Below are 57,671 nucleotides of genomic sequence, written 5' to 3'. Positions count from 1 at the left end.
TCAAGGGTCGGCAGAAGTACGAGGAAATGGGCGACCTGCGCGACGCCATGATCCAGCACACGGATACGTCCGATGCCCCATGGTTCGTCGCCAACTTCAACGACCAGAAGGCCGGCCGGCTCGACCTGATCCGGCACCTGCTCGACCAGATCCCCGACAAGCTCGTCCCCGAGGACGAGATCGACCTGCCGAAGCTCAAGGGCAAGCCGCAGAAGGAGCGGGTTACCGCGAAGGCGGTGAAGGTACCGAAGGTCTACTGACCCGGCGCACCGGTGGCGGCCGCTTCGGCAGCCGCCCCGTGCGCGACAGCCTCAGCCACTGGCGCATCGCCAGCAGGCCGCCGATCGATTCGATGATCGCCGCCGGCACCCACATGATCACGCCGCCGATCAGCTGGCCGGTGAGCACGTTCATCGTGAAGGCGCGGCCGCAGATCTCGAAGATCGGATACAGGTCGGCCTTCGAGAAGGTGACGATGGCGCCGGCGATGATCTGCGGTGTCATGGTGAACGCAGGCGACAGCACGCGGATCCCGGGCGTCATGCGCCCCGGCGGCTTCGGCCGGTGATCGAGGACGAGCCACCAGTACGCCAGGCCCGAGAGCATCATCGACCAGTTCATGAAGCGGTAGATGCGCCAGTCGAGCATCGCCAGCGTCTGCACATCCGGGATCAGCCAGACCAGGATCAGGCCCACGAACGACAGGGTCACGAACGCGGGATTCAACAGCACCGCGGCGAGCACGCGGCATACCGTTCCGCGCGACGCGCGGCGCAGCCGCACCCGCCACGCCAGCGGCAGCCCGGCGCGCAGCACGCTACCCGGGTACGCCGCGACGAGCAGCAACGGGGCCAGGTGGTGCAGCAGCACCTGCTGGATCCGGTGCATGAAGAACTCATGCTCGAAGAAATAATCCAGGTAGGTGTGCAGCGACACGTACACGATGGCCATGCCGGCCCAGAACGCCGCCTGCCGCCCCGCGGGAACACGCAGGCGCCGCGCACCGCGGGCGTACAGCCAGGCTGCGCCCACGAACAACGCCAGGAAGGTCCACGAGAACTCCCACGGCACGATCCATTTCATCAGCCCCCCGGCCATCACGCTCACATCTCCCGGCGTCCGCGGCGCGTACGCCGCCAGCCAAAGATCAGGCCAAGGATCGCGACCAGCGCCGGCACCAGCACGATATTGATGAACTTCAGGCGCAGGCCGAGCGCATCGATCTCCGCGTTGAGCTGGTGCTGCACGTCGCGCAGCTCCTTGCCGATCGCCAGCTTGCGCTGGAGGTACTGCTCCACTTCCTTGCGCTGCTGCGCGGTCAGGGTGTTCGGCGATGCCGTGCCCTTGGTTGGCTGCAGCTCCGACAGGCGACGCTGCGTGTCGTAGAGCTCGTTCTCCAGCTCGCGCTTCTTCACCAGGAACTTGCGGTCGGCCGCGGCCTGCAGCGCACGTACACGGGTGAACGGCCGCTGCAGGTTCGCGCGCCCGCGGATTGAAAGCAGTGCGGTCGAACCACCGAGGTTGTCCACGATGTTGGCGATGAAGTCACCGTTGTTGGCGAACGGCGTCATCTGCTGCTGGCCGAGCAGGGGCTGCACATCGAGCCAGAGGCGATCGGAGAGCAGGTCCGTGTCGGCCACCAGGATCACTTCGCCCGGCGCCGCCGCGACATCGAGGTGGCCAGGCCCCTTCCGCTCGGGGAACGCCGTATGGAAGGTATCGCGCAGGCGCGCGGCCAGCACGTAGCGATCGTGGTTCGGCTCGTAGTTGTCGAGCAGGGCCGACGGGTCGGTCGCTGTATCGCGCACGCGTTGGGCCGGTACCAGCATGGCCTCGTCCGAGGTCTGCACCAGCGGCAGCATGCGTGCCTTCGTGTCCGGCGCGAGGTCGAAGAAACCCGCCGTGGAGAAGTTGATCCGCTGCAGGCTCGCCGTCACCACGTCATCGTGGTTCAGGTCCTGCATGGAGAGGCCCAGCATGGCCGGATGCGGCACGCTGGTGCCGTTCAGGTCGATCGTCAACGCCTGCGAACGATCGAGCACCACCCTGGTCGGGTCATACACCACGCCCCAGGTTTCGAAAAGGCGGCGCAGGTCGGAATCGTGGTCATCCACCGTACCGTTCGAGTCGATCAGCGGTGCCGAATCCATTTCCGCGTCCGGGTCGACGAAGACCACCAGATGGCCCCCGTGCAACACGTACTGGTCGATCGCGTACTGCGCGTCATCCGGGAGCTTCTTCGGGTGGATGAGCAGCAGCACGTTGAACGACGGATCGACCTTCGTGAGGCTGCCGGCATCGATGCTGGTCACGTTCGCGAGCTGGTCGAGCTGGCGCAGCACGGTCCACGGCTGCTCGCCGATGACCATGTTGCCTTCGACGGGCAACGAGCTGATCACGCCGATCTTCGGCTTGCGCGGCGCGCCCAGCTCGTAAAGGAGCTTGGCGATGTCGTACTCGACGAACGCTTCGCGGGCGGGGTCGAAGAATGGGATGGACTGCGACGTCGCGGCGTCGCCAGTACCGGTCGTTCCCACCAGGCCGAAGAACACCCGCTCGCCATTGCTGCCGCCACTGGCGGGCGTCAGGCCGTAGCTCTCGGCGGCATCCTCGTCGTCGGAATACGGCACCGGGTCGATGATCCGGAAGCGGATGCGCCCGTGGGCACGCACCGCGATCTCACGCAGCATCTCCTGCACGCGCTGCTCGTAGCTGCGCAGCTGCGGCAGCTCACGCGTGGCGTGGTCGGAAAAATACAGCGTCAGCGTCATCGGCTTGCCGAGGCTGTCGACGATGTCCTGCGTGCCGGCAGTGAGCGTGTAGATGCGATCTTCGGTGAGATCGACACGCGCGGTACGCAGCGACATGGAACTCAGGCCGATGACCGCCAGGAACAGGACGGCGATGGCGCCCAGCCCGAGGCGCAGCACGTTGGCGCGGGAAAGCGAGAGCGAGGGCCGCTTCATCAGCGCGTCCTCTTCAGGTCGAGCACCAGCACGGCCGCACCCAGCCACGCCACGATCATGGCGCCGAAGTACATCAGGTCGCGCAGGTCCAGCACGCCACGCGCGATGGCGTTGGCGTGGCGCACGATCGACAGCTGGCCCATGGCACCGATCAGCTTCGGTGGCACCGCGTCCTGGAAGAAATCCAGCACCTGCGGCTGCCCGATCAGGAGCAGCACGAAGCACACCGAGGCGGTAAGGATGAACGCGATGATCTGGCTGCGCGTAGCGGTCGACATGCACGCGCCAACGGCGATGAACGCACCGGCCATCAGCCAGCTGCCGATGTATCCCGCCATCACCACGCCGTTATCCGGGTTGCCCAGGTAGTTCACGGTGATCCAGATCGGGAACGTGAGCACCAGGCAGATGCCGATGAAGCCCCATGCCGCCAGGAACTTGCCAAGCACCGCCTGCGAAATGCTCACCGGCAACGAAAACAGCAGCTCAAGCGTTCCCGATGCGCGCTCCTCGGCCCACATCGACATCGTCACCGCGGGCACCAGTACCAGGTAGAGCCACGGGTGCATATCGAAGAAGGGCTGCAGATCGGCCAGACCGCGATCGTAGAAATCGCCCGTGTAGAAGGTGAGGATGCCGGCCAGGACCAGGAAGATCACCATGAACACGTACGCGACGGGCGTAACGAAGTAGGCGCGCAGCTCGCGGCGCGCGATGGCGGACACCGCGCTCATGCGTTGCCCCCACGCGGCTGCGTCGTGATCTGCCGGAACACCTCGTCGAGGCGCCCCTGTTCGAGCTGGATCTCCGTGATCCGCAGGTTCTGCTCGCGCAGGAGTGCCTGGACATCATCGAGGATGGCGTGGCCCGGCTTCGGGAACACGGTGACACGCCCGTCCAGCGGGTCGACTTCGGTCATGGAGACCCCGGGGATACGCGCGAGCATCTCGCGCGACACCGCACTGCCCTGCGCACTGAAGGAGACGGCGCCGTGGTAGCGCGAGCGGGCCTCCAGCTCGGCCGGCGTGGCGTCAGCCAGCAGCTTGCCGTTCGCGATGATCGCCACGCGGTTGCACAGCGCGTGCACTTCTTCGAGCAGGTGGGTGGAGATCAGGATGGTGCGCTCACGCGCCATGGCATCGATGAGCATGCGCACGGAATGCTTCTGGTTGGGATCGAGGCCGTCGGTGGGCTCGTCGAGCATGAGCACCGGGGGATCGTGGAGGATGGCCTGGGCGAGGCCCACGCGGCGGCGCAGGCCCTTGGAGAGGGTTCCGATCGGGGCTTCGAGCACGTCCTCGAGCTCGAGCCGCATGACGACCTCATCGAACCGGCGCCGGGCGATCTCGCGATCGAGCCCGCGGACGCGAATCATGAAGGTGAGGAATTCGCGCACGGTCATCTCGGCGTAGCTGGGTGCGCCTTCGGGGAGGTAACCGAGGGCGCGCTTGGCGGCGAGGGGCTCGCGGCGGATGTCGTGGCCGCAGACGCTGGCGGTGCCGCTGGTGGGCGTGAGGAAGCCGGCGATCATGCGCATGGCGGTCGATTTGCCGGCGCCATTGGGGCCGAGCAGACCGACGACCTGGCCGGGTTCGGCTCGCAGGGTCAGGGAATCGACCGCGATAAGCGGGCCGTAGCAGCGGGTGAGTCGGTCGGTCTCGATCATGTCCCTTCATTAACGCACGCGGCTGTCCCGGCTTCCACCCTGCGGCTGGCAAGCCTTGCGCAGCAACGCCCTTGTGGGAGCGCGCTTGCCGGCACAAAAAAAGGCCGCGATTGCTCGCGGCCTTTTTCGTGCTGCCTAAGCCGGGAGGCTTAGTTGGCGGCGGTGCCGGCCGGGGCCGGAGCCGTGCCTGCCGGCGCCGGGGCGGTGCCCGCGGCGGCCGGGGCAGCGGCGGTGGACGAACCGGCCGGGGCCGAATCTTCCAGGCCCGGCTGCTTCATGCCGGCTTCCTGCTCCGGGGTCTGGTCCGGAAGGTTGTCGCCCTGCAGCGGCAGGTAGATCTCGAACTTCTGCTCGTCGTAACCCTCGATGGTGCCCTTGTTGTTCACGGGCGCCTTCGTCTGGATGTCGTACGCGCGGTAAACCACGTCGTCGTACTTGTAACCATGGGTCTGCGAGTAAGCAGCAAGCATCTGGCGGGTCTGCGGCAGGCCGGCACCGGTGCCGCTCCATTCGGCCTTGAGGGCCTTGCCACCGAAGGCCAGGACAGCCTTCACGTTGCCATCGACGATGACGCGACCGAACTTGTCCTTGCTGCCCGGGGCGGCGGCATCGGCCGGCGCGGCGGGAGCGCCAGCCGACGAAGCTTCAGCCGGGGCGGCGGCGTCGAGCGACGGACGCTGGGCGGCGGTCAGTTCGATGTCCTGGCCATTGATCTTCAGCGTGGTGGCGTCGATCTCGGCGGCCACGTCGAAGGTGTAGTTCTGGTCACCCCAGTTGGTCGTGAACGTGATGCGCGGGCTCACGATGTTCACGCCCAGCTTCTTGGCGGCGGCCTGGATCTCGGCCATGGCCTTGTCCGACGCCGTGTCGACATCGTCGAGCGTGCGCGGGGCCGTGGTGGAGACGAACAGGATGGGCTTGGCCGGCTGCTCGACGATCGACGGAACCATCTTGCTGTAGTCGATGTTGGGGATCGACGCCATCAGGTTCTGCAGGTTCGACAGGCTGAACTGGATCAGGGAATCCGGATCGCCGTGGATGTAGAGGTTGCTGAAGCGGTCGACCAGGTTGAAGCCGTAATCGACGTCGTAAGCCCAGACCACGTTCACCAGCTTCTGGCTACGGCCAGTGCGGGCGAGGGTGATCGTGAACTTCTTGTCGTGGCCGCGCCAGTTGTTCTCGACGTTCCAGACGATCGTGCCCTTGCCTGCATCGCTGATGCCGGCGAAGTTCGGGTCGATCGAGGCGATCTCGAGGGAGCCGTCACCCGTCTTCGGGTCCGGCGAGGTCCAGGAGATCTTGGCACCCGGGCCGTAGGCCTTGCCAGACAGCTGGAACTGGAGCTTGGGGTCCAGCGTGCGCTGGACGCTGTAATCCGGGTAACGACGGAAGTTGCTAAAGACGTCGTAAACCTGGCGCAGATCCTTGCTGATCACCAACGGGCGCTCGACGTGTCCGGTCGAGGGCATGGCCACGCCAACAACGACGCCAAGGACGGCGACGATGACGATAGCGACAAGAAATTCTAACAGACGCGTCATTCCACGGTTCTCCGAACGTCTTTGAACAGGCAACCCCCGGCTGTGGCGTCCGCGCGGTCACCCCTGAAGAATCGGCCCGTGGCATGGGCATGCCAGTGCCGAAAGAACCGATGGTAGCCGGTCATGGCGCCGAGCGCCATTGGGTCCCCTGCCCTTTTTCCCAAGCAGGCACAAGGCGAAAAATTCCGGGTCCCCACGGCCCGGTCAGCCCGGCGTCAGACGATGCCGAGCTCCAGGGCCTTCAGGACCGCGCGGGTGCGGTCGCGGACGCCGAGCTTGGAGAGGATGTTGGAGACGTGGTTCTTCACCGTGCCCTCGGCCACTCGGAGGGAATTGGCGATTTCCTTGTTGCTGTACCCGCCGGAGAGCAGGCGCAGGATCTCGGTCTCGCGCTCGGTGAGCGGGTCGGGCTGTTCCAGGCTGGAGAACTGGTTCTGGATCCGCCCCACCCCGGCCAGCAGGCGCTGGGTGACCATCGGCGCCACCAGGGAGCCGCCGGCGGCCACCGTACGGACCGCCTCGACCAGCTGGTCGAGCGACACATCCTTCAGCAGGTAACCACGGGCACCCGCCTTCAGGCCCGACAGCACGAGCTGGTCGTCGTCGAAGGTGGTCAGGATGATCGTCGGCGGCAGCTCGTTGCGCCCGCCGAGGGCCTGGAGCACCTCCAGGCCGCTCATGTTCGGCATGCGCAGGTCCAGCAGGACCACGTCCGGGCGTACCTGGGGAATGGTCTGTACGGCCTGGGCGCCATCGGCGCACTCGGCGACCACGCGGATATCCCCGGCAAGGTCGAGCAGTGAACGTATGCCCTGGCGAACCAGGTTCTGATCGTCAACGAGGCAGACGGAGATCATGAAGGATCCTCGGATGGAACGGGGATGGTGGCATGCGGAGGCAGTAATGGGCTATCGGCCAATGGCGGACGCGCGGGCGCGTGGGCCAGGACCTGGGCCTCGCCGAGCGGGAGCCGCGCGGTGAGGGCGAAACCGCCTTCCGGCATGTCGCGGAACGCCACGGTGCCGCCGAACTCGGCCAGGCGCTCGCGCATGCCGTTCAGGCCATTGCCGGGGCGGAAGCTACCAGTGACGCCGGCGGTGCCACGGCCGTCGTCGCGGGCGTCGAGGCACAGCTCATCGGGACCGGTGTGGCGGAAGGTGAGCCACAGATGACGGGCATTCGCGTGGCGAACCGTGTTCGTCAGGATCTCCTGGACACAGCGCAGCAGCATCTGCGCGCGACGCGGATCCTCCACGCCGAAGCGCGGCGGAATGGCGAGATGCACGGTCAGGCCGGGCACGCCTTCGGTCAGGCTGCGCAAGGCCTGGGTCAGGTCGATGGCATCGTCCTGGCGCAATTCGCTCACCACCTCGCGCACGTCGGCCAGCAGCTGCTTCGCCGTGCTCTGCGCCTTCAACACGTGCTCGCGAGCGGTGTCATTGGTGAGGTGGCTGGCCACTTCAAGGTTCAGGCTGAGCGCGGTGAGGTGGTGGCCCACGAGGTCGTGCAGGTCACGCGCGATCCGCATGCGCTCGGCGATGCGCGTGGATTCGGCTAGCAGGGCGCGCGTGGCGCGCAGTTCCGAGTTCAGGCGGCGCAGCTCTTCGCGCTCGTCCGCCTGCTGGCTCGCCACCATGGAGGTGATGAACATCAGGGCGGAGAAGCCAAAATACAGGCAGGCCTGCATGACCGAGAGCAGCAGGTTGTAGGCCGGCAGTTGCATCATTACCGGGATAAGGGCGAGATGCGCCACCACCATCCAGACCATGCCCACCGGCAGGCTGACCAGCCAGGGCACCACCGCGGCGACGATGACCAGCAGCAGCGCGGAGAGGCCGCTCTTGCTCAGCACGCCGATCGCGAGCGCCGTGCCGGTCAGGATCACCAGCACGGTGACCCGGGTCGGCCCATCCACGCGCGAGCCGAGGCTGCGCGTCAGCAGCCAGTAAACCAGCCCGAACAATACGTAGCACCCGGTCCAGGCCAGCAGGGCCACGTCGGGGATCTGGCCCGGCTCCGAGCCGGCGCGCTGCAGCGAAAGCGGCAGGCCCACGCACAAGTAAACAAAGTACGTGGCGTACCGGAGCAGGCGGACGTGGTTGAACTGGACCTTGGACATGCACGCATCATAGGCCTTCGCGGCGCGCGCACCACCTGACTGAAGTCATGCGGGCCGGAGGTGGCAAGCACCGGCTTTACAACGGTTTTACATCCGCCGGCGCGCTCCCCGCCCGGGGCAGGCCGTGCCATAATGCCGCGCATCGGGCGGCCCGGGGGCCGCCTTCTTTTGAAACACCTGGATCGGAGTAACGAATGGCCCTTGCCATCCGCGACGTGCGCGAGCACGACCTGGATGCCGTGCTGGCGCTTAATAACGCAGCGGGCACCGGCATCCTCGCCACCGATCGCACCCGGCTTCGCCACCTGTACGACATCGCGCATTACTTCCGCGTCGCCGAACAGGATGGGCGCATCGTCGGCTTCCTTATCGCCATGCGCCAGGATGCCGAATACCAGAGCCCGAATTTCCGCTGGTTCCAGGCCCATTACGAATCCTTCGTGTATATCGATCGCATCGTGATCGAGCGCGATTTCCGTGGGCATGGCCTGGGCCGCATTTTTTATTGTGATGTGCAAAGTTATGCCGAGGTACGCGTGCCGCTCCTGACCTGCGAAGTTTTCCTTGAACCCCGTAATGACCAGACCGTGCTGTTCCACGGCACCATGGGTTTCCAGGAAGTGGGCCAGCAGCAGATGGGTAGCGATGGTCCCAAGGTGAGCCTGCTCGCCCGCGAGCTGCCCAGCTTCCCGTTCGTGCGTGAGCGCTACCTCGAGCAGGATGGCCTGCCCGACGTGGCGTGGCTGGCCGAACGCCAGCGCCCCGCGGACCACCGCGGAGTGGCCGCATGAGCGCCCGCGCCGAATCCCTCGAGGCCGCCTGCGACCTGCGTTTTGGCCAGGTCGGCATCGCCTGCGTGCGCGTGCGCCGCGTCGATGCCGCCGCGCTGGTGGAAGAACTCGAGCGCCGCGTGCGCTCCGCCCCGCAGATGTTCAACCGCGCCGCGGTGGTGCTCGACCTGTCGCACCTCCCCCGCCTGCCGGACGACGGCATGGTCGACGCCCTGCTCGAGGCGATCCGCAGCGCCGGCATGATGCCGGTGGGCATCGCGTACGGCACCAGCGAGACCGAAGCCCTCGCCGAGCGGATGAACCTGCCGCTGATCGCCAAGTTCCGCGCACAGTACGAACCGGGCCAGGGCGATACCGCCACGGCACAGGCCCCGGCACCCGCCGCGCCCGCGATGGCGCGCGCCGAGCCCACGGCCAGCGTGGACACCGGCACCACCATCACCGCACAGCAGCACACCGGTAGCGCCGTGCGCTCCGGCCAGCAGGTGTATGCCCGCGAACGCGACCTCGTGGTCGCCGCCGCGGTAGCCAACGGCGCCGAAGTCATCGCCGATGGTTCGATCCACGTGTACGGCACCTTGCGCGGCCGCGCCATGGCCGGCGCACAGGGCGATGAGACCGCCCGCATTTTTTGCTCCGACTTCCGCGCCGAGCTGGTCGCGATCGCGGGGCACTATCGCGTGTTCGAGGACATGCCCAAGGAATTCGAAGGCCAGGCCGTGCAATGCTGGCTCGATAATGGAAAACTCATGATCGCGCGCCTCTGACGCCGGTCCCAACCGTTTTTTGCGGAGACATCTCTTGACTGAAATCATCGTCGTCACCTCCGGCAAGGGCGGAGTCGGCAAGACCACCACCAGTGCCTCCCTCGCGACCGGCCTCGCCATCGAGGGCAAGAAGGTCGCCGTCATCGACTTCGACGTCGGCCTGCGCAACCTCGACCTGATCATGGGCTGCGAGCGCCGCGTGGTGTACGACTTCGTCAACGTCGTGCACGGCGAGGCCACGCTCAAGCAGGCCCTGATCAAGGACAAGCGCCACGAGAACCTCTACGTGCTCGCCGCGTCGCAGACGCGCGACAAGGACGCGCTGACCCAGGAAGGCGTGGAGAAGGTGCTCGAGGAGCTGGCGAAGGAGAACTTCGACTTCGTGGTCTGCGATTCGCCCGCCGGCATCGAGAAGGGCGCGCACCTGGCGATGTACTTCGCCGACCACGCCGTCGTCGTCGTGAACCCGGAGGTTTCCTCCGTGCGCGATTCCGACCGCATCCTCGGCCTGCTCTCGAGCAAGACCCGCCGCGCCGAGAAGGGCGAAGCCCCGATCAAGCAGCACCTGCTGCTCACGCGCTACAACCCGAACCGCGTCGAAGCCGGTGAAATGCTCAGCGTGAAGGACGTCGAGGAAATCCTCGGCATCTCGGTCGTGGGCGTGATCCCGGAGTCGGAAAACGTGCTCGCCGCGTCCAACGCGGGCGTGCCGGTCATCCTCGACGACAACTCGAACGCCGGCCAGGCCTACAAGGATACGGTCGCCCGCATCCTGGGCAACGAGCGCCCGCTGCGATTCATCGAGCCGGTGAAGAAGGGCTTCCTCAAGCGCGTGTTCGGAGGTTAAGCATGGGCATCCTCGATTTCCTGAAGCGGAAACCCGAACCGAGCGCAGGCGTGGCCCGGGAGCGGCTGCGCATCATCGTCGCCCAGGAGCGTTCGACCCGTGGCGGCCCCGACTACCTGCCGTTGCTCCGCAACGAGCTGCTGGAAGTCATCCGCAAGTACGTGAACGTCGACGTCGAGGCCGTGAACATCAACCTCGAGCGCGATAGCGGCCACGAGGTGCTGGAACTTTCCGTAGCCCTGCCCGACGGCAAGCCCGCGTCGGCATGAGCACGCCCGATCCCGCCGACGCGGTGCTCCGCGTCGGCGACATCGGCTTCGACGAACCCCGCACCCTCCTCGCCCGTTTCGGCCTCGCCCTGGTGGCGGTGGCCGATGGCGAAGCCATCCCAGGAAGTTTCTGGGGCGACACCGAAGCGGGCATCATCGGCACGACGGTGTATGCACGGGCGGATACGCCGGTGCATTCGCTGCTGCACGAGGCCTGCCACCTGATCGTGCTTCCCGAAGAGAAGCGCGCGCTGGTGCACACGGATGCGACGGATTCGATCGAGGAAGAAGACGCGACCTGCTACCTGCAGATCGTGCTGGCCGGCCACCTGCCTTCGGTGGGTTCGCTGCGCCTGATGGAAGACATGGACCGCTGGGGCTACACCTACCGCCTTGGCTCGACGCAGGCCTGGTTCGAACACGACGCCCCCGAAGCCCGCGCCTTCCTCGAAGCCCGCCACCTACCCACCGCCTGACCCTGGTCATTCAAGCCCAGCCTGGGGGCGGAAAGGAGCCCTCGCATGCAAGTTGTTAGCTTTTCTGAGGCGCACGAAGACCTCGAGGCCTTATTGGATACCGTTGCAACTGACTGCTCGATTGTGGTGATCCGTCGACGCGATCATGAGGATGCCGTCGTCATGTCTCTCGCGAACTACAACTCGCTGATGGACACCATGCACCTGCTCAGTAGCCGGGCGAATCGCGAACATCTCGCGAAATCCATGACACAGTTCAGAAATAGCGCCGCCTGCTCTTTCCGCCTTGGCTTCGTCGGCCGTCCCAAGCTTCAGGGTGGGATCGGCAACCCCCAGCAAGCGTAGGCACGTTTCGAAGCGCTTACGGATGCTAGCCGCACCTTCGGCAACGAAAGCGTCTCGAACAATGCGGTATAGCGCCTTCGATTCCCCGGCGTAGCGATGGCGATATGGTGGAGCATCGCCCACCGGATGCGCTCGCGCGCACCCTCCAGGCCGCCGACTCGCTTCCGATCGAAGCACGTCCGACGCACATAACGCCGGAGGCTCGTGAACGTGGAGACATCGAGAAGAATCACGCCGGTCGCACGGGCGAACCGCTGAGGCATGCACGATGAATAATTGCCCTCGATGATCCACCGGTCAGCGGCTATCGCCTCATCATGCAACGCGTGGAAGGCGTCGCGCGGGCGCGGCTGCCAGGCGGTGTTCGGCAGGTGGTGCAACTGATCGAGGTGGACCACTGGAAGATCGGCGCACTGGCCGATGGCATTCGCGAGGGTCGATTTTCCGCTGTTTGATGGCCCGAGGATGCAGATGCGCGGGCCTAGTTCAACGAGTGAAACCGGCACGCTCACTGTTAGATACCCCGACTGGAAAAGCCGCATCTTGCCATGACACATGTGGGAGCGCGCTTGCGCGCGAATGGAGCTTGCCGGCACCCGGATCGCGCGCAAGCGCGCTCCCACAACGGCGTGGCGTCAGCCGGGCTCGTTGCGTTCGATCTGCGAGACCACTTCGGTCGCGGCTGCGGCGGTGGTGTTGGCCACGCGGCGGCGCTCCATCGCGCGGTACCACAGCCACCCGGCCAGGCCCACGCCGCATAGCGCCGTCGCGCCCAGCGCCAGCCACAGCATGTTCGACGACAGCATCGGCGAAAGCACGCCCGCCACCAGCGCCGTCATCAGCAGGCTGCCGAAGGCCTGCACCGACGACACGCCGCCGCGCTGGTTCGGGAAGCGATCCAGTAGCAGGATCGTCAGCGTCGGGAACGCCAGCTGCACGCCGCAACCGTAGAGCGCCAGCGGCACCGTCGACCACGGCACGCGCGGCGCATCCAGCACCAGCGCGAAGAACAGGCTCAGCGCGCAGCTCGACAGCATGGCCACGTAACCCCAGCCCACGGTCTTCGCCGCACTCACCCGCCCCGCCACGCGGCCGGAAATAAACGCGCCCGTGACCATGCCGGTCACCGTGGGAACGAACAGCCACGGGAATCCATCGGCGCCGAGGTGCAGCACATCGCGAATCAGGTGCGGCGCCGAGGCGATATACAGGAACAGCCCCGAGAAGTTCACCGAGCTCGCGATGGCCAGCGGCCAGAACGGCAGGTCGCGCGCGATCGCCAGGTAGCCGCGCAACAACGGCCGCGGGCGGAAGACCGTGCGCTTCTCCACCGGGTGGGATTCCACGAGGAAACGCATGATCCCCGCCACCAGCAACACGGTGAACGCGGTAAGCGCCCAGAAAATGCCACGCCAGCCATCGATGCCCAGCAGCCACGCGCCAACGATCGGTGCGATCGCCGGGGCGATGCCGAAGATCATCATCACCTTGGACATCATCCGCTGGGCATCCTCGCCCTGCAGGGTGTCGCGGACGATGGCCCGGCCGACCACGATGCCGGCGCCGCCGCAGAGCCCCTGGACCACGCGGCAGGCCAGCAGGAAGGTGAAGCTCGGCGCGAGCGCGGCACCCGCCGACGCCAGCGCGTAGATGCCCATGGCGACCACGATCACCGGCTTGCGCCCGTACGCATCCGAGATCGCACCATGGAACAGGCTCATCACCGCATAGGCCAGCAGGTACACGCTGAGCAGCTGCTGGAGGGCGACCTCGCCCACGCCAAACGCGCGGCCGATATCCGGGAAGCCGGGGAAAATGGCATCGATGGAGAACGGCCCGATCATGCTCAGGGCCGCGAGGATCAGCGGAAGGTGGCGCCGCGGATCGCGGGTCGCGGAGGTCATGGGACCTTTTTATCTGCACCGGGGAAGACAACCAGTATAGCTGGAAGTCGTGCTTGCCCTTGGCCCGTCCCCGGTGCCCATAATCAGGCCGCGGAGGTAGCGCCACGTCGCGCGGGGCGACGAGCAGGGTCACCCGGAACCACCCATGAGCCACGATACAGCTTCGCTGAAGGCACGCGCACAGGGCCTGCTCGAACAGGCCGGTATCACGATCAACGGACAACGGGCCACCGACCTCACCGTCCACGATGAGCGAACCTACGCCAGGGTGTTCGCGCATGGCTCGCTGGGCCTGGGCGAGGCGTACATGGATGGCTGGTGGGATTGCCCGGACCTGGCCGGCTTCATGGCCCGCGTGCTCACCTCGCACCTCGACGATTCCCTGCGCACCCTGGATACCCTGCTCGCCCACCTCAAGGCGCGCCTGTTCAACATGCAGCGCGGCGACCACGCCTGGGAGGTCGGGCGCCAGCACTACGACCTGGGCAACGACCTGTTCGAAGCCATGCTCGGCAAGCGGCTGGTGTACTCGTGCGCTTACTGGGCGAACGCGTGGAACCTGGACGACGCGCAGGAAGCCAAGCTCGACCTGATCTGCCGCAAGCTGCAACTGACCCCAGGGCAACGGATCCTCGATATCGGCTGCGGCTGGGGCGAGGCGCTGAAGTTCGCCGCCGAACGCTACGGCGTGAGCGGCGTCGGCATCACCATCTCGAAGGAGCAGGCCGAGTACGCGCGCGAGCTGTGTCGCGGCCTGCCGGTCGAGATCCGCCTGCAGGACTACCACGAGGTCGACGAGCGCTTCGACGCCATCCTTTCCGTGGGCATGTTCGAACATGTGGGCGGCAAGAACTACCGGCCGTGGTTCGAGATGGCCCGCCGCTGCGTTCGCCCCGACGGACTCGTGCTCCTGCACTGCATCGGCAGCAATGGCGCGGCCGGGCGGCCGGACCCATGGATCGAGAAATACATTTTCCCGAACTCGGTGATCCCCGCGATGAGCCAGGTGGCCAGCGCGCTCGAGAACCTGTTCATCGTCGAGGACTGGCACAACTTCGGCACCGACTACGACCGCACGCTGATGGCCTGGCAGGCGAACTTCGACGCCGCGTGGCCCGAGTTGTCGGCGCACTATGACGAACGGTTCCGGCGGATGTGGCGCTTCTACCTCGGTTGCTCGGCAGGAATCTTCCGCAGCCGGCGCGACCAGCTCTGGCAGCTGACCCTTTCGCCCCAGGGCGTGCCGGGCGGCATCCGCGTGCCGCGCTAGACAAAACCACGACCTCCCGGCCCGTAGGGTCGGGGGATGACTGCCCCACGCGATGCCATTGTCGAAACCGACGTGCCCGCCCGCCTCGATCGCCTCAGCTGGGGGCGCTTCCACACGCTCGTGGTCGTTGCGCTGGGCATCACCTGGGTGCTCGATGGCCTTGAGGTAACGATCACGGGCTCGATCGCGGGCGCGCTCAAGTCGAGCCCGGTGTTGCACCTGAGCGATATTCAGGTCGGCCTTGCCGGCAGCTTTTACCTGGTCGGTGCCGTGGCGGGCGCCCTGTTCTTCGGCTGGCTCACCGACAAGCTTGGCCGCAAGAAACTCTTCACGCTGACCCTCGGCCTGTACCTCGCCGCGACCGCAGCCACGGCGCTTTCGCCCAACTTCGCGGTGTTCGCGCTGTTCCGCCTGCTGACGGGAGCCGGCATCGGTGGCGAGTACGCCGCGATCAACTCGGCGATCCAGGAACTGATCCCCGCGCGTTACCGCGGCCACACCGACCTGGTGATCAACGGGAGTTTCTGGATCGGGGCGGCGCTCGGTGCGCTGGGTGCCGTCGCCCTGCTCGACACCGGCTGGTTCCCACCGGAAATCGGCTGGCGGCTCAGCTTCGGCCTGGGCGCGGTGCTGGGCCTCGGCATCCTCCTGCTACGCCGCTGGATCCCCGAAAGCCCGCGCTGGCTCATGCTGCATGGGAGGATCCAGGAAGCCGAAGCCGTCGTCGGGGAGATCGAGGCACGCCTCGGCGTGGCGCCGCCCGCCGAACCCCTGCCCCGCCTGCGCCTGCGTCCACGCGCACTTACCCTGGGCGATGTCGGGCAGACGCTGTTCCGCGATTACCCGAAACGCACCGTGCTCGGCGTGATCCTGATGGCCACCCAGGCGTTCTTCTACAACGCGATCTTCTTCACCTATGCGCTCGTGCTCGGCCGCTTCTACGGCGTGGCCGATGCCGATGTCGGCTTTTACCTGCTGCCGTTCGCCGCAGGCAATTTCCTCGGCCCGCTGCTGCTGGGCAGGCTGTTCGACACGGTGGGCCGGCGCCCGATGATCGCGCTGACCTATGCCATGTCGGGCCTGCTGCTGTTCGTCACCGCGTGGCTGTTCGTGCATGGCGTGCTCGATGCGCGCACGCAAACCCTGGCCTGGAGCGTCGTGTTCTTCTTCGCATCGGCCGCTGCCAGCTCGGCCTACCTCACCGTGAGCGAAAGTTTCCCGCTCGAGCTGCGGGCGCTGGCGATCGCCTTGTTTTATGCGTTCGGCACCGCGCTGGGCGGCGTCGCCGGCCCGTGGCTGTTCGGCACGCTGATCGGCACCGGCGGGCGCGGGCCGATTGGCTGGGGCTATGCGCTCGGGGCGACGCTGATGCTCGCCGGTGCGGTGGCCGCGTGGCGGCTAGGCATCGCGGCGGAACGGCGCCCCCTGGAGGACGTGGCAACACCGCTCGGCCACGCGGAATGAACGCGCCCGCTTAAATGGCGCTAGCTCACGCGCGCTTCGCGTGTCCTGTATCGGTCGGTACGGCCGGTGGGCGGAAGTAGCGGCGCATCATGGCAACGACGGCGTGCCACGCGGGCATCGGGTCATCAAAGCGGAATACATGCAGGTCGGCACGCAGCCACTGCGCGACGATGCGTAGCGCACCTTGCCGATGACGGCGCAGGCAAGCGATATCGTGGTACAGGTCCACGCACAGGTCGCCTGCCGGGTAGACACGCGGCGCGCGCGGCACGGGCTGGCCCTGGGCGTCGCGCCACGCCATGTCGCATACATTGACGCCATGTCGCGCGGCGAACTCCACGTAGGTCCATGCCCGCGTGTTGACCTCGATGATGCGGTACTCGCCGTCCCTTGCGTCCCGCTTGAACTCGGCGCTGAAAATACCCCGGTAGTCCAGTCCGTCGAGCAGCCGGCGCACATGCCGTTCGGCGTCGGGCACGGATGCAAGCGGAATGGCTCGCGAGCACGAGCTGTTGCCAAAATCCGGCGGCGACATGCGCAGGCGCCGCCGCGCGAAAAGACCCGAATACGTGCCATCGGCGTCGCGAAAGCCGTCGATGAAGAAATGCTCCGATGCAGGGCCCGGAACATACTCCTGTGCCATCACCGAAAAACCCTGTGCATGGAACCGCGCCCACGCATCGCGCAAGGCCTCGCGCGAATCCACCCAAACGCCCTTCACTCCCACGACGTCGCTGAAACGCTGGGAATTGACCGGCTTGATGAAGACCTTATCGAGCTGTTCGACTGGCACTTCGGCTACGTCGGCGAGCGTCGTCAGGCGGAACGTCCGCGGGTGCGGAATGTGCGCCGCGGCGAGGTAGCCTGCGAACACGGACTTATCCTGCAGCAGCGCCTGGGCCGTGCGCGTCGAGCTGCTGACGAGGAACCGCTCGCCGATGTCACTGGCGGACAGCCCGGCCAACCACATCGCGGCATCGTCGGCGCCAGCGATGATCACCGCGTGCTCCAGCGGCATGGCCCGCAGCGCGTCGAGCGCCTGTGGTCCCGGACGTCCGTCCCACGGCACACCCGGGGTCGGCCGGTACCAGCGCGAACGCGTGACGAGATCGTCGGCTGGGCAGGCTACGTACGCCGGTATCCCGGCCAGCACCAGGCTGCGCAGGATGCCGAGCGCCGTGGGCCCGCGCCCCATGACGATGGCGGGTGTGCGGCCCGCCGCGACCTTGCCCATGTTGGAATCCCCTGCCAGGAAGCCACGAGACGGTGGCCACGCAGGGCTATCTGAGCGTACGCGGCCTCTCGCGTATAGCCGAACTGACGGTCTATGCGCTTTGCCTGCGCGCGCCGAAAGGCGCGCGAAAGCTCAGGCGCCGGCCTGCCCGCGCTGCTCGGCGAGCGCGGCGTCGATCGCGGCATCCATCGACAGCGCATTGGCGCGCGCCGCGGCGTTATCCAGCATGTCGAGGACGCTGGCGATGGCGGGGTCGGGCGTCGCTTCCGCCACGCTGGCCCCGGCGGGCGGCGTGGCGTCCTGGGCGGCCTCGGCCGGAGGTGCCTGCAGGGCTTCCGCACTCATCTCCATCGCGTATTTCACGATCTTCACAGGGCGGCCGTCCGCATCGAAGATCGGGTTGTACGTGGCCTGGATCCACACCACGCATTCGCCCTTGCCGAGGCGGCGATACAGGCCGGCATCGTGCAGGCCCGAACGCAGGCGCCGCCAGAAGCCGATGTAAGCATCCGAGCGGCTTTCACGCTCATCCACGAACACGCTGTGGTGTTTGCCCTGGATCTCGTCGAGGCGGTAGCCCACGGTTTTCAGGAAGGCCGGGTTGGCGGTCAGGATCATCCCGTCCAGCGAAAACTCGACGATGCCCTGGGTCTCGTCGGCCTGCTGCTGGCGCTGGCCAAGGTCGGCTGTCCGCGCACGCTCGGCCGTGATGTCCGCGCCGTACAGCGCGACGGACTCCAGCCGGTTGCCGCGACCCATGCGCGGGACGTAGACGCCGCGCAGCCAGCCCTCCTTGCCCGGGCCCTTCACGCGGACGGTATCGGCGACTTCCTCGCCACGGGCCAGCGCGCGCCACAGGTGCTCGGCATCGTCCACGGCGAACACCGCCTGGAACGACTGGCCGACGACCTGGTCGCCCGCGGCGCCCAGGAGGGATAGGAATGCCTTGTTGACGCCGCGTACCGTGCCGTCGGCCGCCAGCTCGGCCATCGCAAGGCCGCGGCCCAGTGCGTCCAGGGTCGATCGCGCCCGGCGGGCATCACGCCCACCCCAGAAACCCATACCCATCGACGCGCCCTGCCTTTCATCTGATTCGAACAGGTTTATCGGCCAGGCCACGGCTGGGCTTTAGTCCGGGCGAAACCTGCGTCACGCCTTTTTCGTCACGCCCCGGCTAAACTTGCCGCACGCAACCATCCGGTAGTCAGGGGATCCACGCCGTGCAGGCACGCAACTTCGAAGTATCCGTCGTCCAGCCGAACGGCAAGGCCGCCGTCGAGATCACGTTCAACGAAAAGGTGCTGGGCCTCTCGGGCGATACACTGTGGCTGTCGCTGGAAGATTCCGCCAGTGTGGAAGACGCGGAAGCCCTGCGCGCCCTGCTCGAGCGCGTCGGCCACCGCCTTACCGTCACGAACGTCCGCTGATCAGCGGGCGTTCCTGGCCTGCGCCGCCGCGCCTTCGCTGACGGCGACCTGCAGCGGCACGACGTGCGGGACCACGTGGTGGTTCACGCCGTGTACCTTGCCGCAGCCCATGCACGGCCGGACCCGGCCAAGGCCGCCGCGACCGGTGCGCGCCGGCGCCAACAGGCAACCACACACGTAGCATGACGCGAGCGCGCCGCGCTCCCATAGCCGCACGCGCAAGGCCTGGACAGCGATGATGGCCACGCCCGCGCAAAAGCCTGCGGCGAGCAGCCAGCGCGGCAGGTTGGAATACAGGGAAAGGTTGCCGAGCTCGGAAGGGAAGGCCTGGGCCGCCCGCATGGCGGCCGCCGCCAGTGCACCCGCACCGAGGGCGAGGATGCCTGGGGTGAACATGCGCACGTACATGCGACCAACATAAGACATGGTGACTCCCCTCCCCTGGCCGGCGCCCCCGGCGACGGGGAGAGATTCCGCGTCCCGGGGTCTACCCGCCGTGAATGCCCGCCTTAGAAGGTCATGTTGAGCGATATCCGCCCGCCATGGTCCGACGCCTTGGAAGCGAACTGCCCGGCATAGCTCGCATCGAGCCGGAGCGCCGGGGTCAGACGGACCACTACGCCCGCGTCGAGCACGCTCGCGTTGCGCGCCAGCGGTGCGCCCGCCACGTCAAACGAAGGGCCGCCCTCGGCGAAGCGCATGCGGGCCACCGGCGTCGTATCGCCCCAGGCATGCTGCCAGGCCAGTGTGGCCTGCAGGGCGAACCTTGCGGCGCCGTCCAGCGCAGTACCAAGGTGCACACCGGCGCGGCCCGTGGTGACGTGCGCATCGTCCGCGCCGACGATCAGGGCCCCGGTGCCGCCCCGTTCCGCGGCCTTGTCTCCACTCCAGCGAACCACCGCCGCCTGGACGAAGGGCTCGGCGCGCCAGTGCCTTTCCGAGCCGAGGCCATAACCCAGCTCGGCGAAGCCCTGCGTGGTATCCGCATCGCGACTTGCGTAGGCCCGCGTGGTGCTCGTGCCGATTGCCACATCGCGCCGTGTGTCGATCGCGTGGTGCGCCCGCACTAAGCCACCCGACAGGCGCAGCGCATCGATAGCGACATCAGCGTACAGGCCAAACTGGTTACCCTTCACGTCGGCCGACCCTTGCGACGCGTGCTCGTGCACGTTCTGCTTCACGTGGCCCAGCAAAGCACCGATACGCGCGCCCTCGCCCACCGCCAGGTCGGCGCCGAGCAGCACGCCGCTATCGCTCGCATCCACTTTCGCGGCATTCGCATCGCCGTCCATATCCGAATCGCGACCCAGCACGCTGATCCAGGTGGAAACGCGGCCGTCATCGGCACGCTGGCCACCCGGCAGGTCCGCGTCGGCGAGGTGTCGCGTCACCGCGTCACGCACCTGCCGCTGGCTGTCGATGACCACGCCCTGCGTGCTCGCGTGCAAGGTCCCGGCCAGCGAAGCGAACGCCGTCCGCGCCGACGCCTCGTCGAGCGCGACAAGCCGGTCGTAAACCGCATGGCCAGCGCCGAGTGCGCCCGCCGCCAGGGCAACCGAACCCTGGTTCGGCGTCACCGCGGAATCCTCGAGGGCCGCCGCATTGCGCTGGAGGATCAGGCTGATGTTGCCGCTCTCGCTATACGCGATGAGCGTGTTGAGGAAGGCGAAGTTGCTGTTGATCGAAGCGAAGGTGCCGGTGATGCCGCCGGCGGCCGTGAGCACATCGTAGTTTTGGCCAGCGATCCACGGCGCAATCTGCGCATCGATGACAAGCCGCGCGCCTGGATCGATCGTGACGTGGCCGCCGACCGCGAGCTGGCTGGCGCGCCTGGTGTCACCCCCGATCATCAACGCGCTGTCGCCCTTGAACCGGACATCCCCACCGACGGTGAGGGTCGCTGCCACACCGCCGGAAAGCGTCGCGCCAGGACGGATATATCCATCCGTGGTCACGTTGCCGGCAACGACACCCATGCCCGAAAGCGATGCACCCCAGGCGATCTCGACATCACCGCCCAGGGCGCCGGGTACCACAGTGATGCCATCGACCAGCTGGGTGATCCCGCCTACCTCCAGTTGCCCCCGCGCTACGCGCGTCGTGCCCGTGAACGTGCTGGCGCCGTCGAACCCGAGGAGGCCTGGGCTGGTCTTGACGAATACGCCCGTTCCCGCAGTCTTGCCAAGGCGGTTGACGACCATGCCGTCGGTGTCGAATACCACGGTCCCGTTGTTCGTGATATCGCCGGAAAGTGTGCTCGCACTGCCGGCCAGCGTCCCTGCATCGACCACGATGGGCCCGCGCAGGGACTGGCTACCACGTACCGCAAGCGTACCGGCACCGCCCTTGTGCAGGGCCAGGCCCGTCCCATACATGTGATCGGTGTCGAGCGTAAATGTGTTGGCCGGGTCGCTGACATCGATGCCACCGCCAGGCGCGTCCAGGCCCAGCCATATGAACCGCTGGGTACCGTGGAACGTCGTGCCATCGATCCGCAGCGTGCCACCGTTGAGTGCCAGTGAGTCGCCGGGCATGCCAAGCGACGCGTCGGAGGCAACGGCGAGCGCGCCCGCGTTGATGTACGTGCCGCCACGGTACGTGTTGGTACCCGTGAGCACGAGCGTACCTTCATCCGACTTCACCAGCGCGCCATCGCCCTGCAGCGCGTTGTGGATCGTTGCCGTCATGCCCTTGCCGGCGACGCTGCCGTCACCTACGCGAAAGCCGATGGCGGCAGGCGCCTCGGAATCGAATGCGATAGGGTCACCCTGGAGTACATAGCCGTCGACAGCGAATTGCATGCCCTGTGTCACCACGGCACCGGCGGATGAGGTGACCGTGACCGTGCCGGGAGTACCGGCGAAGATGGCGTAGCCGGGCCGCGGATACATCGGTGCCGTGATAGTGGCGTCCCGGTCGGTCCAGTTCGCGCTGGTGTTCGCCCAAGTACCCGAGCCGCCGCCGCGCGTCGCGCCGTGTGCCTGCCGGTCCGCATTCCAGAACTGCAGGTTCATGCCAAGGGTGCTGATGAGGTCGATGCGCTTGCCGGTGAGATCGCGCTGCAGCGAAAACGCGCCGTTAGCGTTGGGATTCATCTGCAGCGAGCCGGTGCTCTCGTCCAGCGTGCCGCCCCACGAAAGCACCTTGTAGATGCCCGCGCCCATGTTGCCCGTGTTGTTCACCCACATCGACACGCGGCCATCGAATACGACATCGCCATCGACTGAGAGGCTGTCCGCGATACCCGGTGCGTTGAATGCGCCCCCAGGTGCCCCGCCGTCGATGGACAGCTGGCTACCGTCGTGCATGGTCAGCGAGCCCACTCGCAGCGTGCCAATGCCGTCGCCGGGGGCAAGCGTTCCATTCGCTTCCACCGTCACCGCGCCGGCGACACGCCCGGCACCGCCAAGGGTCGCCCCCCCAGCTACGCTCGCCGGACCGTCCTGCACCGCGGTGGCGTGAGTCGCGTCACCCACCAGCAACGTGCCCCACGCCGCGCGCACGCCAGCGCTGGTGCTGCCGTGGCCGTTAAGGGCGAGCGTGCCCGACCCTACCTGCGAGACCAGTCCATTACCGCTGGTCTGCCCGACAAAGGCGACGCGATCGCTGCGATTGAAAAGGAGGCTGCTGTTCGTCAGGACCACATCGCCGGTGAGGGAGCCATGCGTAACGCCATCCCCTACAAACAGGCGCGCGTTACTCAGCTGCGTCTGCGGCGCGGTAATGTCACCTATCGCGCTATACGAACGGGTATCGAAGTCACCGAGGCCAAGCAGCTCCAGCCCGGTGGCGGCGTGTATAGCGCCCAGGCGGGTCGGGTTGAGGAACGACGCGTAACGTACGTGGTTACCGTCGAGGTTTACCAGGCCAGACACCGTGTTCACCTGGGAACTGGTCGGCAACGCCCAGCCGCCTAGGTCGATATCATGGCCATGGGCGGCGATGGACAGGTCTCCGCCCACGGTCAGCGTGGCGACCTGGTCCTGCACCACGTCGCCCGCGGCGGTAAGCGAAAGCGAGCCCGATGCGCTGTTATGCATGCCGAGCGAGATGCCACCACCTGACTGGACGTTCGCATTGCGGACATCGAGCTGGTTGAGGCCGATCGGCGCCGTGGAGGCCAGCCTGAGATCACGTGCCGTAACAAGGACATCACCACCCACCGTGTTGCCCGGGCCGGCCACATCCACGTCATGGCCGGGTGCTCTTACGTAAAGTGAGCCGGCCACGGTGACGTTGCGAAGGACGGTATCGGTCGCGTTGTTCAAGGACAGGTAGTAACCCCTGACATCGAAGTTCTCGACGAGCCCGATACGGTTATCTGCGCCGTTGAACGAAGCGATGCCGTCCACGGAACCCGTGAGCGTGTTGACATCCAGGTTGTTGATGACCGCCTCGGAGTTACCGAACGAACGCACCGTCAGGCGGTCAGCGTGGACCCGGCCGTCGAGCTGGATCATCTCGGCATCGACCGCAACGTCGCCGCTGGTCGTCAACGTGCCGCTCGAATTCGATGAAATGGAGCGGTCGGATGAAAGCGCGATATCCGAGCCTGCGGTCAGAGGTGCCTCGAACCACATTTCGCGGGTTGCATGGAGCGTCGCCTCTGCAGGAGCAGATACCGCGCTGCGCACCCAAAGCCCCATATCACTCGAAAGATCGATGCGCCCGCCCGCTCCGGCGAGCGTGGCGGCGGCGACCTGCGATGACGCGTTGGAGCCGTCGTAAGTGCCATCGGCCATGACGTGGGAGACCACACTGCCCACGACATCCAGGCTCCTGCCCGAGGAAATGTGCAATGTCCCGCCCGACGCGAGGTCGGCACCACTGACATCGATCCGGCCGGTTACTTCAAGGTAACGGTCACCTCGCAACCAGACATCGCCGCCGGGATTCGAACCGTTGCCATGAACGTCGATCGTCGCGCCAGGCTGGATGGCCAGTGTTTCGCTCGTACCCAGGTGCAGCGTTCCACCAGGTGCGCGGTAGGTGCCCGAAAGGCCGATACCGGCATCGTTGGTCAACGTCACATCCCCGCCGGCCTCCCACAGACCCTGCAGCCAGGAAACACCACCACCGTGGACGGCGTGCTCCGAGACCAGGCCCTGGCCCTGGGTGAACCGCAGGACGCCACCGGAACCGACGGAAAACGTGCTCCAGTCAACGACCAGGCCAGCCGTGAGCTGGTCGACGACCAGCAGGCCCGGTGTGCCATCGTCAAAGACCGCAACGCCGGATCGAATGACCGGGCTTTCAGGAAGGATGACCTGCGCGATGGCAGGCCCGGACAATCCCGCCGCGATACCCAGGGCCAGCGCAAGAAGGCGCGCGGACGGACGATGAGTGCCTCCAGTGGCGGGGATATGCCCCTTGCGTGGCGTGGCGGATTCAGAAGCCACCTGCACGACGCGCAGCGCCGCGTTCCAGACCAGCTGGTACGTCCGGTTCATCCTGGTTGTCCCCTGCCGTCACCTTGGGGCGGGGGCTATCCTCGCCCTCCCTGACGGATCAGGAAGGACGATACAGGAACGTCGCAAGTTCTTGCCATGTGCGCTGCATCATGGCTTAGGGCCCCGTGGGAGCGCGCTTGCGCGCGATGGGGGCTGCGGCGAGCACCCATCGCGCGCAAGCGCGCTCGCACAAGGGGGCCCTGGATCAGGCCTTGGCGGGGGCGCCGTAGCTCGGCGGGCGGTCTTCCGGGGCCTTGCCGAAGGCTTCGTTCGGCTGGGCGCCCATGGTGAACACCAGGGTGCCGCCCGAGACGAGGTCCTTGTGGCTGATCCAGCTCTTCGTCCACGGCTGGCCGTTCCAGGTCACCGACTGGATGTACGGCTTGCCGTCACCGTTGCCCGTGGTCTCGATGGTCAGCACCTTGCCGCCACCGACCTGCACCTGGGCACGGTCGAGGATCGGGCTGCCGAACACGTAGTTCGTGCTGATCGGATCCACGGCGTACAGGCCCATGGCGCTCATGATGTACCACGCGCTCATCTGGCCGCAGTCTTCGTTGCCCGGCAGGCCATCCGGCTCCGGCAGGTACATCGTGTCGAGCATCAGGCGGACCTTCTCGGCGGTCTTGTGATGCGAGCCGGTGTACGCGTACAGGTACGGCATGTGGTGGCACGGCTCGTTGCCGAACGCGCACTGGCCGACCATGCCGGCGATATCCGGCGGGGCATTGTTCGGCAGTTTCGGGTCGGCGTTGAAGAACGCGTCGAGCTTCTTCTCGAAGCCATCGCGCCCGCCGAACAGGTCCATGTAGTTGTACAGGTCGTGCTGGTTCAGGAACGTGGCCTGCCACGCGTTGGACTCGGTGAAGTCGCGCCACTTGTCCGAATGGCCGATCTGGATCGGATCGAACGGCTGCAGCCACTGGCCGTCATCGCCCTTCGGGCGCATGAACTGCGTGTCCTTGTCGAACACGTTGCGGTAGTTCTGCGAACGCGCGCGCAAGGCCTTCGCCTCCTCGGCATGGCCGAGGTGCTCGGCCATGCTCGCCATCGCCCAGTCGTCGTAGGCGTATTCGAGCGTCTTGCTGACCGCCTCGCCTTCCTTGTCGCTGGGGATGTAGCCCTTGGCGCGGTAGTACGGCAGGCCGAAATAGTCATCCTGCATGGCGCGGCGACGGAACACCGGCCAGCCCTTCTGGTAATCGATGCCCGTGAAGCCCTTGGCCTGGGCCTCGGCGACGACGACGGCGGAGTGGTAGCCGATCATGCAGACCGTCTCGATACCCTGCAGCGGCCACACCGGCGCACCACTCGGGCTTTCGACGGCCAGGCGGACGAGGCCATCGACCAGGTCGGGCACGCGGTCCGGCTGGTACAGCGTGTACAGCGGGTGCGCCGCGCGGTACGTATCCCACAGCGAGTACGTGCTGTAGTTGTGGCGGCCTTCCGGCAGGTTGTGCACCGCCTTGTCCATGCCACGGTAACGGCCATCGATATCGCTGAAGACCGTCGGTGCGAGCATCGTGTGGTACAGCGAGCTGTAGAACGTGCGCTTGATCTTGTCGGAGCTGCTGTCGATCTGGATCTTCGACAGCTCGGTGTTCCACTCGGCCTCGGCGGCCGCGCGGATACCGTCGAAATCCCATGCGGGCATTTCGCCATCGAGGTTGCGCATGGCGCCATCGATGTCGACGCCGGAGATGCCGACCTTCACCAGCAGCGGTTCGCTGTTCGCCTTGTCCAGGTGCAGCGCGGCCTTGAGGTTATTGCCCTTGGCGTCGGCCGTGCCCTTCGGCAGGGCCTTGTCATCGGCGTACAGCGTGATCGACGACGCCGGACGCGAGAGCTTCATGGCGAAGTAGATGACGCGGCCGGAGGCCCACTGCCACACGCGGCGACCACCGACGATGGTGTCGTTGCCGACGATGCGGATCTCGGCATCGGTGACGCGGCAGTTTTCCTTCGGGCTATCGGAGTAGCCGTGCGCCAGGTCGAGCAGCACGTGCGCATCGCCGGCCTTGTTGAAGGTGTAGCGGTGCATGCCGGCGCGCAGCGTCGCGGTGACCTCGGCCAGGATATCGTGCTCGGTCAGCCGCGCGGTGTAGTAGCCCGGGTGCGCCTGCTCGCCCGTGTAGTGCGAGCGGTAGCCCTTGATCCCGGTCTTGTAGCCCTTCGGCGCCTTGTCCGGGCTGATCTTCTGCGCATCGAAACGCGACACGTAGTTCACGCCGTCGAAATCGCGGTCGCCCGGCTGCAGCAGTACGGGGCCCATGCTGGGCATGACCAGGAAATCGAGCATGTCGGCGGCGCCGGTGCCCGAAAGGTGCGTGTGCGAGAAGCCCATGATCGAGCCATCGCCCTGGTGGTAGCCGGACGAGCCGTCCCACTGGGCGTTGTACGTATCAGGGCTGAGCTGGACCATGCCGAACGGCCGCGTCGCACCCGGGTAGGTATGACCGTGGCCGCCGGTACCGACAAAAACGTCGACGTAGCGCAGGACGCCATCCAGGGTGGTGCCGCCACCCGTGGCTGGCGCTTCAAGACCGTGCTTGACGCCCGCGGCCATCGCGGAGAGGGTGCCGAGCTGGCCAACTGCCGTTGCGGCGGCCATGCCCTGCAAGAAACGTCGACGTGTAACCATGGAAAACTCCGGCTGGCGAAGGGGTTCTTAGACCCGACGCAGTGAATCAGGATTTTTGTCCGCGAGGTGGACGACCAGCTCGCCAAACAAGGTGTTGGCCCAGGCGAACCACGAACGGGTGAAGTTCTTCGGATCGTCCTGGTCGAATGCTTCATGCATGAAGCCCGTGCCACCGTGGGTCGTCTTCAACATGTGAAGGCAGGCGCGCTGCTCCGCAACGTCCGTGGTGGTGAACGCCTTCATCATGATCGACATGGGCCAGATGTAGCGCAGGCCTTCATGCGGGCCACCGATGCCCTCGCCCGCCGTGCCCTTGAAGAAGTACGGGTTCTTGTCGCTCCACACCAGCTCGCGCGTGCGGGCGTAACGCTTGTCGTAGCCGACGGTCTCGAGGTACGGCAGCGCGAGCAGGCTGGGGACGTTCGCGTCGTCCATGAACAGCTGGTTGCCGTAACCATCGACTTCGTACGCCCAGTACTCGTCCTGGCCGTTGCGGATCACGCCGTACTGCTCGACCGCGGCGGCCACCTCGTCTGCGAATGCATTGCACTCGGCGGCGAAGCCCTGGTCACCGTAGAACGTGGCGTGCATCTGAGCGAGGCGGCGCAGCGTCACGACGGCGAACAGGTTGCCGGGGATGTTGAACGGCAGCGTGGTCGCGTCGTCCGACGGGCGGAACTCCTGCACGATCATGCCGACCGGCTTCGCCGGCGGGCCGAAGCCGTGGAGGATCTGGCTATCGGTCGGGTTCAGGGCAGGACGCTGGAAGTGGTACGGGCCCAGGTTCTCCTTGCGCTGCTGCTCGCGGAAGGTCTTCACGATCAGCTTCGTCGCCGCGCGCCAGCTGTCATCGAACGGCTCGCGGTCGCCCGTGGCCTGCCAGTAGCCGTGCGCCAGGCGCACCGGGTAGCACAGGGAATCGATTTCCCACTTGCGCTCGGCCACGCCGGGCTTCATGTCGGTCTGGTCGGCCTGCGACCAGTCCATGTTGCTCTTGGCCTTCGGGTCCGGCATGAAGGCGTTGGCGTACGGGTCGATCGTGATGCAGCGGGTCTGGCGGCGGATCAGGCCGCGGAACAGCTTGCGCAGCGCCTCGTCCTTCGCCACCAGCGGCAGGTACGGCCACACCTGGGCCGACGAATCGCGCAGCCACATGGCGTCGATGTCACCCGTCAGCACGAAGGTGTCTTCGTAGCCATCGAGCTTGCCGACTTCCACCGTCGTATCCAGCGTGTTCGGGAAGCAGTTCTCGAACAGCCAGGCCAGTTCCGGATCGGCGATCTTCTTCTTCGTCGAAACGATCAGCTTTTCCACCGCCTCGCTGGTGAACTTGCGCTTGCCTACCGGCGGGCGCTTGCTCTCGAAGCGTTTGGCCGCGAACGCGGCGGTGCTAACGCCTCCGGCCAGCGCGATGCCAGGTGCCAGGGACAGCCACTTGATAAGGTTGCGGCGGCTCGGGTTCACGGGTGGGTCTCCTTCAGGGCGTCGACGAGCGACATGGCCGTCACAGCATGACGGAGCGTAGCGACATCCACCTTACCAGCCACGACCACGTCGCGGCTCTCGCCCGGCATCAGATCGAACGCGTTATCGGCGAGGCGCACATCGAGGTCGCCGGTGTCGATCCACACGGCACGGGCGAGGCGCTTCGCGGTGACGGTGATCACCGCGCCATCGGCAGTCTCGCGAACGCTGGTGGCGAGCTCGGGCCTGGCCGGCAGGGAAAGATCCTTGGCCAGGCCGAAGTAAAGCGGGTGATGGGCGACGACGTTGCCACCTTCCAGCAGGTCGAAGGCGACCACCGTCTTCTTCGGATCCGCACCCTTCAGCAGGGCGGCATCATCGGCCTTGAGCACGGAGGTGCTGGTCAGCGCGCCCGCCTTCACCGGCTGGCTGGTTTCACGCAGCAGCTTGCCGTCCATCGCATATACACGGGTGCGCAGCGTGGCATCGAAATCCTTCACGCGATCGGACACCGCGAAGACCTCGGTGTGCCCATCGCGACGGATCGGCACCACGTCCACCGGCGCATAGAAGCGCTTCGCGTGGAACTGCAGGGCTTTCCAGCGGTTGAAGTAATCGACGCTGGCCCAGGACGCGCCCGGCCATACATCGTTGAGCTGCCAGTAGAGCGTACCCATGCTGCGCGGGCGCGAGCTGCGCAGGTGTTCGGCGGCCAGCTCGATGCCTTCCGCCTGCATCACCTGGCTCAGGTAGACGAACGAGGGGAAGTCCTTCGGCTCGCCGTAGCCGGCGCGGATGTACAGCAGCAGGCGCTGGTTACCGTCGCCGTTGGCGAACTTCTGGTGCGCGCGCATGACCTTCGATTCCGGCTGCATGTCGCCGGGCTCGGCAAAGGCCTTGATCGTGGCCATCACCGGGAACGACTGCAGGCCGTACTCCGACTGGAAGCGCGGGGTGATGTCCAGGTAGTGGTCGATCGGCTCGGAGCCGGACCACACCTTCCAGTAATGCATGTCGCCATCGTTCTCGACGTTGGCGGGGCCTTCGTAGTCGGTGCTGGGCGAGCTGGCCCAGTACGGTACGTTCGGCGAGAGATCCTTCACCACGGTGCGAAGCGTCTTGCCGAACAGCTCGCGCATGCCGTCGTCGATCTTCTTCACTTCATCGGCGTTGACGAACTTGCGGAAGTCCTGGCGATCCGGCCAGTCGTCCCAGCCGGTCTGCACTTCATTGTTGCCGGCCCACAGCACGATCGAGGGATGGTCGCGCAGGCGGGTGACCTGTTCGATCGCCTCGATGCGGGCGGTCTCATTAAAGGCCTTGTCGTATGGGGTGATCGCACCGCCGTACATGAAATCCTGCCAGACCATGATGCCCATGCGGTCGGCCGCGGCGTAGAAGGCATCCGGCTGGTACGTACCGCCGCCCCACATGCGCAGCATGTTCATGTTGGCGTCGCGGGTGGACTGCAGGATCGCTTCCATCTTCGCCGTGGTGACACGGGTGGGGAAGCTGTCGAACGGGATCAGGTTGGCGCCCTTGGCGAAAATGGGCACGCCGTTGACGACGAAGGCAAAGCCCCTGCCCCACTGGTCCTTCTCGCGGCGCAGCTCGACGCTGCGCAGGCCGGTGTCCTTGTCGGCCGATGCGACCGGCGCACCGTTGGCCGCGACATCGGCGTGGAAATGGTAGAGGTTGGCGTCGCCATACCCGACCGGCCACCAGCGCTGCGGGTGGGCGATCGTCACCGGCACGGCGACATGATTCTCGCCCTTCGCCAGGGTGACCGTGCGCGTTTCGTGGCCCTTCGTGCCATCCGGCGCGGTCCACTCGACCTTCAGGTCAGCCGGGCCGGCCTTGTCGGCGCGCACGTCGAACTGCGCCTGCAGGTTCGCGGCGTCGGCATCGACATGGTCCTGGGCCACATGGAAATCGGCGAGGCGCAGGTTGTCCCACGCTTCGAGACGTACCGGCTGCCAGATGCCGGCGGTGAGATAGCGCGGACCCCAGTCCCAGCCGTACTGGTAGTTGGATTTGCGCACGTAGTTGGAGGTCTGCTTGCCCTTCGGCTCATCGCCGAACGCCGAATCGAACTCGCCGGGCAGCGAGTACGGCTGCTTCATCAGCCACGGCAGGAGCTTGCCCACCGGCGAGGCGAAGCGGACTTCCAGGGTGTTCTTGCCCTGCTTGAGGGCGCCCTTAGCGGGCAGGCGCCACTGGCGGAACATGTTGTCCGCGCTGAGCACCTTCTTCCCGTTGAGGCTGACGTCCGCGAAGGTATCGAGGCCGTCGAAAACGAGTTCGACATGGCCCCGAGAGAGCATCGCGGCGTCCACGTCGAAATCGAGGTGGTAATCCCAGTCGGCCAGCCCGATCCACTGCAGGCTGGCTTCGTTGTCGCGCCAGAACGGGTCTTGCACCCGTCCCAGCTTGAGCAGGTCGAGCTGGACGGCACCCGGCACGGTGGCCGGCTGCCAGTCCTTCACATCGGGGTGCGCGTCGCTGCCCGCCGCGCCAGGGGCGAGGCGGAACCGCCAGCCGGCGGAGAGATCCTTCTCCACCGGCGTCGCGGCACTGGCCGCTCCCGCGGCGAGCAGGAGGCCCAGGGCCAGCGACGCGCGGCGCATCACAGCTTGAAGCCCAGGGTCACGGTGTAGGTGCGGCCGTTCTTGTAGGCGTTAAGCGGCTCGGCCGGGGTGTTGTTGTAGACGAAGTAGGTCTCGTTCAACAGGTTGGTCCCATCCAGTGATACGCGCATGTGGTCGTTGATCTGGTAACCGATCGACGCATCCAGCTCGCGGAAGATGCCCGTGATCTGCTGCGACTGCAGCTGGGCGATGGAGGTGAAGTACGACGAACGCCAGCTGTACGTCAAGCGCGCGCTCAGCGGGCCCTGCTCGTAGAACGGCGACAGGTTGAACGAGTTCTTCGAGTTGTACGGCAGCGGGAAGTCGTTGCTGGTATCGGCGTCGGAGTACGTGTAGTTCGCCAGCATGCCGAAGCCGTAACCGAAGTTCTGCTGGTAGCTCAGCGCGATGCCCTTCACCTTGGCCACGCCGGCGTTGATCGGCACCTGCATCTGGTACAGGTCATCACGCTGGTTGGTCAGGTTGTAGTGCGTCTCGGCCACGTTCGTGTTGAGGATGTAGCCCGAGATGCGACGGAAGAAGGCTTCCGCGGCAAGCACGCTGTTCTCCGAGAAGTACCACTCGGCGGAGGCGTCGTAGTTGGTCGACTTGTACGGGCCCAGGTCGGTGTTGCCACGCGAACCGGTGAGGGTACGGTCATCCAGCGCCACGTACGGGGTCATCTGCTGGTAGCGCGGACGGGCGACGGTCTTGGCGGCGGCGAAGCGCAGCGTCAGGCTGTCGGTGGCGTCGTAGGCGATGTTGAACGACGGCAGCCAGTCATGGTACGTGCTGCGCTTGTCGACCGCGGCGTACTGGTTGTTGCCGACGAAGTTGTAGCCATCCACCGTGTCACGGGTGCGGAAGTAGCGCACGCCGATGTTGCCGCGGTAGTCGTCGCCAGCGAAGTCACCCTGGATGTAGAACGCACGGTTCTGCTCGGCGACGCTGTACGTGGCCTTTGGGTCCAGCGAGACGTGGCCGTTCTTCAGGCTCTGGATGTATGCCTTCATCAGGCCCGGATCGATCGTCGTCCAGTCACCCATGTTGCCGGCGGCGTTCAGGCCGTTGAGGAAGCCGCTGGGCGTGCCGCCGTTGGCGAAGTTCGCCAGCGACAGGCCGTTGCCGTCCTGGGTCGGCAGGCTGGCCTGGTAGCCGTCCTGGCCGTCGAGGTGGTTGGTCGCCTTGATGCCGACTTCGATCTGGTTCAGCGGGCCCCACTGCACGTCGTGCGCGAAGTCAGCCTGGAAGTAGCGCTCGCGGTCGTAGCTCGGCGCGTAGCTGTAGCCGGCGCCGTGGGCAAGCATGGCCGACGGGTTGTCGCCTGCGTTGTAGTTGATCTGCGGGTGCTGGCCATCGAGGTTGTAGTTGAAACCACCGAAGCCCTGGAACTGCATGTTGTAGATGCCATCCGAACCACCCGTCGAACCGGTGTAACCGATCTGCGACGACGCGGTCCAGCCATCACCGAACCAGTCGGCGCGCAGCTGGGCGACACCGGTGTTGACGGTCGAGTCGCGCTCGTAGCCGTCGAGGTAGGTGCTGGTGTTCGCGTTGTAGCTGCCGCTGGTCGCGACGCCGTTGTTGAAGCCCAGCGCCGTGGCGTTGGCGGCTGAACCCGACCACTCGCCGTAATGGCTCTGGTTGAAGTTGTTGAACTTCTCGGTGACGTACAGGCCGGTGAAGTTCAGCTCGAACGCTTCGTTCGGCTTCCACTGCAGGCCGGTGGAGACGCCATCACGCGTACGGCGCTGCTGGAACCACGCGGTGTTCACCGCGGTCGGGTACACGCCCTGCTGGTTCGGCGGCACCACGGCCGGGTTGAACTGGTGATCCGGGTTGGTATCGGTCGGATCGTTGACGCGCTGGTAACCGAAGATCTCGGTGCCCTGGCGGTCGATGATGCGGTCGGAGTGCATCAGCGAACCGATGACGCCGAAGGTGTTGTCCTTGTTCTTCCAGCTGTACAGCACGGAAGCGTTCGGCTTGCCCTTGTCGGCGTTGTCGTTGTAGCCGTAGCTGACGCTACCGGTCAGCGTGTTCGCCGGCAGGTCGAGCGGGCGGCGGGTGTTCACGATGACCGTGCCACCGATCGAGCCTTCATCGATGCTCGCCTGCGGGGTCTTGTAGACCTGGGCGTTACCGATGATTTCCGAAGCCAGCAGGCTGTAGTTGAACGAGCGGCTATCCGGGTTGTTCGGATCCGAGGTCCAGTTGGTCGAGGCGACGGTCTGGCCGTTGAGCATCAGGCGGTTCAGCGCCGGGTCGGTGCCCAGGATGCTGACCTTGTCGCCTTCGCCGAAGTTGCGGTCGACCGAGAGGCCCGGCAGGTGCGAGAGCGATTCAGCGACGTTGGTGTCCGGGAACTTGCCCACGTCTTCCGCCGAGATGGCATCGACGATCGAGTCCGAATTGCGCTTCAGGTCGAGCGATTTCTGCAGCGAGGCGCGGATACCGGTGACGGTCACGCCCTGCAGGTTGGCCGCATCCTGCGGGTTGGCGGCCGCATCGGCCTGGTCATTCTTCTTGGTGGTCTTGGCCGGCGGGGTCGCCGTGGCCGCGTCCTGCGCCATCACGGTGCCCGTGGCGAACAGGCCGGTGAGGATGGCGAGGGAGAGCGCGCTGATACGGTGGTTCACATCAAGCTCCTGGGGGATGGTGTGCAGGCTGTGGGGAAGCCCTTTTTCAGGACGAACAGCACCGCACGGGCTTGCGCCCGTGTTCGTCAGTCGTTCGGCCTACGGTGTTTTGTTTAGTGCCCTGCGCCCTGCCGCGGATCGCGACGCGTTCGCTGTTGCAGCTGTATTACTCGGCGGATTTTTAGGGCCCCTGACAACGATGTCAACGCTTTTTTTAACTCGATCTAAAGGGAACCATTACTAGCTATATAACTGTTTTCATTGGATAAGTCGAAAAAGCCAGTTTCGTGCAGTGCGGAAATTTCTCAAGTGGATTTGGATCGATCCACAAGGGGTCCAGCGTGGCGCCTGTGGCGAGTAACTCCCCGGTTAGTGGGAAGTTTTTTCCTTGCACCCGCCCATGACCTTCCGACGGCGACGGCCGTGCGGCTCATTGCTGCACCGCAACGTAAAAACGGAGCTTCGCTGCCCATTTGTGGGAGCGCGCTTGCGCGCGATGGACCTGGCCGCACCACCCATCGCCCCCGAAGAGGGGATAAACGCGCAATCCCAGCGCGCTCCCACAACAGCAACCGCGCCAGCCGCAGGCTTTTACGAAGTCCTGCGCGCAGGTAAACGCGTTTTGGCGCTCCCCGTTGCAGACAGGCCGCAGTAAGCCAGCGGGCGCAAAGCTCGGCTTCACACCCCATGGAAAGGCATCCCCGATGTCGCGAGCGTTACTCAACGTTTCCCTGAAGACCCTGCTCTCGGTCGCGATCGTGACGGCCCTCGCCGCGTGCAATCGCGAACCGCCTGCCCAGGCCGCCGATGCGCCGGCTGCCGCGGCCAGCGCGCCAGCACCGGATGTGCAGGCGGCGCCGTATCAAAGGCCGACCGCCGACCAGCTCTATGCGCTGGTCGCGCCCATCGCGCTCTTCCCCGACAACCTCGTCGCGCAGACGCTCGCCGCGTCAACCCATCCGGACCAGGTGGACGATGCCCGCCAGTTCGTCCAGGCCAATCGCAACCTCAATGGCGCGGCGCTTCTTGATGCGGCTGACGGCCAGCCCTGGGACCCGAGCGTGAAGTCGCTGGTGGCCTTCCCCGCCGTGCTCGACCAGATGGCGAACAACGGCGAGTGGACCGATGCGCTTGGCCAGGCGTATGCGAATGAACCCTCCGATGTGATGAATGCGATCCAGGTCATGCGTTCTCGCGCGCAGGCCAAGGGCAACCTGAAGAGCACGGCGCAGCAGAAGGTGCAGGTGGTCGACCGCGGCGAGCCGGTATCGCAGACCACGGTCGTGGAGCAGGATGAAATCGTCGGGCCGCCCGCGCAGACCATCGAGATCGAGCCCGCCGATCCGGGCGTCGTGTACGTGCCCGACTATGACCCGGATGTGGTCTACGGCGAGCCGGTGTATTCGAGTGTGTACGAGACGCGCTACGTCGAGCGCGGGCCGGATTACCACGACGCGGTGGTCGCCGGGGTCATCGGCTTCGGCGCCGGCATCGTGGTCGGCGAGCTGTTCGCCCACCACGAACACCATGACCGGCCCTGGGGCTGGGATAGCTGGCACGCCTCGTGGGGCGGCCACCGCGATGGCGGCCGCCCGGCGGTCGTCTACGACAACCATCCGTATGTCGTGAACCGCACCGTGGTGAACAACCGCTACGTTGATCGCTCGGTGCACGTCGATAACCGGCATAACTTCGGCAACACCTATAACCGCCCCGGCCCGCCGCCTCCCGGCCAGGGGCCGCGTCCCGGATTCGGTCCGCAGGGCGCGGGTGCGCCGCAGCAGCCGCGACCGGCCCAGCCGGATTACGCGCACATGCAGCGCCCGAACTTCACCCCTGGTGCGATGCACGCCACCGCGCCGAACGCACACCCCGACCTGCCGCCGCCGCGGCCGAACACGCCGAATGTCGCCCAGGGCGGGCACGCGTTCCCGGGGACGACGGGGCAGCCGGGTCAACCGGGGCAGCAGGCGGGACGCTTTGGTGACCACGACCGGGGTGGCGATCACCTGCCGCCGCAGGCGCGACAAGCCGCGATCCAGCAGGCACCGCAAGGCCAGTCGCCGCATCCGACACCGCATATGCCGCAGGTGCCGGGTGCGAACCCGCAACAGCCGCGCGGTGAACCGCAGGCACCGCGCGCGCAGCCTCAGGCACAACCGCAGTTCGCTCAGCATGCGCCGCAGGTGTCGCATGACAACGCACAGCGCTTCCAGCCGCCGCAGGCGCAACCCCATCAGGAAACGCCACGCCCGCAGCCGGAACAGCACGTCCAGGCGCCGCAGCCGCAACCCGACCGGCACATCGAGGCATCCCGTCCCCAGCCCCAGCCCGAACGTCACTTCGAGGCCCCGCGTCCGCAGCCCCAACCCGAGCGGCACTTCGAAGCCCCGCGTCCGCAGCCCCAGCCGCAGCAGCACTTCCAGGCGCCGCGCGAGATGCCGCGACCGATGCCCCAGCAGCGCCAGGAGGCGCCCCGTCCGCAGCCGCAGGAGCGCCACGAGCAGCCGCACCAGGCCCCGCAGCAGCCACATCACGACGACCACAACAAGCACGACCACTGATGCCCTTGCGCCCCGCCTCGCCTTGAAATGATAATTATTCTTATCTATTGAGGGGCGAAGGCGGGCTGCGTGGGGGTGGGTACGGGTTTGCAGGAAGACGTGCCGGCGGTGCAGGGCCCTGCCCCGCTGCTGCGCGTGCTGCAGCACCACTACGAACCGCTGCGCCGATTCGTCGAGCGGCGCATGCGCTCCCCGGAGACCGCCGCGGACATCATCCAGGAGACCTGCGTCAAGGTCGCCATGCTGGATGAGCGCACCGTCATCCAGAATCCGCTCGCCTTCCTTTACCGCGTGGCCGGCAACCTTTCGCTGGACTGGCTGCGCGAGCGCGAGGTGCGCGAGCGCCATATCGAGAGCGGCGAGTTGCCCGACGTGCCCGATGGCGCGCCGGACAGCGAGGCCCACATCGCGGGCCACCAGCGCCTGCGCATCCTGGCCGATGCCGTCGCCGAGCTGCCGCCGCGCTGCGGCGAGGTGTTCCGCCTGCGCAAGCTCGAGCACCTCGAGCCGCAGGACATCGCCGACCGCCTGGGCATCAGCCGCAACATGGTGGAGAAGCACCTGCGCAAAGCGCTGGCGCATTGCCAGGCACGCCTCGACGAGGCAGGCGCATAATGCGCGCTCCACGTCACCGGCTCGCCGCACCTGCCATGCCGCCATCCACCACTTACAGCACTGCCGCACGCCAACAGGCGGCCGGCTGGGTCATCCGGATCGATGCCGGCGACCTGACGGCTGTCGAGCGCGCCGCGCTGGATGCATGGCTGGCGGCGGATCCGTCGCACCGCGACGCACTCGAACGCGCGCGCATGACATGGCGTGAACTCGATCTGCTGGCCGGCGGGGTGCAGTCCGCGAACGCTGTGGCCACTCCGCTATCGACCGCGCGCGGTCCAGGCAAGCGGCGGCACAAGGCGTTGCTTGCCGCCTGCGCGGTGCTGGTGGTCGTGGTCGCCGCGTGGCAATACCCGCGCGCGAGCGTCGCCCTGCGCGCCGATGCGCGCACGGCCGTTGGTGAAACCCAGCGCATTGCGCTGGCGGGCGGCGGCACGGCGCAACTGGATACCGGGAGTGCCATCAGCCTGCATGACGACCCGCAGTGGCGGGATGTGCAGGTGCTCGCCGGCGCAGTGTCATTCGAGGTTGGCCACGACGATCCGCGCCCCTTCCGCGTGCGTGCGGGCCGCGTCGTGGTCACCGACGTGGGAACCACGTTCCAGCTCAGGCGCGACGGCGACGCAACCGATGTGGTCGTGGCCAGCGGTGAAGTGGAAGTGGCTACGGCAGGCGGCAAGGCCGTCGTCCGCGCAGGCGAAAGCGCGACCCTGGCCGATGACGACGCGACCCCGCACGTCACGCCCGTGGATGCCGATGCCGCCATGGCCTGGACCCGCGGCCGCCTGATGTTCGTCGACCGCCCGCTCAAGGAGGTCGTTGCCGAACTCAACCGCTACTACCCCGGCCGCATCGTCCTGGTCGATGACGCCGCCGGAAAGCGCCGGGTCAGCGGCGTCTTCCGCACCAACGACCCACTGGCGGCCCTGCGCGCCATCGAAACCAACCTCGGGCTCCATGCGACCCACATAGCCCCGGGCCTGATCTTCCTCTAGCCACCGCCTTCGTTGTGGGAGTGAGCTTGCGAACGATGGGTGCTCGCGACCACCTATCGTTCGCAAGCTCACTCCCACAAACAGCGCGAAATTAATCTGCCCGGCGACATCCTCTTTCGCCCTCCTCATCCGTCATAGGAATGAGATTGATCCTCATTTCTTCATCGGACCCCACCATGCGCCCTCGTTTCACCGGTTCGCCGGTCGCTCCTGCCTTCCGCCTGCGCCGCCTGAGCCTCGCCCTCGGCCTGCTCCTTCCTGTCACGGCGTTCGCCGCCGCGCCGGGGTCACTCCAGGCCACCCATGACTTCCACATCAGCGCCGGCCCCCTCGCCCAGGCGCTGAACCGGCTGGCCGAGCAGAGCGACACCGTGCTGGTTTACGACGCGTCGCTGACCACCGGCCTTCAGGCACCCGCTGTGGATGGCCCGCTGGCGACCGGCGATGCGCTCAAGCGCGTGCTCGCCAACTCGGGCCTCGAGGCACAGGCGGCTGACAATGGCTCGGTGCGCCTTGTCCGCACCGGCTTCGCGCGCACCCCCGCCGCCGCACCAGCCGCAGCCGCAGCGGCCAGTCCGCGCTCACCGCGCCGTCGTAGCACCGACAAGAACGTCGAAGACCTCGAAAGCGTCAACGTGCACGGGGTGACCGAGGGCTACGCGGCCAACGAGGTTTCCTTCGGCAAGCTCGCGCTCTCCCCGCGCGAAATGCCCAGCTCCATCTCGGTCGTGACCCGCCAGCGCATGGATGACCAGAACATGGTCAGCGTGTACGACGTGCTCAACCGCACCACCGGCATCACCGCCGTGCCGTACGGCGTGGGCACCTCGTATTTCCAGTCGCGTGGCTACCAGCCCGACGTGCAGTTCGACGGCATCGCCGCGAACAACGGTCTCCAGTACCAGTCGCAGTTCGACCTGGCGATGTACGACCGCCTCGAAATCTTCCGCGGCCCGGCCGGCATCCTGCAGGGCCAGGGCAGCCCGGGCGGCACCGTGAACCTGGTGCGCAAGCGCCCACTGGAACAGGCCGGCTGGGGCGGCAGCGTATCGGCCGGCTCGTGGAACACCTACCAGGCCACGCTCGACGGCAGCACGCCGCTCAACAGCACGGGCACCATCCGCGGCCGCGCGGTGATCTCCGCGCAGGACCACGATTACTTCTACGACAAGGCCAATTCGCGCCACCAGTTCTTCTACGGCGTCGTGGAGTTCGACCTGGCACCGGACACGATGCTGACACTGTCGACGGCTTACCAGCACGAACACAATGGCCCCCTGGACTGGGGCCAGTCGGTCTACGGCATCCCGCCCCATGGCCAGGCGCTCAACGCGCCGCGCTCGCAGTTCTATGGCACGGACTGGAGCTACGACAAGCCGAACCTCAACGACTACTACGCCGAACTCGACCACGACTTCGGCAACGACTGGCACGGCAAGCTCAATATCGATCGCCGCACGACCACCGATGCCTCGAAGTACGGCTACATCGATGGCCTGGTCGAGCCGGATAACCACGCGGAATACTGGCTGCAGCGCCAGTACACGGACGGCAGCTGGACTGGCGCCGACCTCAACATCTCCGGGCCGTACGAGCTGTTCGGTCGCACCCAGCAGCTTATCGTCGGCTTCAACTATGCACGGCAGACCGCCGATAGCTGGAGCGGCGGCTTCGATGTGCCGGGTGGCGCGGATGTCATGGACCTCGGTGGCATCGCCTACCCCGAGATCCCGTTCGATAGCCGCAGCCTGACCGAAACCACGCAGTACGGCCTCTACGCCGCGACGCGCATCCACCCCGCGGAAAACTGGAGCGTGCTGCTGGGCAGCCAGTTCACCAACTATCGCAGCAAGAGCCGCGCGGGCTCGCCGGTTCCGCTGGGCGAATGGACCGACGCGCCGGATGTCGACCACAAGGCCTCGCCGTATGTGGGCGTCGTGTACGACATCAACCGCTGGCTCTCGGCATACGCCAGTTACACCACGGTCTTCGTGCCGCAGAACAACCTCACCTTCAGCGGTACGCCGCTCAAGCCGCGCACCGGCAGGCAGTACGAGACCGGCCTGAAGGCGGAGTTCCTCGAAGGCCGCCTCACCGCCTCGTTCGCGGCCTTCCGCCTGCGCGACCAGAACCGTGCCTACGATGATCCCGATCACCCGAACTACTTCATCGCCGCCGGCAAGGCCGAAAGCCAGGGCTGGGAAACGGAAGTGAGCGGGCGCCTCGCCGCGGGCTGGGACCTGCAGGCCGGCTACACCTACCTGCTCACCCGCTACATCAAGGATGCGAGCAGCCAGGGCCAGGTGTTCGATTCGGAAGAACCGAAGAAGACCTTCAAGCTGTGGAGCGTGTATCGCTTCGAAGGCGATAACCCGCACGGCTTCCGCGTCGGTGGCGGCGCGCGCGTCCTCAGCAGCACCACGCGCGGGACCATCACGCAGAAGGGCTACGCCGTATTCGATGGCCAGGTCGGCTACCAGTTCGACCGCGACTGGCTGCTGACGCTGACGGTGAACAACGTGTTCGACCGCAAGTACTTCGCCCGCGTGCCCGCGTCGTACTTCGGCATCTACGGCGACCCGCGCTACACGATGCTCACCATCCGCAAATCGCTGTGACCCGGCCATACCGTGCGCTGTCCGCCACCGCCATCCGGCGGTGGCGGTTCGTGCACACGTGGTCGAGCCTCGTGTGCACGCTGTTCCTGCTGGTGCTGTGCCTGACCGGCTTGCCGCTGATTTTCCAGGATGAGATCGGCGATGCGCTGGGTGAGCCGCATTCGGCCGAAGTAGCGGCGGGCACTCCCGTGCTGCCACTCGATACGCTGCTCGCTTCCGCCCGAGCCCGTTATCCCGGTGACGCGACCAACTTCATCGCGCTGCCCGACGACGATCCGGGCATGGCGACGATCGGCCTGATCGATCATGTCGACGGCGGATTCCACTGGGTGAAGTTCGACCGCCACAGTGGTGCCGTGATCAAGGACCAGCGCGCGGGTGGCGCGCAGAAGATCTCGTTCATGGACGTGATGCTGTCGATCCACGGCAGCCTCACCGTCGGCTTACCTGGCACGTTGCTGCTCGGCGTGATGGGGCTGCTGTTTATCGCCGCGCTCGTTTCGGGCGTCGTGCTGTATGGGCCGTTCACGCCGCGTGCCGGTGCGGGAACGCTACGCCTGCGCGGGAATCCCCGGCTGCGCTGGCTCGATCTGCACAATGTCGTCGGCATCGTGTTGCTGGCGTGGCTGGGTGTGGTCGGCCTTACCGGCGTGATCAACACGCTGGAAAAGCCGTTGTTCGCCGTGTGGCAGGCCACGGACGTGGCGCACATGCTCGCCGCGACCGGCGGTGCGCGAGCGGGCGGTGCGCTCGTGCCCGTGCAATACGCCGTCGATGAGGCGCTCAAGCGGCATCCGGACGAGACCGTCGCCAGCATCCTGTTCCCCAGTGAAGTGCGGCATCACCCGCACCATTACCTCGTCTGGCTGCACGGCGATAAGCCGCTCACCCGCGAGTTGCTGGTACCAGTGCTCGTGGATGCCACGTCCGGCGCCGTGCTCGATGGCGCGAAGCTCCCCGGCTACCTCACGGCGCTGGAGGTCTCGCGTCCGCTGCACTTCGGCGACTACGGCGGGCTGCCACTCAAGCTGCTGTGGCTCGTGTTCGACATCGGCGCGATCCTCGTGCTGCTCACGGGCGTTTACCTGTGGATCGGGCGGCGCCGCACGCGCGTCCCGTCTTCGGCCGAGGTGATCTCGTGAGTCGGCGCCCACGCGGTTTGATAGCCCTGCCTGTCACCACGGCTACCTGCCTCCTGACCGGCCTGCTACTCGCGCTGCTTGCCGGCCCCGCGTGGCAGATCGTGGCATGGGTACTGATCGCCGTGCCGGTAGCTGCCATCGCCGTGCTACTACGCCGCGCGCTGTCGTGAACACCCATGCGGCGCGCCATCGTGGGAGCGAGCTTGCTCGCGATGGGTGCTTGCCGAACCGTGAATCGCCCCGAAGAGGGGATAAACGCGCAATCCCAGCGCGCTCCCACAAAGCTGGCTTTGCCGTGCGGCTGGGACTTAAGGCGCCGATGGCGCCGGTCGGGGCGCGCCGAGCAATGTGGCGTCATGGCTGTCCGTGCCGAAACGCCACACCGGTTCCGCATCGCGCACCACGTTCGCCACCCAATCGACGAACGCGCGCACCGTCGGCGACAGGTGGCGGTTGCGCGGGTAGATCACCGAAAGCGGCGCAAAGGGCGCCGAATAGTTCGCAAGCACGCGCTGCAATTTCCCGCTCTTAAAGGCTTCCAGAACCATGTAACTACCCGCGCGGATGATGCCTAAACCTTCAATGGCGGCCGTGACGTAGGCATCCGTGTCGTTGACAACGAGATGCTCCGGCATGGTGATACTCCGTGTTTCGCCATCCACCACGTAGTGCCATTCGAGCGAGCGAGCCGTTCGGTACGAGAGGTAACCGACAGCCATATGGTCAGGCAAGTCTTCGAGCGTTTGCGGCGCGCCATGCCGCTCGATGTATTCCGGCGATGCGCAGGTAATCCACTCGAACCCGCCGATGCGCCGCGCGACCAGCGTGGGTGAATCTTCGGGTGTGCCGGCCCGAATGACGCAATCGATGCCTTCCTGGACAAGCTCTACCGTGCGATCGCTCGCCGAGAGTGTCAGGCGCACCTCGGGGAAACAATCAAGGAACTCTTTGACTCGCGGCAGCACGACAAGACGCAGAAGGGATAGCGTCATGTCGACGCGTAGCCGGCCACGCGGTTTCCCGGCACTCCCAGGGAAACTCGCCTCCACGGCTTCGATATCCGCCAGGAGGCGCTTGCACTCATCAAAGTAGAGCAGGCCGTCAGGCGTGAGGCTGATGTGCCGCGTGGTTCGCTGAAGAAGGCGAACGCCGAGGAAGGCTTCCAGCTCTTTCACCACGCGGGTGACGCGCGACGGAGGCAATGAAAGGCTTTCAGCCGCGCGGCTGAAGCTCTGCATCTCGACTACACGGGTGTAAATCTGCATCGACTGGATGCGGTCCATGGCGTCTCAACCCTTCTGATTTTGTTGCCACGGCCGGCGTTAATCATGCCGAGACTGGCGAATTTGCGCGCCGCAGGCCAAGGATAATTCTATTTCAGGCAAATATATTACCCATTTTCTTGTCTAGATGATGGGCCACGGCGATCACAGACTGACGGCCACTTCCCTCCGTGGTCACCGTCATGAACCGCCTAACGAAACCCCGCATCACCGCGCTCGCGGCCGCCGTTGCCCTCGTGGCGGCGGGCAGCGCGTACTGGAACAGTGGGCCCCAAGCCCAGGACACGACACCAGCGGCGCCGCCCGCGGTCACCTTCCGCACTGCCGAAGCGCGCGCCATTTCGGATTATCAGGACTACACCGGCCGCCTCGAGGCAGTCGATGTCGTCGACGTCCGCCCCCGGGTACCCGGCACCCTGCTTTCCGTGCACTTCATCGACGGGCAGCACGTGGCCGCCGGCGACCTGCTCTTTACCATCGACCCCGCGCCCTACCAGGCCCAGGTCAACCAGGCGCAAGCCAACCTTGCGGTCGCCGAGGAGCGCCGCCGGCTCGCCGGGAGCGAACTGGCCCGCGGCCAGAAGCTGGTCGAAGCCAACGCGATCTCGCGGAAGGAATTCGATGTACTGGACAACAGCTCGCGCGAGGCCGCCGCGTCACTCAAGGGCGCACAGGCGGCCCTGGTGCAGGCCCGCCTCCAACTGGAGTACTCCCAGGTGCGCGCGCCGATCGCGGGCCGCATCTCGCGGGCCGAGATCACGACCGGCAACGTCGTCGTGGCCGGCGGTGATGCCGCGCCGCTCACGCGCATCGTTTCCGATGGAGCGCTCTACGCCGCGTTCAATGTCGACGAGCAGAGCTACCTCCGCCTGATCGCACCGTCCCTTCGGGCAGGGGCGCTCCCCACCGTTAAGGTCGGGCTGGCCAGCGATGACGCGTATCCGTACACGGCTACCGTGCAGGCGATCGATAACCAGATGGACACGCGCTCGGGTACCGTGCGCGTCCGCGCGCGCATCGATGCCGTCGCACCGGAAATGCTGCCGGGCCTGCAGGCACGCGTACGCCTGCAGGGCGGCAACCCGTACAACGCCGTGGTTGTGGACGACGCCGTCGTTGGCACGGACCAGGATCGCAAGTTCGTTCTCGTCGTTAACGCGAAGAACATCATCGAACGCCATGTCGTCGAACTCGGCGTGCTGCAAGGCCGGGACCGTGTCTTGCGCAGTGGCGTCGAAGCCGGCGCGCGCATCGTCGTGGATGGTGCGTTCAAGGCACCTCCGGGCACCACCGTGAAGGCGACCGCCGCCGACGCAGGTAAGCTGCCATGAACATCTCGAAGTTCTTCATCGATCGAGCGATCTTCGCGTGCGTGCTGTCCGCCATGATCCTGCTATCCGGCATCGTTGCCGCCATGCAGATGCCAGTGTCGGAGTACCCACAGGTGATCCCACCATCCGTGGTGGTGCACGCTCAGTACCCTGGCGCGAATGCCAAGACGATCGCGGAAACGGTCGCCGCCCCTCTTGAGCAATCCGTCAACGGCGTCGAGGACATGCTTTACATGGACTCGAAGGCCAGCGGCGATGGGCACCTGTTCCTGACGGTGACCTTCAAGCTCGGCACCGACCCGGCACGCGCACAACAGTTCGTGCAAACGCGCGTCTCGCAAGCCCTGCCCCGGCTGCCGGAGGATGTCCAGCGCCTCGGCGTGACGGCGGTGAAGAGCTCACCGATCATTACGATCGCGGTGCACATGGTGTCGCCCAAGGGCTCCTACGACAACAACTACATCAGCAACTACGCCCTTTTGCACGTAAAGGACCGCCTGGCGCGTATCGCCGGTGTGGGCGATGTCGTGCTGTGGGGTCCGGGCGGCTACGCGATGCGCGTCTGGCTCGACCCTGCCGCGATGGCGGAGCGCGGCCTGAGTGCCGGCGACGTGGCCGACGCCATCCGGCGGCAGAACATCCAGGCGGCGGTCGGTACGATCGGTAGCTCGCCGACGTCCCCGGACACGGCGTTCCAGCTCACGGTCAACGCCGACGGCCGCCTCAAGACGCCTGACGAATTTAAGGGCATCGTCATCAAATCCGATGCACGTGGCGCGATCACGCGGCTTGGCGACGTGGCGCGCGTGGAGCTCGGTGCCGAAGACTACGGGATGCGGGCCACCCTGAGTAATAACCCTGCCATCGCACTCGCGGTGCAGGAAGCGCCAGGCGCGAATTCGCTGGAGATCTCGCGCCAGGTACACGAGATCATGGAGGAGCTGAAGAAGGAATTCCCCAGGGACCTCGAGTACCGGGTTGTGTACGAACCCAGCCGCGCCGTGCAGGCAGGGATCGATGCGGTGATCCACACGTTGCTTGAATCGGTCGCCCTTGTGGTGCTGGTGGTCTTCCTGTTCCTGCAGACATGGCGTGCTTCGATCATCCCGCTGCTGGCAGTGCCGGTCTCTATCGTAGGCACCTTTACGTTCCTGCTCGTTGCAGGCTACTCCATCAACACGCTCTCGCTGTTCGGCCTGGTCGTAGCCATCGGCATTGTCGTCGACGATGCAATCGTCGTGGTCGAGAACGTCGAGCGCAACATCGCGTGCGGTCACTCACCGCGCGAGGCGACTTACCATGCGATGCGCGAAGTCAGTGGCCCCATCATCGCCATCGCGCTGACCCTGTCGGCGGTGTTCCTTCCGCTCGCGTTCCTCAGTGGCCTGACCGGTGAGTTCTACAAGCAGTTCGCCGTCACTATCGCCATCTCGACCATTATCTCGGCAGTCAATTCGCTCACGCTTTCGCCGGCGCTGTCCGCCATGCTCCTGAAGGCCCACGGCGACAAGCCCGACGCCTTGACCCGTGTGATGCACCGAATCTTCGGGCGCTTCTTCGGCCTCTTCAACCGCACGTTCGACCGCGCGTCCGAGGGTTATGGCGGCGGTGTCGGCCGCGTCGTGAAGCACAAGGGCGTGATGCTCGTGGTCTACGCCGGCTTGCTGGCGGCCACCTGGTGGCTGACCGGCCACGTGCCTGGCGGCTTCGTCCCCGCGCAGGACAAGGAGTACCTCGTCACGCTCGCCCAGCTCCCGGAGGGCTCAACGCTTGATCGCACGGAAGCGACGATGAAGAAGATGAATGAGATCGCGCTAAAGCACCCCGGCGTCATGGGCACCTCGAGCTACAGCGGCCTGTCGATCAACGGCGTGACGAAGAGTCCAAGCACCGCGCTCACCTTTATCAACCTGAAACCGTTCGCCGAGCGCAAGGGCATTAGTGCCAACCAGGTGGCGGCGGACCTGACGCGAGAGTACAGCGGCATCGGCAACGCATTCGTCGGTGTCTTCCCGGCGCCCCCCGTGTTTGGTCTTGGCACCACCGGCGGCTTCAAGCTGCAGATCGAGGACCGTGCCGACCTGGGCTACGAGGAACTCTACAAGGCCACCCAGGCCTTCATGAAGAAGGCCTCGGAGGCCCCGGAGCTTGGCCCGCTGTTCTCCACCTATACGGTCAACGTGCCCCAGCTGAAGGTCGATGTCGACCGCGCGAAAGCACAGCAGCTGGGCGTGGATACACCTGCGATCTTCAGCACGCTGCAGTCGTTCCTTGGCTCCTACTACGTCAACGACTTCAACTTCCTGGGGCGCGTGTACCAGGTCCGCATGCAGGCCGATGGCAAGTTCCGCTCGCGGCCGGATGACATCGGCCAGCTACACGTGCGCAGCGAAAGCGGCCAGATGATCCCGCTGGCGTCGGTCGCACGGGTTTCGCAGACCTATGGCCCCGATCAGGTCCAGCGCTACAACGGGTTCACGTCAGCCGACGTCGGCGGCAGCCCGGCACCTGGCTACTCGTCCGACCAGGCCATGGCAGCGATCAAACGCATCGCGGCCGAGACACTGCCGCCGGGCATTTCGTACGAGTGGACCGATCTTACGTACCAGCAGATCATCGCCGGCAACAGCGCGGTGTGGATCCTTCCGCTCAGCGTGCTACTGGTGTTCTTTGTGCTTGCCGCCCAGTACGAGAGCGTCACGCTGCCGCTGGCCATCATCCTCATCGTGCCCATGAGCGTCTTCTCCGCGCTGTTGGGCGTGTGGTTGACACACGGCGACAACAACATCTTCACCCAGATCGGCCTGATCGTCCTGATCGGACTAGCGACCAAGAACGCGATCCTGATCGTCGAGTTCGCCCGCGAGCTCGAAATGGCAGGCATGCCCACGATGAAGGCCGTCATCGAGGCGGCCCGGTTGCGCCTTCGGCCGATCCTGATGACCTCCATGGCTTTCATCATGGGCGTAATCCCACTGGTGCTCTCCACGGGTTCCGGCGCCGAGATGCGCCAGGCGATGGGTATCTCGGTGTTCTTCGGGATGCTTGGCGTCACGCTGTTCGGCCTGTTCCTGACCCCGCTGTTCTATGTCCTGGCCCGTGCCCTCAGTGGCAACCGGCCGCTGCACTCTGCCGCGCACCACGATGCCCCTGCCCTTGTGCCGCACCACGTGGCGCCCAGCCGTTCGGGAGACAACGTATGAAAGCCCTGACCACCATTCCATCCCTGGCACGCACTGCCATCGCAGCCGTTCTCGTGCTTGTGCTGGCCGGATGCACCCTCACGCCGATCGAACATCGGCCGGATATCAATGTGCCGGCGGAGTACCGCGAAGCGGACGCGCAACGCGCTTTGGCAGCGGCGCCTGGTGAAGAACTTGGCCAATGGGTGCCGGCCCAGCCGGCGGATGAGCAAAAGCCTTCCCCGTGGTGGACCACGTTCGGCGACCCGGTGCTAGTGCAACTTGAGGAGCAGGCGCTGGTTGCCAACCCGGACGTACCTATCGCCATGGCTCGGATCAAGCAATCCAGGGCGCTGGCATCGCGGGCGGAATCGGCCCGCTACCCGAGCCTCGACGCGGGATTCGGCCCGAGCCGCCAACGCACGAGCGGTGCGGCGGCGTTCCGTGGCGATGGCTCGGCCGCGGACACCCAGACCCTTTGGCGTGCCCAGGCCACGTTTGCCTATGAGGCGGATGTGTTTGGCCGGGTCTCGTCCGATGTGGCTGCCGCGCGTGCCACATCGGCACAACAGCAAGCGCTCTCGCACCAGATGCTGCTCATCGTCCAGGCCGATGTAGCGAGCACCTATTTCACCCTGCGTCAGATCGAAGGCGAACGCCGCATCCTGGCAGATACCGTAAAGATCAGGGAGGAAGGCGTTGCACTGCTTCAGCGCAAGCGCGACCTCGGCGCCGTCGCTGCCGTCGTGGTCGACCAGGCGCAGGCGGAACTATCGGCTGCGCGAGCGGAGCGGGCAACCGTGGAGCAGGACTATGCCCTGACCCACCATGCGCTGGCCGTATTGCTGGGCCAGACACCCGCCGCTTTCACGCTGGACGTCACACCGCTGCAAAACGTATCGGTGCGCGTCACCGAGGGCCTCCCCTCCACGCTGCTGGAGCGCCGCCCCGACGTGGCCGCGGCGGAGCGCGCCATGGCCGCGGACAACGCCCGGATCGGCGTCGCGCGCGCCGCGTACTTCCCTTCCCTGTCGCTAACCGGTTCGCTCGGCTATGAATCGAACAGCCTTGGCAACCTGACGAACTGGTCCCAACGGACATTCCTGCTCGGGCCGCTGGTCGGAACGGCATTGAACCTTCCAATTTTTGATGGCGGCAGGCGGAAAGCGGACGTGGCGCGTGCCCGCGCAGATTACGAGGAGAGTGTCGGCGCCTATCGCCATGTCGTGCTCCAGGCCTTTCGCGAGGTGGAGGACGCACTGGCGTCGACACGCACGCTGGATACGCGCCTCGTAAATGAGCGCGATGCTGAAGATGCCTCGGCCCGCGTCGCAGCGACCGCACAGACTCGGTTCGACGAAGGCGACGCGGATTATCTCGTCGTCGTCGATGCGGAGCGCACCCTCCTGAGAAACCGCCAGTCGCGTCTCCAGGCCGAAGGCGCGCGCGTACGCGCCACCGTGGACCTCGTCCGCGCCCTGGGTGGTGGCTGGCACGCAACAGAAACCGAAGGCCGACGCCATGAACGTCTCTGATCTGTTCCAACCCCTGGCGTTCATGCATGGCCCCGCCATGCGGAACCGCTTCATGCTCGCGCCCCTGACGAACCAACAGAGCGATCTGGATGGTGCACCGTCGATCGACGACCAGGATTGGATCCGGCAGGTATCCGATGGGTGCTATGGCCTGATCCAGACCGGCGCGGCGACCGTGGAAGCCGGCGGCATCGCTTATGCAAGGCAACTGGGCGCGCATAACGATGACCTCATGCCAGGCTTGCGTAAGATGGCTGCATCGATCCGCGCCGGCGGCGCCCTTTCTGCCGTGCAGCTTCATCACGCGGGTCACCGCGCACGGCCAGAGATCGGGGGCGTTCCCGCCCCCGCATCCAGCAGGACGATCGACAACACGCGGGCCCTGACGACCCGGCAGGTTGAACGCATCCGGGATAACTTCATTGCCGCGGCAAAACGTGCGGAATTGTCGGGCTTCGATGGCGTCGCCTTGCACGGCGCATTCGGGTGGATCCTGTCCGAATTCATGTCGCCGCTGATGAACGATCGCAACGACAGGTACGGCGGAAGTGTAGAAAACCGGGCGCGCCTCACCATTGAGGTCATCGAGGGCATCCGCAAGGCGACCGGCCCGGACTTCCAGATCGGGTGGCGCCTTTCCGTGGAGCGCTATGGCCACCAGCTTGAGCAACTCCGGGAAATTACGGCGTGCATCCTTGACCGGGAACTGATCGATTACCTGGACCTGGCGCTATGGGATTCAGCCCAGCTGGTACGCGAAGGTGTGTATCGGGGCAGGTCGATGCTCAGCGTATTCACGAGCATCCCGCGCAAGCGGGTGCGGGTCGGCACTGCCGGAAAGATCATGGGCGCGCAGCGCGCAGCCCAGCTCCTGGATGAAGGTGTTGACTTCGTCCTCATTGGCCGTGCCGGGATTTTGCAGCGCGACTTCCCTATGCAGGTACGTGAGAACCCCCTGTACGACAGCCCAAAGCTCCCGATCACCGCCGACTACCTGCGCCGCGGTGGCCTGAGTGAGCGCTTTATCGACCACATGCGTGGTTGGCCGCAGTTTGTTGTCCCTGACAGCCCGTAATCCGACCCAAGGAGCCTGTGATGAAAGACGATCCCATTGAGAGCCTGCCCGCTGGCTATGTGCCAACGAAGGTATGGACGCCAAAGGAAAATCTCGGCGGCCAGTTCGGGAGCATCAATCGCCCCGTCTCGGGCGCACGATTCGATGCCCAGCTACCCGTCGGTAAGCATCCCCTGCAGCTGTACTCGCAGGGCACGCCAAACGGCCAGAAGGTGACGATACTTCTTGAGGAGCTTCTCGAAGCCGGCCACGCTTCCGCGGAATACGACGCGTGGCTCATCAACATCTTTGAAGGCGATCAGTTCGGCAGCGGGTTCGTCGGCATCAACCCGAACGCGAAAATCCCCGCGTTAGTCGACCGCACGACCGACCCGGAGACGCACGTTTTCGAGAGCGGCTCGATCCTCGTCTACCTCGCCGAGCGATTCGGCGCGTTCCTTCCCACGGAACACAGGAAGCGCACCGAGACGTTCAACTGGCTGATGTGGCAAATGGGTGCCGCGCCATTCGTCGGTGGCGGCTTGGGCCATTTCTTCAGGTACGCGCCGGTGAAGATCGAGTACGCGATCGATCGCTACGCCATGGAAACGAAACGCCAGCTGCATGTGCTGGACACGCATCTCGCCACCCACGAGTTCCTTGCGGGCGACGAATACACGATCGCCGACATGGCGGTCTGGCCCTGGTACCCGGCCAGTCTCTACGGGGTGTACGGCACGGCGGAGTTCCTCGCCGTCGAGGAGTACACCCACCTCCTTCGCTGGCACCACGCCATCGCCGCCCGTCCGGCCGTGAAACGTGGCCGCGTCGTCAATCGCCTGAACGGTGAGCCAGGTACGACGCTTCGCGAACGGCATAACGCCAGCGATTTTCTCTCACTCACGAAATAGGAAAGCTCTCCCCATGAAACTCTACTTCTCCCCTGGCTCTTGTGGCCTTGCCGCACAGATTTCGCTGCGCGAAGTCGGTGCGGAGTTTGAACTCGTCAAGGTGGATTTCGCGACCAAGCGCACCGCCGAGGGTGATTACCTTGAAGTAAACCCGAAGGGATTCATTCCCTCGCTGAAACTTGAAAGCGGGGCGATCGTCACGGAAGGCGCGGTCATCCTGCAGTGGATCGCTGACGCTTACCCTGGCGCCAGGCTCCTGCCATCCCCAGGCAGCATGGAGCGCTACCATGCACTTGAGTGGCTGAATTACATCGCCACCGATCTGCACAAAGGCATGGCTGTCATGTTTTCGGGCCTGATCGACGGCGAATCGAAGGTTCGCTTCGCCGACGGCAACCTCGCCGCGCGTTTCGCATACGTGAACGACCACCTCGCCTCGAACGACTACGTGCTTGGCGATCGCTTCTCGGCGGTGGACGGCTACCTCTACAACGTACTGCGCTGGCCCGTGCGCGTGAAGGTCGACATCTCGGGATACGGCGCCATCCAGGCCTATATGCGCCGGATGGAAAAGCGCCCTTCCGTCATCGCCGCGCTGGGTGCCGAAGGACCGGCTGCTTACTAGACGTTGTGGGAGGCGGCGAAGGCTGCCGTTGGCCGCCGGCGCGATGCGGCGGCCAAGCGCGCTCCTACAAGGGCCGTGGTCAGCCGTCCGTCGAGACGGTCAGCGTCTCCCATTCATCGATCGACGCACTGCTCGCCTCCAGCTTGTCGCGCACCAGCTTCAACGCATCGCTGCCCAGCAGCAGATGCGCCGGCGGGTTCGGCGCCTCAATCACTGCCAGCATGGCCCGCGCTGCCTTCACCGGATCGCCGAGCTGCTTGCCGCTCTTTTCCTCTCGCGCCTGACGGATCGGATTGAACAGCGCGTCGTAGTCGGCGATGGAACGCGGCGTGCGCGCCATCGAACGGCCTGCCCAGTCGGTACGGAACGAGCCGGGAGCCACGGCCGTCACGGCGATACCGAGCGGTGCCACTTCCTTGCCGAGCGTCTCGGAAATCCCTTCCAGTGCAAACTTGCTGCCGCAGTAGTATGCGATGCCGGGCATGGTGATGTACCCACCCATCGAGGTGATGTTGAGGATGTGGCCGCGCCTGCGGCCGCGCATGAAGGGCAGCACGGCCTTCATCATCGCTACGGCGCCGAATACGTTCACATCGAACTGTCGGCGTATCTCGGAGAGGGGTGACTCCTCCATGATGCCTTCGTGGCCGTAGCCCGCGTTGTTCACGAGCACATCGACGGGGCCGACGCTGTGCTCGATCTCTGCGACGACGCCGTCGATCGCATCGAAGTCGGTGACATCCAGTACACGGCCGAACGCCGACCCGGGCGCCAGCGCCTCGAACTCGCTCTTAGCCGCCACGCTACGCACCGTGCCGACCACGATATGTCCCTGGGTCAGGGCTTCCTGCGCCAGGGCGCGGCCGAAGCCGCTGCTGACGCCTGTGATGAGGATGATCTTCCGGGTTGCCATGGGGGTTTCTCCGTTCGAGGGCGAGGAGTGCATAATCCACCCATGCCCCGCAACGGATAAGCTGCGATAGGCTCATTTTCTTGCCTATTCCTATGAACCAGAAGAAGACCCGCCAAGTCACGCCATCGACCCGCTCGCCCGGCCAGGCTCGGACGGTCGAGCTGCTGCGTGCGCTCGCTCCCGTTGAGGGCTACAACCTCACCGCGATTCCCAGCGTGCGGATTCTCCGCTCCGATCGAGCGCTCGCACGCACCCCGGTGCTCTACGACCCCGGCATCGTCATCGTCTGCCAGGGCCGTAAACGTGGCTACTTCGGCGACGAGCTCTACCTCTACGACGAACACCAATACCTCGCCGTGTCGGTACCCGTCCCCTTCACCATGGAAACCGACGCGACGCCCGAACGGCCGCTACTCGCGCTCTACCTGCACCTCGATTTCGCGCTGGCCGCCGAGGTCGCCGAACAGATCGACCGCGAAGGCACGGCCGAACCGGCGCAAGCGCCACGTAGCATGATGTCCACACCCATGGACGACGCCATGCAAGGCTCGGTACTGCGCTTCCTCGAAGCCCTGCAACGTCCGCTCGATGCCGCGGTGCTCGGCCCCGCCCTGCTCCGCGAACTCTATTTCCGCGTCCTCACCGGCGCGCAGGGCAGCGCCATGCGCAGCGCCCTCGCCCTACGCGGCCAGTTCGGCCGCATCAGCCATGCGCTGCGCCTTATCCACGCGTCGTACGCGGAACCGCTCGATGTTGCGCGACTCGCCAGCGAAGCCGGCATGAGCACACCCAGCTTTCATAGCCACTTCAAGGCGATCACCCAGGTCTCGCCGATGCAGTACGTCAAGTCGACGCGCCTGCACCAGGCGCGGTTGCTGATGGTGCGGCAGTCGCATACTGCCGAAGCGGCAAGCCACGCTGTTGGCTACGCGAGCCCCTCGCAGTTCAGCCGCGAATTCCGCAGGTTGTTCGGCGCTACGCCCGCGGCGGAAGCGCGTCGCATGCGGGAGAGCTTCGCCCTTCCCGAAGCCTTTGCTGACGCGATCTTCGTCTCGTCGCACTAGTTCACCGCTCGCTCATCGGCCTGCACCTCCTACACGCCGACGACATGTGGGAGCGCGCTTGCGCGCGATAAGACTTGCGGCATCCGTGAATCGCGCGCAGGCGCGCTCCTACAAGTCTGCTTTGTCCGTGTAGGTTGAATACGGCTTTCGCATTTGAATGGCCTCCAGCGCCATTCGCACATACGGAACCGTGTTGACGGGCAAGTCGTCGGATGCGAACCACCCGACGGCCGCGTGCTTGTCGGGCTCGGTCACCGCAGGTGAACCGGTGACATCGGACGCTTCAAAGTAAAGGCCCAGCCACTCGTCACCATGCGTGAAATTCTGCTGGGTATGCGTAAGCGCCAATGCTTCAGGTGACGCGACAAGTGCCACCTCCTCACCAAGCTCGCGTACCGCCGCGACCGGCGCCAGCTCGCCGCCATCCATCGCACCTGCCGGCAGGCTCCAGTAGCCATCCATCCACCCGGTGCCGGAACGGAGAAGCATGAGAACGCGTTCATCCCTGCGAACGATGGCGAACACGGATACCGAAACCTTGAAGCGATCGCGCATGCCACCATCCCATGACTGGCCCAAGCCGAAGCGGTTCCGAAATATACCGTAAGGGCGTACGCGGCCTTTGTTGCCCCGCCAAACCGTTCGCGGCCGCGCGGAGTGTGTGCTCGCCAGGCGGCGGTAGCCGCATAGGGCATGCATTCGCAGTAGCGAATGAACCGGTTAGATAGGAAGCCGGGTCGCTAGCACCCATCGCGCGCAAGCGCGCTCCCACGAAAAGCGAGAGGGGCCCTGGAGGGCCCCTCTGTTTTACTTCTTCGTGGTGCGTTTCTTTGTGGCGGCCTTGCGGACTGCGGTTTTCTTCGCGGGCGATTTCTTCGCCGCGACGACCCTCTTGGCCGCTGCCTTCTTCGTGGCCGTCTTCCTGGCAGGTGCAGCCTTCTTCACCGACGCCGCGCGCAACACCTTCTTCGCCGCAGCACGCTTCGCACGCGTCGGCTTAGCCGGTTCCTTCGCCGCCACCGGTGTGGCGCCGGCCTCCGCCTTCTGACGTGCAGCACGGCGTGCCGGCTCCGTGCCGGTGTTCAGCGGACGCCACGAGCGGCCGCCCATGGCCAGCAATGTATCCGACGAGGCCGGGCCCGCGCTGCCCGAGGCGTAGTTCGGGAAATCCGCCGGGGTGCGCTGTGCCCAGTCATCGATGACCGGCTGCACGGCGCGCCAGCAGGCTTCGACCATGTCGGCACGCTGGAACAGCGTCGCGTCGCCGGTCATGCAATCGTAAAGCAGGGTCTCGTAGCCCACGTTCGGCTCGGCGCGGAACCAGTCGGCGTACTTGAAATCCATGCGCACGGGCGCGAGTTCCACGCGCGGGCCGGGGCGCTTCACGTCGAACTGCAAGGAGATGCCTTCATCCGGCTGGATCTGCAGCACCAGCCAGTCCGGACCGAACGCGTCCATGCCGGTGCCGCGGAACGGGGCCATGGGCGCGGACTTGAAGCGGATCGCGATCTCGGTGGTGCGACGGCCCATGTGCTTGCCGGTGCGCAGGTAGAACGGCACGCCCGACCAGCGCCAGGTGTCGATCGACAGCTTCATGGCCACGAAGGTTTCGGTCACCGAATCCGGGGCCACGTCCGGCTCGTCGCGATACGCGCGGGCCAGCTGGCCGTTCACCGCGCCCGGGCCGTACTGGCCGCGCACCGCATCTTCCGGCGCGATCGGGCGGATCGCCTCGATGACTTCGGCCTTGCGGGTGCGCACGGCTTCCGCATCGAACGAGGTCGGCGGCTCCATGGCCACCATGGCGAGCAGCTGGAACAGGTGGTTCGGCACCATGTCACGCATCGCGCCGGTCTGCTCGTAGAACGAGCCACGACGCTCGACGCCCACGGTCTCGGCCACGGTGATCTGCACGTGGTCGATGCGGTCGCGGTTCCAGATCGGCTCGAACAGGCCATTCGCGAAGCGGAAGGCCATGATGTTCTGCACCGTTTCCTTACCCAGGAAGTGGTCGATGCGGTAGATCTGGTCCTCGCGGAGGACCTTGAGGATGCGCTCGTTCAGGGCCTGCGCCGAGTGCAGGTCATGGCCGAACGGCTTCTCGATGATGACGCGGCGCCAGTGGTCGCCGTTCACACCGCCGTCGTCGGTCAGGCCGGCCTTGCACAGCTGCTCGATCACATCGCCGAAGAAACGCTCGGGGGTGGCCAGGTAGAAGAGCACGTTGCCCTGGGTGCCACGGCGACGATCGATTTCCTTGAGCTTGGCGGCCAGCGCGGTGAACGACGACGCATCGTCGAAATCACCGGCGAAGTACTGCATCTGGCTGCCGAGCCAGCCCCAGGCTTCTTCATCGAGGCGGCCACCGCCGCCGGAGACATAGCGCTCCAGCGAGGTGTGCAGGTTGTTCTTCCAGGCGTTGTCGGACATCTTGCCGTGGTTGAAGCCCACGATGGCAAAATTGTCCGAGAGCAGGCCCGTACGGCGCATGTTGTATAGCGCGGGAACGACGAGGCGGCTGGTGAGGTCACCGGCGGCGCCGAAGATCACGACGGTACACGGGTCGGCCGGATGAGCGCGGGAGGTCGCGCGCTTCGGTTGGGCTTGGCTCATGCACTGACTCCTTGGGGAACGTTGGATTCGGGGGTAGCGTGGATATCGGCCGTCGCACTGTAGCCATGCGCCAGGCTAAAAGCGGCATTAACCAATGCGACGTGCGAAAAGGCTTGTGGGAAATTGCCCAGCAGGCGCTTCGAACGGGGATCGTACTCCTCCGAGAGCAGCCCGAGGTCATTCGTCAGCCCGACCAGCCGCTCGAACAATGCGCGTGCCTCGTCCATCCGGCCCAGCATCACGTAATTTTCCACGAGCCAGAAACTGCACGGGAGGAATTCGCCCTCGCCCGGCGGCAGCCCATCGACACCGCTGCGGGTGTCGTAACGGCGGACGAAACCGCCGACCAGCAGGTCCTCTTCGATAGCCCGGACCGTCGCGACGATGCGGGGATCGTCCGACGGCAGGAAGTCGGTAAGGGTAACCAGCAACAGGCTCGCGTCTAGTTCGGTCGAGCCGTAGGACTGGGTGAAACAACCACGCACCGGATCGACGCCCTTCGCCAGGATATCGGCCTTGATTTCATCGGCGATGCTCCGCCAGCGCCGGACGTAATGCGGATCCAGGCCATCGCGCTTCTGCTCGGCGGCGCGAGCGAACGCCAGCCAGGCCATGACCTTGGAATGCACGAAGTGGCGTGGCTCGCCGCGGATCTCCCAGATGCCTTCATCCGGATGCCGCCAGATCTCGGCCAGGTGGTCGAGGAACACCGCCTGCACGTTGTCGGCTTCCGGGTGGAGCACCACGCCATGCTTCATGGCATGCGAGAACGCGCCGACCAGTTCGCCGAAGATGTCCAGCTGGAACTGGTTGGACGCGGCGTTACCCACGCGAACCGGCTTCGCACCCTCATAACCCTTGAGCCAGGTGAGTTCGTACTCTTCCAGCCGGCGCTCGCCGGCGATGCCGTAGAGCACCTGCAACTGGCCCGGCGAACCGGCGACCGCACGGCGCACCCAGTCGCGCCAGGCGCTGGCTTCATCGTGGTAACCCGCATTCACGAGGGCCGAGAGGACGAAGGTCGCATCGCGTGCCCAGCAGAAGCGGTAATCCCAGTTCCGCTCGCCGCCGAACTGTTCCGGCAGTGAGGTGGTGGGCGCGGCGACGATGCCGCCGGTGGGTTCGTAGCTGAGGCCCTTCAGCACGATAAGCGAGCGCCGGACGACATCGCTCCATTCACCGCTGTCATTGCAGCGGTTCGACCAGTTTTCCCAGTACGCCAGCGAGTCCTCCAGCGCCCGCTTCGGATCCAGCGGTTCCGGTGGCGGCAGGTGCGATGGGCCCCAGGCCATGACGAACGGCGCCGAATCGCCCGGGCC

45 protein-coding genes (2 of these 45 only partly in view) are annotated in these 57,671 nt (G+C 65.9%); 23 read left to right on the top strand and 22 right to left on the bottom strand.

All coding sequences use genetic code 11. From position 1 onward, the window contains the following. Positions 1-260 carry the 3' portion of a polyphosphate kinase 2 gene (gene ppk2, locus ACZ6YI_RS07195; protein WP_440328576.1) on the top strand. 514 nt of this gene lie to the left of the window's left edge, so only the last 260 of its 774 coding nucleotides appear in the window; its start codon lies off the left edge, out of view; it ends in the stop codon at positions 258-260. Here the strand turns inward: ppk2 and ACZ6YI_RS07190 are convergent. From ACZ6YI_RS07190 to ACZ6YI_RS07160, 7 genes are all read right to left on the bottom strand, one after another. Next, positions 223-1,098, bottom strand: coding sequence for a cytochrome c oxidase assembly protein (locus ACZ6YI_RS07190; protein ID WP_465778042.1), 876 nt, complete (start codon positions 1,096-1,098; stop codon positions 223-225). The genes ppk2 and ACZ6YI_RS07190 overlap by 38 nt on opposite strands. Before the next feature lie 5 nt (positions 1,099-1,103). Continuing rightward, positions 1,104-2,966: a GldG family protein gene (locus ACZ6YI_RS07185; protein WP_465778041.1), complete on the bottom strand. Its 1,863-nt coding sequence runs from the start codon at positions 2,964-2,966 to the stop codon at positions 1,104-1,106. Beyond that, positions 2,966-3,700 carry an ABC transporter permease subunit gene (locus ACZ6YI_RS07180; RefSeq protein WP_465778040.1) on the bottom strand — a complete coding sequence of 245 codons (735 nt, stop codon included), beginning with the start codon at positions 3,698-3,700 and terminating at the stop codon, positions 2,966-2,968. The genes ACZ6YI_RS07185 and ACZ6YI_RS07180 overlap by 1 nt, the downstream gene beginning before the upstream one ends. Then, positions 3,697-4,632, bottom strand: coding sequence for an ABC transporter ATP-binding protein (locus tag ACZ6YI_RS07175; protein ID WP_440328568.1), 936 nt, complete (start codon positions 4,630-4,632; stop codon positions 3,697-3,699). The genes ACZ6YI_RS07180 and ACZ6YI_RS07175 overlap by 4 nt, the downstream gene beginning before the upstream one ends. 149 nt (positions 4,633-4,781) lie before the next feature. Then, complete coding sequence (locus ACZ6YI_RS07170; protein WP_440324404.1) at positions 4,782-6,173, bottom strand: SRPBCC family protein; 1,392 nt, start codon at positions 6,171-6,173, stop codon at positions 4,782-4,784. Between the two features lie 215 nt (positions 6,174-6,388). Then, positions 6,389-7,030 carry a response regulator gene (locus ACZ6YI_RS07165; protein WP_045829465.1) on the bottom strand — a complete coding sequence of 214 codons (642 nt, stop codon included), beginning with the start codon at positions 7,028-7,030 and terminating at the stop codon, positions 6,389-6,391. Beyond that, the gene (locus ACZ6YI_RS07160; RefSeq protein WP_440324402.1) at positions 7,027-8,292 is read right to left on the bottom strand and encodes a sensor histidine kinase; all 1,266 of its coding nucleotides are present in this window, start codon (positions 8,290-8,292) and stop codon (positions 7,027-7,029) included. The genes ACZ6YI_RS07165 and ACZ6YI_RS07160 overlap by 4 nt, the downstream gene beginning before the upstream one ends. A 194-nt stretch (positions 8,293-8,486) precedes the next feature. Here ACZ6YI_RS07160 and ACZ6YI_RS07155 point away from each other — a divergent pair, with 194 nt between their 5' ends. From ACZ6YI_RS07155 to ACZ6YI_RS07130, 6 genes are read left to right on the top strand one after another with little or no spacing between them, the layout of a single operon-like run. Continuing rightward, positions 8,487-9,083, top strand: coding sequence for a GNAT family N-acetyltransferase (locus ACZ6YI_RS07155; protein WP_465778039.1), 597 nt, complete (start codon positions 8,487-8,489; stop codon positions 9,081-9,083). Beyond that, positions 9,080-9,850 carry a septum site-determining protein MinC gene (gene minC / locus ACZ6YI_RS07150; RefSeq protein ID WP_465778038.1) on the top strand — a complete coding sequence of 257 codons (771 nt, stop codon included), beginning with the start codon at positions 9,080-9,082 and terminating at the stop codon, positions 9,848-9,850. Before ACZ6YI_RS07155 ends, minC begins: the two co-directional genes overlap by 4 nt. 34 nt (positions 9,851-9,884) lie before the next feature. Next, positions 9,885-10,697 carry a septum site-determining protein MinD gene (gene minD / locus ACZ6YI_RS07145; RefSeq protein WP_440324397.1) on the top strand — a complete coding sequence of 271 codons (813 nt, stop codon included), beginning with the start codon at positions 9,885-9,887 and terminating at the stop codon, positions 10,695-10,697. A 2-nt stretch (positions 10,698-10,699) separates the two neighbouring features. Further along, positions 10,700-10,966: a cell division topological specificity factor MinE gene (gene minE / locus ACZ6YI_RS07140; protein WP_139980217.1), complete on the top strand. Its 267-nt coding sequence runs from the start codon at positions 10,700-10,702 to the stop codon at positions 10,964-10,966. Continuing rightward, positions 10,963-11,442 (top strand): hypothetical protein, encoded by a 480-nt coding sequence (locus ACZ6YI_RS07135; protein WP_465778037.1) that lies wholly within the window; start codon positions 10,963-10,965, stop codon positions 11,440-11,442. The genes minE and ACZ6YI_RS07135 overlap by 4 nt, the downstream gene beginning before the upstream one ends. 45 nt (positions 11,443-11,487) lie before the next feature. Next, a complete protein-coding gene (locus tag ACZ6YI_RS07130) occupies positions 11,488-11,787 on the top strand; it encodes a type II toxin-antitoxin system Phd/YefM family antitoxin (RefSeq protein WP_465778036.1) in 300 nt (99 codons plus the stop codon). On the opposite strand, the gene ACZ6YI_RS07125 is transcribed toward ACZ6YI_RS07130, so the two are convergent. Together ACZ6YI_RS07125 and ACZ6YI_RS07120 are read right to left on the bottom strand one after the other, a co-directional pair. Then, positions 11,754-12,398, bottom strand: a complete 645-nt coding sequence (locus ACZ6YI_RS07125; protein ID WP_465778035.1) for a P-loop NTPase family protein — start codon at positions 12,396-12,398, stop codon at positions 11,754-11,756. The genes ACZ6YI_RS07130 and ACZ6YI_RS07125 overlap by 34 nt on opposite strands. Before the next feature lie 24 nt (positions 12,399-12,422). Continuing rightward, entirely contained in the window at positions 12,423-13,691 is a 1,269-nt protein-coding gene (locus ACZ6YI_RS07120) for a multidrug effflux MFS transporter (protein WP_465778034.1), read from the bottom strand. 145 nt (positions 13,692-13,836) lie between these two features. Between ACZ6YI_RS07120 and cfa the strand changes: the two genes are divergently transcribed. Together cfa and ACZ6YI_RS07110 are read left to right on the top strand one after the other, a co-directional pair. Beyond that, complete coding sequence (gene cfa, locus ACZ6YI_RS07115) at positions 13,837-14,961, top strand: cyclopropane fatty acyl phospholipid synthase (protein WP_465778033.1); 1,125 nt, start codon at positions 13,837-13,839, stop codon at positions 14,959-14,961. 36 nt (positions 14,962-14,997) lie between these two features. Beyond that, positions 14,998-16,425, top strand: coding sequence for an MFS transporter (locus ACZ6YI_RS07110; RefSeq protein WP_465778032.1), 1,428 nt, complete (start codon positions 14,998-15,000; stop codon positions 16,423-16,425). 25 nt (positions 16,426-16,450) lie between these two features. Here the strand turns inward: ACZ6YI_RS07110 and ACZ6YI_RS07105 are convergent, their stop codons facing one another. Together ACZ6YI_RS07105 and ACZ6YI_RS07100 are read right to left on the bottom strand one after the other, a co-directional pair. Next, entirely contained in the window at positions 16,451-17,659 is a 1,209-nt protein-coding gene (locus tag ACZ6YI_RS07105) for a carboxylate--amine ligase (RefSeq protein WP_465778031.1), read from the bottom strand. Between the two features lie 132 nt (positions 17,660-17,791). Further along, positions 17,792-18,727 (bottom strand): PAS domain-containing protein, encoded by a 936-nt coding sequence (locus ACZ6YI_RS07100; protein WP_465778030.1) that lies wholly within the window; start codon positions 18,725-18,727, stop codon positions 17,792-17,794. Positions 18,728-18,879: 152 nt separating this feature from the next. Between ACZ6YI_RS07100 and ACZ6YI_RS07095 the strand changes: the two genes are divergently transcribed. Next, the gene (locus ACZ6YI_RS07095) at positions 18,880-19,086 is read left to right on the top strand and encodes a hypothetical protein (RefSeq protein WP_440327653.1); all 207 of its coding nucleotides are present in this window, start codon (positions 18,880-18,882) and stop codon (positions 19,084-19,086) included. Here the strand turns inward: ACZ6YI_RS07095 and ACZ6YI_RS07090 are convergent, their stop codons facing one another. The 6 genes from ACZ6YI_RS07090 to ACZ6YI_RS07065 all read right to left on the bottom strand — a co-directional run bounded on the left by ACZ6YI_RS07090 (position 19,087) and on the right by ACZ6YI_RS07065 (position 33,841). Continuing rightward, the gene (locus tag ACZ6YI_RS07090) at positions 19,087-19,512 is read right to left on the bottom strand and encodes a hypothetical protein (RefSeq protein ID WP_465778029.1); all 426 of its coding nucleotides are present in this window, start codon (positions 19,510-19,512) and stop codon (positions 19,087-19,089) included. It lies immediately after the preceding gene. A gap of 83 nt (positions 19,513-19,595) precedes the next feature. Then, positions 19,596-24,536, bottom strand: coding sequence for an autotransporter domain-containing protein (locus ACZ6YI_RS07085; protein ID WP_465778028.1), 4,941 nt, complete (start codon positions 24,534-24,536; stop codon positions 19,596-19,598). A gap of 205 nt (positions 24,537-24,741) precedes the next feature. Next, positions 24,742-27,177 carry a GH92 family glycosyl hydrolase gene (locus ACZ6YI_RS07080; RefSeq protein WP_465778027.1) on the bottom strand — a complete coding sequence of 812 codons (2,436 nt, stop codon included), beginning with the start codon at positions 27,175-27,177 and terminating at the stop codon, positions 24,742-24,744. A gap of 27 nt (positions 27,178-27,204) precedes the next feature. Further along, positions 27,205-28,641 carry a glycoside hydrolase family 125 protein gene (locus tag ACZ6YI_RS07075; RefSeq protein WP_465778026.1) on the bottom strand — a complete coding sequence of 479 codons (1,437 nt, stop codon included), beginning with the start codon at positions 28,639-28,641 and terminating at the stop codon, positions 27,205-27,207. Further along, positions 28,638-31,268 carry a beta-mannosidase gene (locus ACZ6YI_RS07070; RefSeq protein ID WP_465778025.1) on the bottom strand — a complete coding sequence of 877 codons (2,631 nt, stop codon included), beginning with the start codon at positions 31,266-31,268 and terminating at the stop codon, positions 28,638-28,640. The genes ACZ6YI_RS07075 and ACZ6YI_RS07070 overlap by 4 nt, the downstream gene beginning before the upstream one ends. Further along, a complete protein-coding gene (locus ACZ6YI_RS07065) occupies positions 31,268-33,841 on the bottom strand; it encodes a TonB-dependent receptor (RefSeq protein ID WP_440327662.1) in 2,574 nt (857 codons plus the stop codon). Before ACZ6YI_RS07065 ends, ACZ6YI_RS07070 begins: the two co-directional genes overlap by 1 nt. Positions 33,842-34,611: 770 nt before the next feature. Here ACZ6YI_RS07065 and ACZ6YI_RS07060 point away from each other — a divergent pair. The 6 genes from ACZ6YI_RS07060 to ACZ6YI_RS07035 all read left to right on the top strand — a co-directional run bounded on the left by ACZ6YI_RS07060 (position 34,612) and on the right by ACZ6YI_RS07035 (position 42,011). After that, entirely contained in the window at positions 34,612-36,471 is a 1,860-nt protein-coding gene (locus ACZ6YI_RS07060; protein WP_465778024.1) for a DUF3300 domain-containing protein, read from the top strand. A 69-nt stretch (positions 36,472-36,540) separates the two neighbouring features. Further along, positions 36,541-37,086: an RNA polymerase sigma factor gene (locus ACZ6YI_RS07055; protein WP_465778023.1), complete on the top strand. Its 546-nt coding sequence runs from the start codon at positions 36,541-36,543 to the stop codon at positions 37,084-37,086. After that, entirely contained in the window at positions 37,086-38,081 is a 996-nt protein-coding gene (locus ACZ6YI_RS07050) for a FecR family protein (protein ID WP_465778022.1), read from the top strand. Before ACZ6YI_RS07055 ends, ACZ6YI_RS07050 begins: the two co-directional genes overlap by 1 nt. 176 nt (positions 38,082-38,257) lie before the next feature. Further along, the gene (locus tag ACZ6YI_RS07045) at positions 38,258-40,699 is read left to right on the top strand and encodes a TonB-dependent siderophore receptor (protein WP_465778021.1); all 2,442 of its coding nucleotides are present in this window, start codon (positions 38,258-38,260) and stop codon (positions 40,697-40,699) included. Next, a complete protein-coding gene (locus ACZ6YI_RS07040) occupies positions 40,696-41,841 on the top strand; it encodes a PepSY-associated TM helix domain-containing protein (RefSeq protein ID WP_465778020.1) in 1,146 nt (381 codons plus the stop codon). Before ACZ6YI_RS07045 ends, ACZ6YI_RS07040 begins: the two co-directional genes overlap by 4 nt. Further along, entirely contained in the window at positions 41,838-42,011 is a 174-nt protein-coding gene (locus ACZ6YI_RS07035; RefSeq protein ID WP_465778019.1) for a hypothetical protein, read from the top strand. Before ACZ6YI_RS07040 ends, ACZ6YI_RS07035 begins: the two co-directional genes overlap by 4 nt. A 138-nt stretch (positions 42,012-42,149) precedes the next feature. Here the strand turns inward: ACZ6YI_RS07035 and ACZ6YI_RS07030 are convergent, their stop codons facing one another. Continuing rightward, positions 42,150-43,124 carry a LysR family transcriptional regulator gene (locus tag ACZ6YI_RS07030; RefSeq protein ID WP_465778018.1) on the bottom strand — a complete coding sequence of 325 codons (975 nt, stop codon included), beginning with the start codon at positions 43,122-43,124 and terminating at the stop codon, positions 42,150-42,152. 182 nt (positions 43,125-43,306) lie between these two features. Here ACZ6YI_RS07030 and ACZ6YI_RS07025 point away from each other — a divergent pair, with 182 nt between their 5' ends. Genes ACZ6YI_RS07025 through gstA form a run of 6 tightly spaced genes read left to right on the top strand, consistent with a single transcriptional unit; the run spans position 43,307 to position 51,762 of the window. Continuing rightward, entirely contained in the window at positions 43,307-44,455 is a 1,149-nt protein-coding gene (locus ACZ6YI_RS07025) for an efflux RND transporter periplasmic adaptor subunit (protein ID WP_465778017.1), read from the top strand. Then, positions 44,452-47,658 (top strand): efflux RND transporter permease subunit, encoded by a 3,207-nt coding sequence (locus ACZ6YI_RS07020; RefSeq protein WP_465778016.1) that lies wholly within the window; start codon positions 44,452-44,454, stop codon positions 47,656-47,658. Before ACZ6YI_RS07025 ends, ACZ6YI_RS07020 begins: the two co-directional genes overlap by 4 nt. After that, a complete protein-coding gene (locus ACZ6YI_RS07015; protein ID WP_465778015.1) occupies positions 47,655-49,172 on the top strand; it encodes an efflux transporter outer membrane subunit in 1,518 nt (505 codons plus the stop codon). Before ACZ6YI_RS07020 ends, ACZ6YI_RS07015 begins: the two co-directional genes overlap by 4 nt. Further along, the gene (locus ACZ6YI_RS07010; protein WP_465778014.1) at positions 49,159-50,247 is read left to right on the top strand and encodes an NADH:flavin oxidoreductase; all 1,089 of its coding nucleotides are present in this window, start codon (positions 49,159-49,161) and stop codon (positions 50,245-50,247) included. Before ACZ6YI_RS07015 ends, ACZ6YI_RS07010 begins: the two co-directional genes overlap by 14 nt. A gap of 20 nt (positions 50,248-50,267) precedes the next feature. Further along, positions 50,268-51,137, top strand: coding sequence for a glutathione-dependent disulfide-bond oxidoreductase (gene yghU / locus ACZ6YI_RS07005; RefSeq protein WP_465778013.1), 870 nt, complete (start codon positions 50,268-50,270; stop codon positions 51,135-51,137). Between the two features lie 13 nt (positions 51,138-51,150). Further along, positions 51,151-51,762, top strand: a complete 612-nt coding sequence (gene gstA, locus ACZ6YI_RS07000) for a glutathione transferase GstA (RefSeq protein ID WP_465778012.1) — start codon at positions 51,151-51,153, stop codon at positions 51,760-51,762. 79 nt (positions 51,763-51,841) lie between these two features. Here the strand turns inward: gstA and ACZ6YI_RS06995 are convergent, their stop codons facing one another. Continuing rightward, positions 51,842-52,675, bottom strand: a complete 834-nt coding sequence (locus ACZ6YI_RS06995) for an oxidoreductase (RefSeq protein WP_465778011.1) — start codon at positions 52,673-52,675, stop codon at positions 51,842-51,844. Positions 52,676-52,755: 80 nt separating this feature from the next. Between ACZ6YI_RS06995 and ACZ6YI_RS06990 the strand changes: the two genes are divergently transcribed. Beyond that, the gene (locus ACZ6YI_RS06990; protein ID WP_465778010.1) at positions 52,756-53,739 is read left to right on the top strand and encodes an AraC family transcriptional regulator; all 984 of its coding nucleotides are present in this window, start codon (positions 52,756-52,758) and stop codon (positions 53,737-53,739) included. A gap of 108 nt (positions 53,740-53,847) precedes the next feature. On the opposite strand, the gene ACZ6YI_RS06985 is transcribed toward ACZ6YI_RS06990, so the two are convergent. From ACZ6YI_RS06985 to ACZ6YI_RS06975, 3 genes are all read right to left on the bottom strand, one after another. Next, entirely contained in the window at positions 53,848-54,294 is a 447-nt protein-coding gene (locus ACZ6YI_RS06985) for an NUDIX domain-containing protein (RefSeq protein WP_465778009.1), read from the bottom strand. Positions 54,295-54,546: 252 nt separating this feature from the next. Beyond that, positions 54,547-56,352: a glucose-6-phosphate dehydrogenase gene (gene zwf / locus ACZ6YI_RS06980; RefSeq protein WP_465778008.1), complete on the bottom strand. Its 1,806-nt coding sequence runs from the start codon at positions 56,350-56,352 to the stop codon at positions 54,547-54,549. Further along, positions 56,349-57,671, bottom strand: partial view of a glycoside hydrolase family 15 protein gene (locus tag ACZ6YI_RS06975; RefSeq protein ID WP_465778007.1) — the 3' portion only. The gene runs 504 nt beyond the window's last position; only the last 1,323 of its 1,827 coding nucleotides appear in the window; its start codon lies off the right edge, out of view; the stop codon is at positions 56,349-56,351. Before ACZ6YI_RS06975 ends, zwf begins: the two co-directional genes overlap by 4 nt.

This window comes from Luteibacter sp. NPDC104163, assembly GCF_055584245.1.
The sequence above is the reverse complement of the archived record's forward strand: the minus strand, read 5'-3'. Positions and strand labels throughout refer to the sequence as shown.

Excerpts from the sequence above, each read along its gene's own strand:
- ACZ6YI_RS07190 (WP_465778042.1), bottom strand. The coding sequence starts at position 1,098 with ATGGCCGGGGGGCTGATGAAATGGATCGTGCCGTGGGAGTTCTCGTGG.
- ACZ6YI_RS07185 (WP_465778041.1), bottom strand. The coding sequence starts at position 2,966 with ATGAAGCGGCCCTCGCTCTCGCTTTCCCGCGCCAACGTGCTGCGCCTC.
- ACZ6YI_RS07180 (WP_465778040.1), bottom strand. The coding sequence starts at position 3,700 with ATGAGCGCGGTGTCCGCCATCGCGCGCCGCGAGCTGCGCGCCTACTTC.
- ACZ6YI_RS07175 (WP_440328568.1), bottom strand. The coding sequence starts at position 4,632 with ATGATCGAGACCGACCGACTCACCCGCTGCTACGGCCCGCTTATCGCG.
- ACZ6YI_RS07170 (WP_440324404.1), bottom strand. The coding sequence starts at position 6,173 with ATGACGCGTCTGTTAGAATTTCTTGTCGCTATCGTCATCGTCGCCGTC.
- ACZ6YI_RS07165 (WP_045829465.1), bottom strand. The coding sequence starts at position 7,030 with ATGATCTCCGTCTGCCTCGTTGACGATCAGAACCTGGTTCGCCAGGGC.
- ACZ6YI_RS07160 (WP_440324402.1), bottom strand. The coding sequence starts at position 8,292 with ATGTCCAAGGTCCAGTTCAACCACGTCCGCCTGCTCCGGTACGCCACG.
- ACZ6YI_RS07155 (WP_465778039.1), top strand. The coding sequence starts at position 8,487 with ATGGCCCTTGCCATCCGCGACGTGCGCGAGCACGACCTGGATGCCGTG.
- minC (WP_465778038.1), top strand. The coding sequence starts at position 9,080 with ATGAGCGCCCGCGCCGAATCCCTCGAGGCCGCCTGCGACCTGCGTTTT.
- minE (WP_139980217.1), top strand. The coding sequence starts at position 10,700 with ATGGGCATCCTCGATTTCCTGAAGCGGAAACCCGAACCGAGCGCAGGC.
- ACZ6YI_RS07135 (WP_465778037.1), top strand. The coding sequence starts at position 10,963 with ATGAGCACGCCCGATCCCGCCGACGCGGTGCTCCGCGTCGGCGACATC.
- ACZ6YI_RS07130 (WP_465778036.1), top strand. The coding sequence starts at position 11,488 with ATGCAAGTTGTTAGCTTTTCTGAGGCGCACGAAGACCTCGAGGCCTTA.
- ACZ6YI_RS07120 (WP_465778034.1), bottom strand. The coding sequence starts at position 13,691 with ATGACCTCCGCGACCCGCGATCCGCGGCGCCACCTTCCGCTGATCCTC.
- cfa (WP_465778033.1), top strand. The coding sequence starts at position 13,837 with ATGAGCCACGATACAGCTTCGCTGAAGGCACGCGCACAGGGCCTGCTC.
- ACZ6YI_RS07110 (WP_465778032.1), top strand. The coding sequence starts at position 14,998 with ATGACTGCCCCACGCGATGCCATTGTCGAAACCGACGTGCCCGCCCGC.
- ACZ6YI_RS07105 (WP_465778031.1), bottom strand. The coding sequence starts at position 17,659 with ATGGGCAAGGTCGCGGCGGGCCGCACACCCGCCATCGTCATGGGGCGC.
- ACZ6YI_RS07100 (WP_465778030.1), bottom strand. The coding sequence starts at position 18,727 with ATGGGTATGGGTTTCTGGGGTGGGCGTGATGCCCGCCGGGCGCGATCG.
- ACZ6YI_RS07090 (WP_465778029.1), bottom strand. The coding sequence starts at position 19,512 with ATGTCTTATGTTGGTCGCATGTACGTGCGCATGTTCACCCCAGGCATC.
- ACZ6YI_RS07085 (WP_465778028.1), bottom strand. The coding sequence starts at position 24,536 with ATGAACCGGACGTACCAGCTGGTCTGGAACGCGGCGCTGCGCGTCGTG.
- ACZ6YI_RS07080 (WP_465778027.1), bottom strand. The coding sequence starts at position 27,177 with ATGGTTACACGTCGACGTTTCTTGCAGGGCATGGCCGCCGCAACGGCA.
- ACZ6YI_RS07070 (WP_465778025.1), bottom strand. The coding sequence starts at position 31,268 with ATGCGCCGCGCGTCGCTGGCCCTGGGCCTCCTGCTCGCCGCGGGAGCG.
- ACZ6YI_RS07065 (WP_440327662.1), bottom strand. The coding sequence starts at position 33,841 with ATGGCGCAGGACGCGGCCACGGCGACCCCGCCGGCCAAGACCACCAAG.
- ACZ6YI_RS07060 (WP_465778024.1), top strand. The coding sequence starts at position 34,612 with ATGTCGCGAGCGTTACTCAACGTTTCCCTGAAGACCCTGCTCTCGGTC.
- ACZ6YI_RS07050 (WP_465778022.1), top strand. The coding sequence starts at position 37,086 with ATGCGCGCTCCACGTCACCGGCTCGCCGCACCTGCCATGCCGCCATCC.
- ACZ6YI_RS07045 (WP_465778021.1), top strand. The coding sequence starts at position 38,258 with ATGCGCCCTCGTTTCACCGGTTCGCCGGTCGCTCCTGCCTTCCGCCTG.
- ACZ6YI_RS07030 (WP_465778018.1), bottom strand. The coding sequence starts at position 43,124 with ATGGACCGCATCCAGTCGATGCAGATTTACACCCGTGTAGTCGAGATG.
- ACZ6YI_RS07025 (WP_465778017.1), top strand. The coding sequence starts at position 43,307 with ATGAACCGCCTAACGAAACCCCGCATCACCGCGCTCGCGGCCGCCGTT.
- ACZ6YI_RS07020 (WP_465778016.1), top strand. The coding sequence starts at position 44,452 with ATGAACATCTCGAAGTTCTTCATCGATCGAGCGATCTTCGCGTGCGTG.
- ACZ6YI_RS07015 (WP_465778015.1), top strand. The coding sequence starts at position 47,655 with ATGAAAGCCCTGACCACCATTCCATCCCTGGCACGCACTGCCATCGCA.
- ACZ6YI_RS07010 (WP_465778014.1), top strand. The coding sequence starts at position 49,159 with ATGAACGTCTCTGATCTGTTCCAACCCCTGGCGTTCATGCATGGCCCC.
- yghU (WP_465778013.1), top strand. The coding sequence starts at position 50,268 with ATGAAAGACGATCCCATTGAGAGCCTGCCCGCTGGCTATGTGCCAACG.
- gstA (WP_465778012.1), top strand. The coding sequence starts at position 51,151 with ATGAAACTCTACTTCTCCCCTGGCTCTTGTGGCCTTGCCGCACAGATT.
- ACZ6YI_RS06995 (WP_465778011.1), bottom strand. The coding sequence starts at position 52,675 with ATGGCAACCCGGAAGATCATCCTCATCACAGGCGTCAGCAGCGGCTTC.
- ACZ6YI_RS06985 (WP_465778009.1), bottom strand. The coding sequence starts at position 54,294 with ATGCGCGATCGCTTCAAGGTTTCGGTATCCGTGTTCGCCATCGTTCGC.
- zwf (WP_465778008.1), bottom strand. The coding sequence starts at position 56,352 with ATGAGCCAAGCCCAACCGAAGCGCGCGACCTCCCGCGCTCATCCGGCC.